40 protein-coding genes are annotated in these 49528 nt (G+C 58.9%); 23 read left to right on the top strand and 17 right to left on the bottom strand.

Annotated elements, in window-relative coordinates; genetic code table 11:
- Positions 1-64: 64 nt before the first annotated feature.
- Genes Q8X48_RS23590 through Q8X48_RS23605 form a run of 4 tightly spaced genes read right to left on the bottom strand, consistent with a single transcriptional unit; the run spans position 65 to position 5349 of the window.
- Entirely contained in the window at positions 65-427 is a 363-nt protein-coding gene (locus Q8X48_RS23590; protein WP_256586007.1) for a hypothetical protein, read from the bottom strand.
- Between the two features lie 41 nt (positions 428-468).
- Positions 469-2577, bottom strand: a complete 2109-nt coding sequence (locus Q8X48_RS23595) for a hypothetical protein (protein ID WP_407801381.1) — start codon at positions 2575-2577, stop codon at positions 469-471.
- Complete coding sequence (locus tag Q8X48_RS23600) at positions 2564-4084, bottom strand: tyrosine-type recombinase/integrase (RefSeq protein WP_407801382.1); 1521 nt, start codon at positions 4082-4084, stop codon at positions 2564-2566. Before Q8X48_RS23600 ends, Q8X48_RS23595 begins: the two co-directional genes overlap by 14 nt.
- 11 nt (positions 4085-4095) lie before the next feature.
- A complete protein-coding gene (locus Q8X48_RS23605; RefSeq protein ID WP_407801383.1) occupies positions 4096-5349 on the bottom strand; it encodes a tyrosine-type recombinase/integrase in 1254 nt (417 codons plus the stop codon).
- Between the two features lie 244 nt (positions 5350-5593).
- On the opposite strand from Q8X48_RS23605, the gene Q8X48_RS23610 reads away from it, so the two are divergent.
- Positions 5594-6199: a class I SAM-dependent DNA methyltransferase gene (locus Q8X48_RS23610; protein ID WP_407801384.1), complete on the top strand. Its 606-nt coding sequence runs from the start codon at positions 5594-5596 to the stop codon at positions 6197-6199.
- A gap of 228 nt (positions 6200-6427) precedes the next feature.
- Positions 6428-6700: a hypothetical protein gene (locus Q8X48_RS23615; protein WP_407801385.1), complete on the top strand. Its 273-nt coding sequence runs from the start codon at positions 6428-6430 to the stop codon at positions 6698-6700.
- A gap of 184 nt (positions 6701-6884) precedes the next feature.
- On the opposite strand, the gene Q8X48_RS23620 is transcribed toward Q8X48_RS23615, so the two are convergent.
- The 6 genes from Q8X48_RS23620 to Q8X48_RS23645 form a co-directional block, all read right to left on the bottom strand.
- The gene (locus Q8X48_RS23620; protein ID WP_407801386.1) at positions 6885-8549 is read right to left on the bottom strand and encodes a hypothetical protein; all 1665 of its coding nucleotides are present in this window, start codon (positions 8547-8549) and stop codon (positions 6885-6887) included.
- A gap of 36 nt (positions 8550-8585) precedes the next feature.
- Entirely contained in the window at positions 8586-11012 is a 2427-nt protein-coding gene (locus Q8X48_RS23625; protein WP_407801423.1) for an efflux RND transporter permease subunit, read from the bottom strand.
- A 50-nt stretch (positions 11013-11062) separates the two neighbouring features.
- Positions 11063-11977: a WD40/YVTN/BNR-like repeat-containing protein gene (locus Q8X48_RS23630; RefSeq protein ID WP_407801387.1), complete on the bottom strand. Its 915-nt coding sequence runs from the start codon at positions 11975-11977 to the stop codon at positions 11063-11065.
- Positions 11978-12155: 178 nt separating this feature from the next.
- A complete protein-coding gene (locus Q8X48_RS23635) occupies positions 12156-13499 on the bottom strand; it encodes a DUF1329 domain-containing protein (RefSeq protein ID WP_407801388.1) in 1344 nt (447 codons plus the stop codon).
- Positions 13500-13514: 15 nt separating this feature from the next.
- On the bottom strand, positions 13515-15179 hold the full coding sequence (locus tag Q8X48_RS23640; RefSeq protein WP_407801389.1) for a DUF1302 domain-containing protein: 1665 nt from the start codon (positions 15177-15179) through the stop codon (positions 13515-13517).
- Positions 15180-15547: 368 nt separating this feature from the next.
- Entirely contained in the window at positions 15548-16642 is a 1095-nt protein-coding gene (locus Q8X48_RS23645) for an acyl-CoA dehydrogenase family protein (RefSeq protein ID WP_407801390.1), read from the bottom strand.
- Between the two features lie 138 nt (positions 16643-16780).
- Between Q8X48_RS23645 and Q8X48_RS23650 the strand changes: the two genes are divergently transcribed.
- On the top strand, positions 16781-19483 hold the full coding sequence (locus Q8X48_RS23650; RefSeq protein WP_407801391.1) for a LuxR C-terminal-related transcriptional regulator: 2703 nt from the start codon (positions 16781-16783) through the stop codon (positions 19481-19483).
- 118 nt (positions 19484-19601) lie between these two features.
- Here Q8X48_RS23650 and Q8X48_RS23655 read toward each other — a convergent pair whose 3' ends face one another.
- From Q8X48_RS23655 to Q8X48_RS23665, 3 genes are read right to left on the bottom strand one after another with little or no spacing between them, the layout of a single operon-like run.
- Complete coding sequence (locus Q8X48_RS23655) at positions 19602-20390, bottom strand: enoyl-CoA hydratase/isomerase family protein (protein WP_407801392.1); 789 nt, start codon at positions 20388-20390, stop codon at positions 19602-19604.
- Between the two features lie 23 nt (positions 20391-20413).
- A complete protein-coding gene (locus Q8X48_RS23660) occupies positions 20414-21169 on the bottom strand; it encodes an SDR family NAD(P)-dependent oxidoreductase (RefSeq protein WP_008060923.1) in 756 nt (251 codons plus the stop codon).
- Between the two features lie 44 nt (positions 21170-21213).
- Positions 21214-21984, bottom strand: coding sequence for an SDR family NAD(P)-dependent oxidoreductase (locus Q8X48_RS23665; protein ID WP_407801393.1), 771 nt, complete (start codon positions 21982-21984; stop codon positions 21214-21216).
- Between the two features lie 254 nt (positions 21985-22238).
- On the opposite strand from Q8X48_RS23665, the gene Q8X48_RS23670 reads away from it, so the two are divergent.
- The 9 genes from Q8X48_RS23670 (at position 22239) to Q8X48_RS23710 (ending at position 31740) form a co-directional block, all read left to right on the top strand.
- Positions 22239-23426 carry a lipid-transfer protein gene (locus Q8X48_RS23670; RefSeq protein WP_008060921.1) on the top strand — a complete coding sequence of 396 codons (1188 nt, stop codon included), beginning with the start codon at positions 22239-22241 and terminating at the stop codon, positions 23424-23426.
- Positions 23427-23486: 60 nt separating this feature from the next.
- The gene (locus Q8X48_RS23675) at positions 23487-23924 is read left to right on the top strand and encodes a MaoC family dehydratase N-terminal domain-containing protein (protein ID WP_008060920.1); all 438 of its coding nucleotides are present in this window, start codon (positions 23487-23489) and stop codon (positions 23922-23924) included.
- Between the two features lie 10 nt (positions 23925-23934).
- Entirely contained in the window at positions 23935-24354 is a 420-nt protein-coding gene (locus Q8X48_RS23680) for a MaoC family dehydratase (RefSeq protein WP_407801394.1), read from the top strand.
- Positions 24355-24393: 39 nt separating this feature from the next.
- Positions 24394-25224, top strand: a complete 831-nt coding sequence (locus Q8X48_RS23685; protein ID WP_008060918.1) for an SDR family NAD(P)-dependent oxidoreductase — start codon at positions 24394-24396, stop codon at positions 25222-25224.
- An 80-nt stretch (positions 25225-25304) separates the two neighbouring features.
- Positions 25305-26450, top strand: a complete 1146-nt coding sequence (locus tag Q8X48_RS23690; protein ID WP_407801395.1) for an acyl-CoA dehydrogenase family protein — start codon at positions 25305-25307, stop codon at positions 26448-26450.
- Between the two features lie 105 nt (positions 26451-26555).
- On the top strand, positions 26556-28124 hold the full coding sequence (locus Q8X48_RS23695; RefSeq protein WP_407801396.1) for a long-chain-fatty-acid--CoA ligase: 1569 nt from the start codon (positions 26556-26558) through the stop codon (positions 28122-28124).
- A gap of 69 nt (positions 28125-28193) precedes the next feature.
- On the top strand, positions 28194-29633 hold the full coding sequence (locus tag Q8X48_RS23700; RefSeq protein ID WP_407801397.1) for a DUF1254 domain-containing protein: 1440 nt from the start codon (positions 28194-28196) through the stop codon (positions 29631-29633).
- Between the two features lie 109 nt (positions 29634-29742).
- Positions 29743-30558 carry an enoyl-CoA hydratase/isomerase family protein gene (locus Q8X48_RS23705; protein WP_407801398.1) on the top strand — a complete coding sequence of 272 codons (816 nt, stop codon included), beginning with the start codon at positions 29743-29745 and terminating at the stop codon, positions 30556-30558.
- 33 nt (positions 30559-30591) lie between these two features.
- The gene (locus Q8X48_RS23710) at positions 30592-31740 is read left to right on the top strand and encodes an acyl-CoA dehydrogenase family protein (protein WP_407801399.1); all 1149 of its coding nucleotides are present in this window, start codon (positions 30592-30594) and stop codon (positions 31738-31740) included.
- Between the two features lie 61 nt (positions 31741-31801).
- Here the strand turns inward: Q8X48_RS23710 and Q8X48_RS23715 are convergent, their stop codons facing one another.
- Together Q8X48_RS23715 and Q8X48_RS23720 are read right to left on the bottom strand one after the other, a co-directional pair.
- Positions 31802-32665: an MBL fold metallo-hydrolase gene (locus Q8X48_RS23715; protein ID WP_407801400.1), complete on the bottom strand. Its 864-nt coding sequence runs from the start codon at positions 32663-32665 to the stop codon at positions 31802-31804.
- Positions 32666-32691: 26 nt separating this feature from the next.
- Positions 32692-33789 carry a CaiB/BaiF CoA transferase family protein gene (locus Q8X48_RS23720; RefSeq protein WP_407801401.1) on the bottom strand — a complete coding sequence of 366 codons (1098 nt, stop codon included), beginning with the start codon at positions 33787-33789 and terminating at the stop codon, positions 32692-32694.
- Between the two features lie 130 nt (positions 33790-33919).
- On the opposite strand from Q8X48_RS23720, the gene Q8X48_RS23725 reads away from it, so the two are divergent.
- The 5 genes from Q8X48_RS23725 to Q8X48_RS23745 all read left to right on the top strand — a co-directional run bounded on the left by Q8X48_RS23725 (position 33920) and on the right by Q8X48_RS23745 (position 39980).
- Positions 33920-34537, top strand: a complete 618-nt coding sequence (locus Q8X48_RS23725; protein ID WP_407801402.1) for a DUF2889 domain-containing protein — start codon at positions 33920-33922, stop codon at positions 34535-34537.
- A gap of 291 nt (positions 34538-34828) precedes the next feature.
- Complete coding sequence (locus tag Q8X48_RS23730) at positions 34829-35560, top strand: WS/DGAT domain-containing protein (protein ID WP_407801403.1); 732 nt, start codon at positions 34829-34831, stop codon at positions 35558-35560.
- A 257-nt stretch (positions 35561-35817) separates the two neighbouring features.
- Positions 35818-36726, top strand: coding sequence for a peptidyl-prolyl cis-trans isomerase (locus Q8X48_RS23735; RefSeq protein ID WP_407801404.1), 909 nt, complete (start codon positions 35818-35820; stop codon positions 36724-36726).
- Entirely contained in the window at positions 36726-37724 is a 999-nt protein-coding gene (locus Q8X48_RS23740) for a HupE/UreJ family protein (protein ID WP_407801405.1), read from the top strand. Before Q8X48_RS23735 ends, Q8X48_RS23740 begins: the two co-directional genes overlap by 1 nt.
- A 39-nt stretch (positions 37725-37763) precedes the next feature.
- Complete coding sequence (locus Q8X48_RS23745; protein ID WP_407801406.1) at positions 37764-39980, top strand: DUF3604 domain-containing protein; 2217 nt, start codon at positions 37764-37766, stop codon at positions 39978-39980.
- 99 nt (positions 39981-40079) lie between these two features.
- Here Q8X48_RS23745 and Q8X48_RS23750 read toward each other — a convergent pair whose 3' ends face one another.
- Positions 40080-41981 (bottom strand): potassium transporter Kup, encoded by a 1902-nt coding sequence (locus Q8X48_RS23750; RefSeq protein WP_015095085.1) that lies wholly within the window; start codon positions 41979-41981, stop codon positions 40080-40082.
- A gap of 193 nt (positions 41982-42174) precedes the next feature.
- Positions 42175-43050 carry a LysR substrate-binding domain-containing protein gene (locus Q8X48_RS23755; protein WP_015095084.1) on the bottom strand — a complete coding sequence of 292 codons (876 nt, stop codon included), beginning with the start codon at positions 43048-43050 and terminating at the stop codon, positions 42175-42177.
- Positions 43051-43173: 123 nt separating this feature from the next.
- Here Q8X48_RS23755 and Q8X48_RS23760 point away from each other — a divergent pair, with 123 nt between their 5' ends.
- The 6 genes from Q8X48_RS23760 to Q8X48_RS23785 form a co-directional block, all read left to right on the top strand.
- Entirely contained in the window at positions 43174-43524 is a 351-nt protein-coding gene (locus Q8X48_RS23760) for a RidA family protein (RefSeq protein WP_407801407.1), read from the top strand.
- A gap of 46 nt (positions 43525-43570) precedes the next feature.
- Positions 43571-44962, top strand: coding sequence for an FAD-dependent oxidoreductase (locus tag Q8X48_RS23765; RefSeq protein WP_407801408.1), 1392 nt, complete (start codon positions 43571-43573; stop codon positions 44960-44962).
- A 252-nt stretch (positions 44963-45214) separates the two neighbouring features.
- Positions 45215-46381 (top strand): 2-aminoethylphosphonate--pyruvate transaminase, encoded by a 1167-nt coding sequence (locus tag Q8X48_RS23770; RefSeq protein WP_102675709.1) that lies wholly within the window; start codon positions 45215-45217, stop codon positions 46379-46381.
- A 272-nt stretch (positions 46382-46653) separates the two neighbouring features.
- Positions 46654-47994, top strand: coding sequence for an MFS transporter (locus Q8X48_RS23775; RefSeq protein ID WP_407801409.1), 1341 nt, complete (start codon positions 46654-46656; stop codon positions 47992-47994).
- 39 nt (positions 47995-48033) lie between these two features.
- On the top strand, positions 48034-48861 hold the full coding sequence (gene phnX, locus Q8X48_RS23780) for a phosphonoacetaldehyde hydrolase (protein WP_407801410.1): 828 nt from the start codon (positions 48034-48036) through the stop codon (positions 48859-48861).
- 75 nt (positions 48862-48936) lie between these two features.
- A partial coding sequence (locus Q8X48_RS23785; RefSeq protein ID WP_407802785.1) for an aldehyde dehydrogenase family protein occupies positions 48937-49528 on the top strand: 592 nt, incomplete at its 3' end.

Genomic DNA, 49528 nt, shown 5'->3' on the forward strand with positions numbered 1-49528 from the left:
CTCGGTCAAACTTGGATGAGCTGCTCAGCCAAGTCCGTGCAGACGGAGGTGAGTGATGATCCGCTCACTGCTTTCGCAACGGCTCCAGTACGCCTTCGACGTCCAACCCTTTCAATAGGCAGTTATGCGCAATTACGGACAGCGCTTCGTAGAGCCTATCGCGCTGTGTAATCAGGGCGGCATTCTCTGCCTGTAGATTAGCAATACGCTCTTCAAGGCTTCTTCGCCGGCGGGCACCGTCTGGATCTCTTCCGCTTTCCTTCAGTTGTGCGATACGGGCGGACTCGATTCGCCGACCACGATCTCCCACTAAGGTCGCGCGGCTCGTCAGGCCCAATCGACGCTGCACTTCGGGGCGTGAGATAGGCGCGAGCTCCAATCCTAAGCTAACCATTTGGGCGAGGAGGGCGTCGATCGCCTCGTCCAACGTGCAGCCCCTCAAAGTCTGTCGTTGCGCCATGGTCGCCTCTAATCGTCTGAAACCGAACTGTGTCGTTTGTCCGTCTCCGCAACCGTCATTGGATGCCCATTTGGAAACACGCGTTGCACACCTGCATTGGTATCGCGTGCGAGGACGGATTTTAAATTGTTGAGCTTGTCCTCCTGGTCCGCCAGCCATACATCGCTGCCTGCCTCTCCGGTGCCGGCATCGCGCATGATAATAATTGCGGTCGTAAGATTCTCGGCTTGTTTCTCAAGGTTGGCCCGTTCCGATGGAGTGCCCATCAGATGGAGATGCGAGCAGCCATTCCAGCACTGAAGATGCTTAGGGCAGGGCGCTTGGGAGAAATCGTGAATGCAACCTCCGAAGGGTGTCACATGCAGCGCCGTGGCGTGTACGGCAAGGAATGCTTCTGCAGTTGTCGTGCCTTTATCTGACAGCAAAGCATGGTAACTGTCGGTCAAAGCGCCCTGAATACGCTTATCTCTTATGCTCGTATGTAGAAAGTCGATACGCTCGTGATGGCTATTGAACGCCAAGAACTCCTGATGTGCAGCGGTGTTTTCTTCAATGCTCGTGTGCTGATAATAGACATTCTGGTCGAGGCGTTTTCGCCCCAGGGCCAACGCTTGCTGAACGTCACTCATGCCGGTCAGATGGTAAATAGTGTTTCGCCAGTGTCGAGGCTGGTGGCTTGTTAGCCTAATCGGAGCTCCATCAGACTCGGTCAATGACCGACGCGAAAAAATGGACGGATACTTTTCATCATTACCCAACGCGCGATTGATATCCACGAGGGTTACCCGACGCGGGATTGCCCGAAACACATTTGCTTCCCGCCCACCGAGGCGGAATTGACCATCAAACGCGATGGCTAATGTTTCGCTGGTTTTTAGGACAACACAGAGCTTACCTCCAATATTTTCAGTAAGCGCTGCATGACCGCGAAGTTTGGGAACGAGAAATCGCTCAATATCACCGGCCAAGTATCTGCGTTTGATCGCTTTAGACTGATGCTTAGTCTCGTCGTGGGGGTGAATTCCGTTTCGGGAAAGATACACAGAGAGATTCCTAAGGGTATCTCGGTTCTCGCTAAACCCGAGCCAATCTAGAACCTCAATCTCTGACATTGCTGTTTGTGGTGAGTAGTTCCAGAGACGCCCTGGATGGGCTTCTTGCCACCTAGCGAGCTCTCGCTGATCTTGGGTCAGCATCTTCAATCGTTCGACCGCACGCCTGGCTAAAGGAACGTCGCTTTCTGCGAACCAATGAACACGGGATTGAAATTGCTTTTCCGCAAAGTACCTGATCCCGCATTCGACTATGGGTCTACCATTGGCATCTACAACCACCTTTCCTGCCGTCCCTTTGATCGGCCTTTCTACCCAACAGTCATAGGGAATTACTGTTACCTCATTACCCCGTTGCCCAGTCGCGATCAACAAATCGATCACACGCAGCAAAATTTCTTCGCCCTCACTGATCGGGTGGTTCGAGCATAAGGCGTAGGCTTCCATCGCCTCACGAGAAGGCAACCTGTCATCAGATTTACGCTGTCTTACCGCACGATCAGGATCGTGCAATGAAATGTAGTCGTGGCGGCGTTTCTCTGGTTTTGCATCATGCTCGAAGTGGATGGCGATCTCGGTTAATTGCAGACTATCAATCGCATCCGCTATTACTTGAAGATGAGAGATCGCGTCATAGAGGTTCTTGTAGCCACTTTCGCGGAGAAAGCCTACGACGCGATCAAAATCGCCTCGCGTCAACTGTGTGGGGTCGGATACGCCGCGCTCAAACAAAGGGTTGTACAGCCGCCGGACAGCAATATTGTAGGCCGCAACCATCGAAAACTTCAGACTCCGGGTGCGTTGCAGATACACAATCAAGGCCTTACTAAAATCCTGGAAAGTGAAGGGGAGTGGCCCCTTAGGCGGGGCAGGATAGCCTGTCTTCTCGAGGGCTTGGCGATGCGTTTCGAAGGTAAGAGCATGTTGGTTATCCCGTTGTGGTAACCAACTTCCGACGCCCCACACCGGTGATGCCCATGGTGTTGAAATTGGTAACGACTGAAAAATCTCTTGTTCCTGTGTAATAAAGCCCTCAAGGCTCTGCCTTACCTTAGACCGCGTCATCTGCGACATCCTCCGTGTGCTGCCGGCAGCGCTCGATCGTAGCGCTTACCGCCAGGATGGTTGTCTGATGCTGGGCGAGGGGCCGGTTGTGAATGAGGTCACCGGCTTGTTCTGCCTTATCAATGAACCGTTGAGCTTCTCGTTGCAACGCCTCTTTCACCTGCTCATGGCGGCCGTCAGCAAAGGGATGAAACTTCTTGCAGGTGTAACAGGCATACACGGGATTGTAGGGGCAGTGCGTATGAACTGGGAGGGCACATGCACCGATGTCCCCGATGTACTGCGTATCGATGACGCCGCGGACGGCTCTTTCTGCGACTGTATTTCGACGCTGGACGATTTCCCCGGTTAATAAACTGCGCATGATGCGCTGATAGGAAGGGCTCTTTCCGAGCGCTTTCTCCTTAATCCGGGCAATGTTGGGGGTTGCCGTTACGTAAGCACGCGCCGCAACCGTGCTGTTGTGGCCGAGCAGTTCGGCAATCATGGTTGCCGGAGTTCCCTGATCCGCCAAACCTTGCCCGAGGTGATGACGCAGCAACATAGTTACCTGGTTCGGCTTGTCTATTCCTGCTTCACGCAGCTCCTGTTTAAGGCCCATACCTATTTCAGTTACCGATAGGCGCCTTCCTTTAGGATTTACAAATAAGGGGCCGCAGTCGCTGCCAAACTGGCGTTGAATTTCCGAGATGTGGCGTGAGATTTTTTCACCCAGTCGGGAGGTAACTTTGCGGGGCCGTCGCTCAGGTCTGCGTTGGCCGACCTTTTTTGCCATGGGTAGCCACAGTGTGTAGTACCTCTCATGATCAGCGCTTTCGATGAACTCAAAATCCGCGATGTCAAGCGAGTGGAATTGAATCGAGCGTGGTGCGAGTTCGAACCCTAAGTGAAGCACTATATTAAACTGGGCTTCCTCCCAAGAGTTAGATGAAACCTCTCGTTCAATGCGTTTGAGCAACCGAACTTCCTCATCAAGGTCTAAACCAGACTGCGAGAGAAAAATTCGCGCATACGGATCAACCCGTGCTGACTTTGTATCTTTGATCGTTAGGTAAGTATTTAGATCAAAACCTTTAATCCCTCTATCAACTCCCCAGCGATAAAGCCTGCGGAACCCAATGAGATTATGCCTGGAGCGTTTGAACCCTTCTAATTGGGCGATTAAATCATGATGATCCCAAGGAAAGCGGCGGGCGAGATTGGTACTTGATAAATAGACAAGAGACCTTACAAACATGAACGCTGTCTGGGGAGCATACTTCTCTAACGCATATGCCATAAAGCCTTTGGCTATTTCATTAAACTCTGGAGTTAAGCCAAGCTCGGCCCAATCAATTTTCAGTGCGACTCCACCGTCGTACCATGTCCACACATTCAAACGAGTATCGACGTAGCGTGGCTGGTCATTAGTGCGAGTTCGAATAGCAACCTGAGCCGGGCCCTCGAATACGTAAGCCGGCAAAGAGGAGGAGGGTGACGCGTGTTCTTGATCGGATGATTTGGTCACGATGTACCTCCTTAACTGTCAAGTCGGCTCCAGGCTGCCGAGGCGCGCTGGGCGTTATGGCGGTTAGCCGACTCAGCTAGATAACGACTTGCATAACGGCGTGGCATTGCCGAAGTTTCAGACCAGCCGCAGACTCGTCGGAGTTCGTCCGTGGCGCGCTCCAGGTCATGCCCACGCTTCTCGACCAAGTAAGCCAAGAAACGGTCGGCGAAGGTGTGGCGAAAGTCATGCGCAGAAAGTGTAGGCAACAACCCCGGATGAGCCAGTTCAATGTTCAGAAACAGCCGATCGAGGACGTTAGACAATGCGCGAATCGACAGCGGGCGGCCTCGGTCAGAGATGAACAGATAGCGGTACAGCAATTTCATCGGTTTGCCGTCACGCAGAGGGCGCCGTTCGCCCTGGATATAGTGCTCGTAGACCTCATACAACTGTGCGGAGATACCTACTGTCCGTCCGTGTGTTTTCAGCGCAGGCTCTTCAGCGCGCGGGTCGCCTGGGTCATGTTCGCGGTCATTGATGCTGACATAGGCATGCTGAGAACCCTGATTGATATCCGTGGTGTAGAGCTTCAGAAGCTCTCCGCGACGGATACCGGTCTCCAGCAGCAATTCAATCATTAGCCAATTGCGCAACTGCAATCGTTCTGGAAATGGATTCTTCGCAGCTCCCGGGCGAATCAGTGTGCGAACGATCTGGAGTTGCGTATCTGTCAGGCTGCGGTAACGAGTGCGGTCGGGACGAACATTGATGATATGGCTCTCAAAGCGTCGTTCAATGACGTCGGCGACATCTGCAAATACAACCTCGATGTTAGCCAGGGTGGTTGAGTTTTGACGGGCGCGTGGGATGTAACGGGTGACACACCAGGACAGGTATTGCTTCAGCAATCGCAGGTACTGGTCACGAGTACGCGGATCGATCTGCGGAAAAGGTGCCGTTGCAGCTGTGCCGATTCGGGCGACCAGATTATCGGCCTGACGGCCGCTTTGGAGCCAAATCGCGTAACCATCCAACAAGGCGAGAATCGCCTCAAAACGGCCGGCCAAGATGGCCTCATCGATATCCACCTCCCGGCTTTCCGCATAGGTGTAGAAAGCCTGGATCGCACGCAGGTGCGCTGCGGCGGTGTTGTATGCACGATGCCTGAGCTTAAGCTGGACGTAGATGAATGGGACTAGCTTGGGCAATGGCGCCGCCTGACCATCCTGCACAAGCAGCGGTACACGCTGACCAGAAGAGTAACGGCACTGAATCAGCTTCATCGGCAGTCACCTCATTTAAGGACTCGCCATGAACACGGAGTACATGGCCCGTTGAGAGAGTGGATGCCAGAATCGGATTTGTCGAATCAGTGCCTTACGAGGCTCATGAACATTTCTAACATGGCACCTCGTTTAACATAATATACATTATGCGTACTCACAGGTATTCCACACAGCGCGTCTCCCAGGTACATTTCAACCCCCAGCCACATCCCTCGATCACATCCCCCCAGGATTGTCCCTCATGCATGAAGCAGCCCATCAGATCATCGATCTCTACGAACGTCACGCTCAGACATGGGATCGCGTTCGCTCGCGGCGTCTGGTCGAACAATCCTGGCTGGATCGTTTTCGCCAGGCCATGCCGGTTGCGGCTGGTCATGTCCTCGACATCGGCTGTGGCTGTGCCGAACCCATGGCTGGTTACTTGATCGGCGCGGGACACACTGTGACTGGCATTGATTCGTCCATGGCGATGATCGCCTTGTGCCGGCAACGTTTTGCGCAGCACGATTGGCATGTTGCCGACATGCGCCAATTGGCGCTTGAACAGCGTTACGCAGGCATTCTGGCGTGGGACAGTTTCTTTCATCTGACGCCTGAGGATCAGCGTCGAATGTTCCCGATTTTCCAGGCCCATGCCCAACCTGGTGCCGCGCTGATGTTTACCAGCGGAACGGCCCATGGCATTGCGTTGGGCAGCTTCGAGGGTGAAACGCTTTATCATGCCAGCCTGGACCACGATGAATATGTTGCGCTGCTCAATGTCCATGGTTTTAGCGTCGTTGAGCAAACAACGGAAGATCCGGCTTGTGGTGGGCATACGATCTGGTTGGCTGTTTTCGGTTAGAAACGTCCCTTTGCCCTGCTCGTTTATATAAGTATTTCTTATAACTAAACTAAACAACTATTTAGTTGAGTTATATGCTGCCTGCAATGGCCGGTACCTGGAATTCCACGACGTCAGCCAAGAGCAGGACCAGCAGATCACCGCCCTCACCCAGGCCAGGGAATCCGGCAGGCAATCATCCGCACCCGCACCCGGTTCCTGCACGATACCGGTGAGCACCTGCTGACCTTGATCCGTTCGATTGAGAAGTCCGTACGCCCATTGGTTGTTCAATGGCCTGACAACGAAAACGTGATCCACGCCCAGACCCGGTTGCAGACGCTGCATGAACAATTTGAGGTATTGCTGGATCTGGTGCGCATCGAACGGGGAACCCTCGTGCTGATGCCCCGAGCCGCAGATCTGGGTCGACAGACCGATCTCGAAATCACCGACTTCAACAGCCGCCTTCCCGGGGCCGTGCTGTTGATCCCTGCCCCATCGCCCGCCAGATGCCCATGACGGTTCTGCCGAGGTCCGCTTCTACGATCGGGATCATTGAGGTGTTATTGAACGAGGCCGAATCGTTGAGGAGGATTTCCAAGGACGTCGCTGCGCGTCCTGTCTTCGCGATGTCGTGTTGAGTGCCACGGTGAAAATCATGTACCGGGCGAAGCTTCAGTTGCCAGGTACATGTACTTCCTTCCTATGCGATCGATTGCCCATTACCGCCGATGTTCACTCGCTTGATAGCGAATACACCGCCTATCAACAGATCGCCGTCTTCAAGTAACGCTGTAATGCCACCCCATGCGTTCCACTTGCGGCTGTCGTCGGGGAACGGCCAGCGCGCTTTGGTCTCGCCCGTGTCCCAATCGACGCCGAGGTATTCGTAGATACCATCCTTTTTGCTTGCCAGATAAATCATGCGATTGGCAGCCGCAACGACCGGCACCATCACATCGGTGTTGTCGACTTCCTGATTGATCCAGTTTTTCTCGAATGATCGCGTCTGAGTGTTCCAGGTAAATTTCTGTATGCCAAACGGCGCAGGGCGGGTGACACCGGCGCTGAAAGCGTTGCTCCAGATGTCGGGCACTGGTTGCGGATAAGCGCCGTTCTGCACCACGACCCCATAGCCGAGTACCGAAAAAGACGGTTCAATCGTGACCGTCGAAATGTCGGTCCTGATCTGGCCTGCGATCCTGCGTGATTGGGTACCTGGTTGCTGCTTGAAATCGGCCGGTATCTCATCACGCCAGAAAGCAACGACCTGTGCTCCCTGCGGATCGGCATCGGAAATCACCACGAGCTTGTCCGGGTCGTCGCCAAACCCCATCAGCGAAGGCGTAGTGCCCGAACCACCGGATACCGTCAGGGCGCCCGCGGCTTTCGCCCTTTCCGGGCTCATGGTGTTGTAGGGCGACTGCCAGCCGCCGTCCGTTTCGTCGAACGAAAGCTTGGTACCGGTCCATACCACCTTGAGCATTCGCCTGGATGTGACGACATAGATGCCCTTTTCATCCGCGCAAATACTGTTCTCAATGGCCTCGCCGGGAATCGGCAGCACGCCTTTGAACTCCAGCTCGCGGTCAAGCAGGAACAATGCACCGTGGGCGGCCACTATCACATCCCCCGCATAGCTCATGGTGATGCCGACGATGTAGGTCACGCTGGCTTTCAGTTCGGCAGGTACGTCTGCGGCCAGGTCCTTGGATTTCACTATTCGCAGCTTGCCCCGTGGCTGGTTGTCGTCAGTGGATTTGACGATCGTCAACCCGCCGGACGGCGCGTAGTGGAAACCATCCTTGTCGATCATGTTGTAAGCGCCCCCGGCTATTTGCCGCCGGTTGAAGCCACTGTCCGACATCGGTCCGGACAGGGCCATGATGGCGGTATCGTCCTTTTCCCGGTAGGCCGCATCGGCTTTCTCAAGGGCGGCTTCGATGGCGGCGGGCGTGGCTTTCGCCACATAGTCCCCATGCCCCGGATAAGCAATGAAATCGATCAGTTCAAAGGCGTCGCCGGTCGCCAAGATCTTGCGAATACCGTCGACGCCCGATGCGATGATGATCCGCTCGCCACCGACGTTCTTGACAGTCGGATGGGAGGTGAAGACATTGGGAATTGTCTTCACGTCAGCCGCGGTGAGCTGCCGCCCCTTGGTCGGGCCAGCGTGCGGCACTGCCTCGGTTGCCCCGGGGTTGCTGTGTGAAATGGGAAACGCGCTTTTTGCCAGGAACGGGTTGAGCCCAGGCATGCGTGGGATCGCGGACTGCGCGAACACCCTTGCACTGGGAAGCAAAGGTAGCGCGACTGCGGCCGCTAGAATGGAAAAGCTGCCCACCAAAAACTCACGCCGTGTATTCATCGAACTCTCCTCTTGTGTTCATTGTTTTCCAGAAGTTCAGACTAACGCGCTCTGTTCAACCTTCAGGCCAGTCGAGTGCTGCACCGGGCGAGCCTTGCGAAACCGGGCATCCGGCAACAGGAAATACGACATCGCCGGAATCAACACCAAGGCGCCCACCATGTTCAGCACAAACATGAAGGTCAGTAGAATGCCCATGTCAGCCTGGAATTTGATCGGCGACCAGGCCCAAGTCACGACCCCCGCGGCCAGGGTAAGACCCACCAATGCCACCACCCTGCCGGTGAAATCCACCGAATGCCGATAGGCCTCGCGCAAGGTCGCGCCCGCCCGCTGTTGCCCCAGTTGCACGCTGAGCAGGTACAACGCGTAGTCGACGCCAATGCCCACGCCCAAGGCGATGACCGGCAACGTGGCCACCTTCACGCCCATGCCGAGAATCACCATCAGCGCCTCGCACAGGATCGAGGTAATTACCAGCGGCACCACCGCCACGATCACCGCTCGCCAGCTTCGAAAGGCCACGTAGCAAAGCACGATGACCGCGCCATAGACGAAAAACAGCATGCTGCGATTGGCCTCGCGCACCACGATGTTGGTGGCCGCTTCAATGCCGGCGCTGCCGGCTGCCAACAGGAACTGACGGTCATTGCTGTTGTGTGCCGCGGCAAATTCCTCGCTGGCCTTGACCACACCATCCAGTGTCGCCGCCTTGTGGTCGGTCAGATAAGCCACCAGCGGGATCACCGAGCAGTCCTCGTTGAACAAATCAGGATTGTTCGCCGCTGCGGAGCGCGCGGCGTAGTTGAGCAGGTTCTGATCCGGCGCAATCGTCAGCCACTTGTTGTTGCCCTCGAACGATCCCGACGTGATACGCCGGGCAGCATCGGCGAAGGAACTGGTGGTTTGAACGCCGGGGGTGTTCTGCAACATCCAGCTCAGACGGTCGATTTCGACCATGGTCGGGTACTTGAGGCAACCATCCGGCCCGGCCTTGACGATGATCGCGAACAGATCGCTGGACAGCGTGTAGTGATCGGTGATGTAGCCGTTATCGAGGTTGTAGCGCGAATCCCGGCGCAGCTCCGGTGCGCCGGGGTCGAGGTCGCCGATCTTCAAATGATGGCTGATGACAAAGCCGACCGTGGCCAGGCCGAACCACAGCACGATGGTCACGATGGCCCAGCGGCGGGTGGTAAAACGCTCCAACAGCGCCCAGACCATCGATTCGCGACCCTCGCGCCGCAACGCGCGCCGCGCCGCAGCGGGCCGCACGCCGAAGTAGGACAGCATGACCGGCAACAGGATCAGGTTGGTGAACACCAACACCGCGACACCGATACTGGCGGTGATCGCCAGATCCTTGATCACCGGGATGTCGATGAAAATCAGCACGGCGAAACCGACGGCATCCGCCAGCAGCGCGGTCAAGCCGGCGAGAAAGAGTCGGCGGAAGGTATAGCGCGCTGCCACCAGTTTATGGGTACCACGGCCAATGTCCTGCATGATGCCGTTCATCTTCTGCGCACCATGAGATACGCCGATGGCGAAGATCAGAAACGGCACCAGAATCGAGTACGGATCGAGTTCGTAACCCAGGGCCTGCACCAGGCCCAATTGCCAGATCACGGCGATCAACGAACAGCTCAGCACCAGCACGGTGCTACGCACGCAACGCGTATAGCCGTAGATGATCAGGGCGGCAATCAGCGCCGCGGCGACAAAATAACTCATGACCTTGAGCACGCCATCGAGCAGCTCGCCCATGACTTTGGCGAAGCCGACAATGTGCAGGCGCACCGGCACCGTGCCGGCCTCAACGCCCTGCTCGTATTTGGCCCGCAAGTTTTCCAGGTCGCGGGAGAACTGCCGGTAGTCCAGCGTCTGGCCGGTGCCCGGATCCCTGTCCAGTAATGGCAGGAAAATCATGCTCGACTTGAAATCGCCCGCCACCAGATTGCCCTGCAGCTGCGCGCGAGCGATGTTCTGCCGCAGGCTGTCGATGCTGGCTGCCGAGCCATCGTAGTTGTCCGGCATCACCGGACCGCCCGAATAGCCTTCCTCGGTGACTTCGTTCCAGCGCACCCCCGGCATCCACAACGACTTGACCCAGGCGCGGTCGACGCCCGGGGTCAGGAACAGATCGTCATTGATCTTGCGCAGGGTCGCCAGATAGCGCGGATCAAAAATATCGCCCTGTGGATTTTCGACCACGATGCGGATGGCGTTGCCCAGCCCCCGCAGCTCGCTGCGGTGCTCCAGATAGTTTTGAACGTAGGAATGACTTTGCGGGATGGTTTTTTCGAAGCTGGCATTGAGCACCAGCCGCGTTGCCGAATACGCCAGCACAAGGCTGATCACGGCGCAAAATACAATCACTGCCCAACGGTAGTTGAAGATCAACCGTTCGAGCCGGTTACCGGAATGGGTGTTGAAATCGTCGAGGCGTTGCACGACAGGCATGTCATCAAGGGTGTTCTTGCCAGTAACCACAGCAGTCTCCGTTTTTCTTGTTATCGGGCTACGCGTACGCCACGCATGCCGACCAGGCTAAGCCCGGCCGAGCCCATATCGGCCACGCCAAAAAAGGGCGCGGACCGCTCGACTTTCAGTCGTTTGAAGGACTGCGCCTGGTCATCACTGACCAGCACATCACCTGCCAGGCTGACCAAGGCAATCGAACCGTCGGCGCGGACTGTGCCGCTGGCCAGGCTCGCCGCCAGGCCGGTATTAATCTTTTGCCAGGTCTGCCCCTTGTCGGTGCTGCGGTAGGCGTTGCCGCGCAGGCCGATCGCCAGGATCAGTTGCGGAGTACCAATCAGGTTGAAGTAACTGCCGTTGTAAGGCGTGGGTAGCACTTCAAAGCGTTGTTTTTTACGATTCAATCGCAGCAGCAACCCTTGCTCACCCGCCACGAACAACGTGTCGCCCGCTGGGCGAATCGCGTACAGATGCAACCCCTGCGGGTTGTCCATGTGCGCCGACCACGGGCTCCAGTTTTGCCCGCCGTCCTCGGTGTAGAAAACAAGGTTGAACGCACCAATGACGAAACCATGCAGTGCATCTTCAAACCAGACGTCCAGCAGAGGGAAATCCGTACTGCCCTCGGCTGGCACCTGACCTGCTTCACGGTTTGAGTGTTGGTTCAACAGTGCGCCAATGCGCAGGCTGTCGAGCTGACGTAGCCAGGTACGGCCACCGTCCGTGCTGTGCAGCACTAAACCCTGATGCCCCACCGCCCAGCCTTGCAGGGCGTTCACGAAATAAACAGAAGTCAGGTCCACACTGCTGGGAGATTCGGCTTGCGCCCAGGACGTACCTTGATCGTCGCTGTACAGAATCACCCCGCGCAACCCGACCGCCACCAGTCGATCACCGGCCCTGGCCACCGCATTGAGTGGCGCCGACGTGGCCAGAACGCTATGCATCGCGGGCGTATCCAACGGGTCCTGGAATACCGGTTCGGCAAGCGCAGGCAAACAACTGAGTGCAGCCAGAGCCATCACAGGCCGAAGCCATTGTTGGAACATGGCGAAAATCCTCGTTCGGAAAAATCGGCAGACCGCGCGCCACCGAGGGTCGCGCGCGGACCTGCAATCTGGCGACTCAGCGAATGCCGCTACCGGCCATGGAGTCTGGCGACCAATAGTTGTCAGGCTGGTGTTCGGACGCGATACGCAAGCCAGGCGTGCCCGGCCAGAGGTGGATGTAGTAGTTGCCGCCGATCAAGTCATAGTGCCCGGCAGTGAAGCTGGAAAACGTAGAGGCATCGTAGCTCTGGGTCGGGTAGTTGAAACCGACGCGCCACAGGCTGTCACGGGCATCGTATTGGTCCACTGCCAACGGAGCCCAACTGTCTTCGTCGAGGTAGAACTCACGCTTTTTATAGATGTGTCGTGCACCCGGCTTGAGGGTCGCCTCGACCACCCAGACCCGGTGCAACTCCCAGCGCACATAGTCAGGATTGATATGGTTGGGCGTGAATATCGCCTGCGGGTTGTCGGCATACACCAGGCGGTAATCGTTATAGGGCACGTACACTTCCTTCTTGCCCACCAGCTTGAAGTCGAAGCGGTCCTGCTTGCCGTTGAACAGGCCGACATCGTCCATGGTGGACATACCCGACGTGGAGGTGTTGGGCGTGTCGTAGGCAAGGTCCGGCGCCAATTTCACCCTGCGCTGCCCGGGCAGGTACTGAAAGGCGCGGCGCTCGGTCTTGGTGTACATAGCCGGTTCGAGCACCATGGCCACCTCCCCCGCACGGCGAGCAGGTCCGGTGTAATCCAGACGGGTACGCTGCAGGAAGCTGCTGTCGGCCTTGGCCGGGTTGTAGTACTCCGACTCCACCAGGAAGCGCCCTTGGGTGGACATGCTCATCTGGCCTGAGGAGTTGACGTTGAAGGCCTTGAAGTTGCGAAAGTCCATCGTGTCGCCGTTGTAACGCATGAGCAGGTTCCACATGGCTTCGTTGCCATTTTGCGGAATCGGGAACGGGATACTCGCATGGACCCCGGCCACCGACGTACCGTCAGCCTCCAATGTCGCCTTCCCGGCATTCTTGATCGTGTTATCCAGCACCCACTGAGGCGAGGTCGCGGTGCGGTGAGTGGGGTAGATATCGACTCGGAAGCTCGGATAGCGCTTGATCAGGGCCACCGTGCCCGCCGTTAGCTTGTCGGCGTACTGGCTGACGTTCTTCTGATCAATCGAAAACAGCGGCTTTTCGTTGGCGAAGGGGTCTGGACGCACAAAGCTGTTTTTATCGAAGCCGGCGGGTACTGTCGTCAGGCCGCCGGTGTATGCCGGGATGCTGCCATCCTGATTGCCGCTTTGTTGCGCGCCCATGGCGGTCAGGCTTTTGCCCAGTTGGCTGTAGTCGGGCGCCGCCATGGCGACACTGCCAAACAGCGACAGAAGGCTGGCAACGAGCACTGTATGTGATGTGTTCATGTCATTGTTCTCGCTTCAGATGGTGGTCTTGAAGGTGAAAGTGATGAGGCCACGGTCCTTGAGGATCGCCGAGGTGCCGTTGGCAACGGACACCACGTTGTTAACGTCTTTGTCGACGTCACCGAAGAAGTCGACGTATTTCAGGTCGAACCGGTATTGCGAGAGATAGTCCAAGCCCAGGCCCACCGAATAGCTGCCGGTGCCTTCGTTGCCGCCCAGGGTCACCACCGAGTTGCCGCGCAGTCCCTGGGAGTAGCTCAGCGGCAGCGAGAGGTCACCGCCGGGGAATACCTGGTACCAGGTCGGCGTGAAGTTCAGTCCCATCGCGATGGCGTTTTTGTCTGGCTTGTCGACGGAATGGTAGGTGTCGTTGCCTTTGAACAGATCCTTGTGTTCGGTGACGGCCGTCCAGGTGTTCCAGGTCAGTTCGCCGGCGTAGGAAGCGGAGTCGAATAATGGCGTGTTCGACAAGGTGCCGACGGCATTGACCAGGCCGTGCACGGTATTGCCGCGTGCGCCTGGCGTATCGTCAGGCAAGGCACCGCCCGGTAGCGCCGCTACGGCGCTCACCAATGGCATGTTCTTGCGATAGTTGAGATCGGCACCGATGCTCAGGCCACCCACCACGGTGGACAGGCTCAGGCCATACATATCGATATCGTCGCCATAGGCCAGGCCGAACCGGCGGGTGGAGGCCTGCTGATAAACCTGGGGCAATTTGTCGGTGAAGTTGCGGTAGTAGAAACCCAGGGTTCCATCCAGCCACGCTGGCCGCCAGCGCGCGGCCAGGCCGTAGTCGCCATGCTCTTCCTTGATGATGTCCGGTCCACGAAATAGCCGCACACCTGGCACGCCCGGGCGGGCGACAAGGCTTTCAGCGCCTTCGTTGACAATGTCCTGACCACCGAAATAGGTGCCGGCTTCCGGGATTTGCATGCGTTCCCAGTCGAAAAAGTACTGCGCGGCCAGCGAGAACTCCGGGGTCAACTGTGCCTGCATCGAAATCTGCGGTTGCGGGCGATACAACTCCTTGGCCTCGATACCCGGCGACGCCTGGGCCTTGCCCAGGTCCAGGGAGTTCTGGCTGTAGGAGACGCCATGGATCGCCCCGCCTGTCAGCAGTGCTTCACCCCAGGCCAGGGAATGTTGACCCAGCTTGCCGTTGAGCTGCACGTCGCTGACATCGAACTGGCCAAACACGAAGGCATCGAGGATTTCTCCCGACGGCCCGTGGTAATAACGATCCGCGTAACGACTCAGACCGAGGGCCGGTTGACCGTTGGATACGTGGTTGGAGGTGGCAACACTATCGTTGTCCAGGTTCTCGTAAGCCTGGTCATACCATGCAGCAGCGCTGACGCGCGCACCGTAGCGTTGATTGAAGACGATATCCGCCTCGCTCAACAGGTCCAGGCGATTGCTGACCAGACCTTTGTCAAAGTTGCGATCACCGTCATCGAAATTCGGGTTGCCGATAATGGTGTCATCCTGGGATTCCACCCGGTAACCGAGGTTGTATCGGATGGTGTTATCCCAACGCACTTGTATATCCGGGTTGCCGGTATCGATGGAAGTCGCACTGGCGTTCTGCAGCATGCCTGAGGAAATGGCGGTGACAGCGATACCGAGGACAGCCTTCTGGAACTGGCCTTCTCGTACCCAAAGGTGAGCAGACTTCATTACCCCTCCATGTTGTGCAGAGCACTTTCTTATTCGTTGTTTGGAATGGCCTTGCCAAGGGGACAATCCCCTTGAACCCAGCCTAAGGGCTTGGGGCGGCGCTGAAACCACCCACTAGCGGCAGGTGGGGCCCAGCCAGAAATGGGTGGTGTGCCAGCCAACCCATGCCGCCGTGCACAAACCGCACGCAGCACAAAACGGCCGGCCGCATGGAGACGGCCAGCCGAGGCTGAAAAAATGAAAATTCAGAAAAAACACTGACCCCTGTAGGAGCTGCCGAAGGCTGCGATCTTTTGATCTTGCTTGTAAAAAACAAGATCAAAAGATCGCAGCCTTCGGCAGCTCCTACAGGGGGGATCGGGCAGGTTTTAACGGACCCAATGACTTACGATCGAGCGAACATCCGCGCCCGCCCTGCCGGACGCCAGCGGGCGCAAATGCAAGGGGGTGGATGGGCGTCGCTCGCCTTCGCAACCCTGCACCCACGCGGCATGCCGCTCGACCCGCTCCACCGCCCCCTGTGCCAGAAACCTGGCCATGCTCGACTCCATTTCACAGTCTTGCCCGTCCTGGGCCAGGACCAGGCCGTGATGACACATCAAGCGGGCCGACTCCAACTGGGTGATCATTTCAGCCAGGTGCAGGCTGATCAATTGTTCACCAGCGGTGGGTTTGGGAGCCGTTATCGGGTTTGTCTGTTCGGCCAGTGCAGCGTCCAGAATGCCCTGCCCCTGCGCGACCCGGGCAATGCCCTCGTGAAGCCGAAGGAAGTCGAGCAGCCTGCGCGACAACTGCGAACCGGCCCCGGTCTCCCCAAGACGAAAATCCTCGGACAGGTGGGTACCAGTCACCTGAACGCGTGCGTTAACCACGTAGTTATCCCGGAACACAAGGCGGGTTTCATAGCGATCACGGCGTTTATCCAGCAATACAAAGCAGGATTCGTGCTTGTCCAGCGTGGCGGTACTGATCAGAAAGTCGGCCCATTGGCCATTGGTCACTGCCTCGATATTGCCGTTGAGGAGCAGATGCCCGCCTTTGCGTTGCGCATGCAGAGCCTTGCCCTGCACAGTATCGGCTAGCATCGAGCCGAGGCCGGCAATGCTGCGACCTGCAAGCAGATCTGGCAAATATTGACCGCACAGCGCTGGCTGACTCATCAACAGCTCTACCGCAACCATGTTCACCAGCACCACGGTAGCCAATTCGACACTGCCTTTGACCAGCTCCTCGAACAGCCTGGCCTGAATCACCCAGTCCATTCCCGAGCCGCCGAACGCCTTGGGCACGGCAATTCCGGGCAACCCGAACTCCGCGACCGCCTGGGTCAATTCCAGTACCTGCTCACGCGATGGCGTGCCAAAACGAAGCAGTGATTCGTTCGGCTTGACGTCCTGCTGAACAAAAGTGCGCATGCTGTCGATTGACAGTCGCTGAATGTCGGTGAGTTGTGGGATCTTCAACTTGGGTTCTTCAGCATCGATGAAAGCCCAAAATTAACCGATCGCGCATCCGAATGGACCCGCCCGTAATGGGGTGGGAAAGGTGGGTGTCAGTGCCCCATACTTGCCAATAACAAGAACAAAAGAATCCTCGAATAGATGAAGTCGACTTCTCTGCTGGTTACTACCAAGTTCGCCCCGCCAAGGCTCTCCGCCCAGAATGTCGTGCGTGAAGACCTGGGCACACAGCTTCACCAGACCCACAACAGCAAGGTTTCCATCATTTGCGGCGGTGCCGGATTTGGCAAAACCACCTTGCTGGCGCAGTGGCGCCTGGATTTGATCAAGGAAGGTGCCACCGTTTGCTGGTTGTCACTGACGCCCGATGACGGTGCCTTCACGCTGTTTTCCGCCAGCCTGATCGGCGCCTTTCAGCAGGTAGGGCTGCCGCTTGAGGATGATCTGTTGCTGTTGGGCGACAGCGGTGGCAGCGAAGGCATGCTGGCCATCGGCTCGGCACTGATCAACTCCCTGGCCAGGTTGAACACCGAGCTGTACCTGATCATCGACGACTTTCATCATGTCGTTGATCCGCGTATCAACCAGCTCATGCAAACCCTGATCGACAATGCGCCGCCCCACCTGCATTTCATCATTGCTTCGCGGATCGCCCCTGCTCTGCTGCTCGGCCGGCTGCGGGCCATGGGGCAATTGTGTGAAATCGGCGGCAACGAACTGTCATTCAACTTCAGGGAGTCATTGGCCTTTCTCAAGACACACCTGGATGCGGACATCGACCTCGACGCCGCTCACGCCATCCATGCCCAGACCGATGGCTGGCCGATCGGCCTGCAGCTGGTATCGATCTCGCTCAAGTCCACACCGCGCAAACGCACGGGATTGAGTGCGCTGGCACCCAATAGCGCAGACCTGAGCGCTTATCTGTCAGAGGACGTCATCGCCAACTTGCCCGAGGGCCTGATCGAGTTCCTGCAAAAGGTTTCCATCCTGCGGCGCTTCAATGCCGACCTGGCCGCCCATTTGACCGAGTGTCCTGAAGCGCCGCAGCTGATTTCGACCATCGAAGCGCTCAACCTGTTTTTGCTCCCCGTGGACATGGAGGATCGATACCAGTGGTATCGCCTGCACCCCATGTTCGCCGAGTTCCTTAACCAGCAGCTCCTGCAAAGCGCAACTGATGTGCGCAAGCTTCATCAGCGTGCAGCGCAATGGTTCGGTGATCAGGAGTTGGTCATGGAGGCCCTGCGTCATGCCCTGCTCAGCGAGGATTTCGACGCAGTTGTGCAACTGTTGGAGCATTCGCTGCATCCGTTGAGCAACATCAGCCACCTCGGCACCTTCCTGCGCTGGATCGAAAAGGTGCCGCAGGATTTGCTCATGCGCCATCCGCGCCTGGTGATTTTCGGTGTCTGGGGTTATGCATTGACTGCTCGCATTGATCAAGGCGTGCGCTGGCTCGAACTGCTCGAAGCATCGTGCGGGGACAGGTATGCCGCCCAGATTTGTCTGGTGAAGGGCATGATTGCGGGTCAGCAAGATGATTCCGAGCGCAGCCTGCAGGCCATTGCGCCGATCATGGATTCGCCCTTGCGCAATCCGCTGCTGGAACACTTTCGTCTGGGTCTGATCATCGGCAATCAGGCCATGGTCGGTAACTATGCCCTGGCCCGCGCCACCTACCGGTCAATCAATTTCACCGGCACTGAAGAACCGCTGTGGATCGCCCGCAGTTCCATGGCTGTCGCCACGTTGCTCGAAGGCAATGTACTGGAAACCGAACGCCATGCCGCCCCCCTCCTCGCCCAGGCTGAAGTCGCCTATGGCCGACGCTCGATCAGTGCCTGCACCTGTGCCGCGCTCATGGCAGAGGTGCGCTATGAGCAAGACCGTATCGACGACGCCCGTGAAACGTTGGCGAACCGTCTGGACGTCCTGAGCTTTTCGGTACCGGCTTGTACTTACAGCGCCGCATTGATCTATGCACGCTTGCAGTTGCTGCAGGAAACACCCCGCGCCGCACTCGAATATCTGGGCAAAAGAGCCGAGCACTTTCGTGCACGAAAACTCGATCGTGGTATTGCCTTGATGTTGGCAGAGCAGATCCGCATTGAGCTGATGAGCGAAGACTGGCAACGGGGTGACTGGCGGCATGGGCAAATGCTGCAAGCTGAGCTCGATGAGCTCGCGGGTCAGCACTCGGGAGAAAAGGCTAGAGATCGAGAAATTTGTGCCATTTCGGCACTGTCTCGCGCACGGATGGCGCGCGCCAGCCACCTGCCTGACCAAGCGCTTCAGGCACTCGATTTGGTATTCAACATTGGACAATTACTTGGACGGGGTCAGTTGCTGGTCAAGGCCAACCTGCTCAAGGCCTTGGTTCTGATTGACCTTGACGATGAGGCGCAAGCGCAGGCCTGCCTCAAGGAAGCTCTGGCGCTGGGATACCGTCTCGGTCTGGTGCGCACATTTCTGGATGAAGGTGAAGAGTTGTGCCAGGCGATGGCGAAGCTCGAAACGTTCGAAAGCAAGGCTATCGAAGCCTATCAAAAGCAGCTTTGTGCTCAGGTACTGGAAACGCAGCTTTCATCTGATGGTCGTGAGGGTCAGGGTTCGCCAGGTGCCATTTCTGCCGATGGCGTCGCGCTGACCAAACGGGAAGAAGATATCCTCGCCTTGCTTGAGCAATCGATGCCCAACAAACGCATCGCCCGAACGCTCAATATCAGTGATCAGACGGTCAAGTGGAACCTGCGCAATATCTTCATGAAGTTCGGCGTATCCAGCCGCTACGAAGCGATCATCATCGCCCGCAAGCGCTCCAACAAACCTGAAATGCCATAACTGAAGGAATCGGCCCTGTGGGAGCGAGCTGCTCGCGATGACGGAGTGTCAGTCAACAGGGATGTTGAATGTGACCGCCCTATCGCGAGCAATCCCGCTCCTACAAGGATCAATGACCTCAGCGACCCAGGTAGACCGGCGGACGTTTTTCCAGGAAGGCCTTGATCGCTTCCTTGTGATCGACGCTGTAGAAGTTTTCCTTCTCCAGCGCTAGCGAGGTGTCCAGCACCAGGTTCACCGTATCGCGCAGAATCTTGTTGACCGACGCCTTGCTGGCAGCAATGGCCAGGCGCGGTCCGTCGGCCATGCGACGGGCCATTGCCATGGCACGCTCCAGCACCACATCGCCAGGCACGACCTCGTTGATCAGACCGATGCGCTCGGCTTCGGTGGCCGAAAGGCTGTCACCGGTGAGCAGATACTGCTTGGCCCGCGCCGGGCCAACCAGCCACGGCCAGATCGCAGCACCGCCATCCCCCGCGGCCACACCGATACGTACGTGCGGATCGGCGATTTTGGCTGACTCGGCGGCATAGATGATGTCGCAGAACAACGCAAGGGTCGCACCCAGCCCGGCCGCAGGACCGTTGATGGCGGCAATGATCGGCTGCGGCAGTTCCAGCAGGTCGATGATCAGCTTGCGTGCTTCGCGGAACAACTTGTCGACCCCTTCGGGGGTGATGTCGCGGAACCAGCTCAGGTCGCCGCCGCCACAGAAACCGCGTCCTTCGCCGGTCAGGACCACGGCATGCACCTCGCGGTCGCTGGCGATCTCGGCAAACACCCGGGACAACTCTTCGTGCAGGCCGGCGTTGATGGCGTTCATCGCCTCGGGCCGGTTCAGACGCATGGTCAACACGCCAGTGTCCAGTTCAAATGCGATGAATTTGTAATGTGCGTAGTGCATGAAACCTCCGTCAGGCATGGGAATTAAGCAGTGGCGCCGCCATCGACGACAAAATGCGCACCGGTGACATAGGAGGCCTCGTCCGAAGCCAGCCACAACACCATTTCGGCCTGTTCCTGTGGCTCGCCAAGACGGCGCAAGGCCGTGGTCTTAACGGCGTGCTCGAGCACTTTGCCGTTGAATTCGCTTTCAGGGCCGACGGTCATTGGCGTCGTGACATAGCCTGGGCATAGCGCGTTGATGCGGATGCCGTACTTGCCATATTCCATCGCAGCACTGCGGGTCAGGCCGATCACGCCGTGCTTGGAAGCGCTGTAGGCGGCAGCCCCCGGCGTCCCCTGCAGGCCCATGATCGAGGCGGTATTGATGATCGATCCACCCTTGGCCTTCATCGCACGCAACTGATGCACCATGCAGTTGAAGACCCCGGTCAGATTCACGTCCAGCACCAGCCGCCATTGCTCCAGGCCCTGCTCTTCCGTCAATGCAGGGGTGCCGCTGATGCCGGCATTGTTGAAGGCGATATCGAGCTGGCCGAAACGGGCCAGGGTTGCAGTGACCAGAAGCGCGCACTGCGCATCGCTGCGTACATCGACCTGCTGGAAGTACGCCTGTCCGCCCGTCTGGGTGATCAGCTTGACCACCGCCTGGCCCGAGGCCTCATTGGTGTCGGCGACCATGACCTGGGCACCCTCATCGGCAAACCTCAACGCCGTGGCTTTGCCGATACCCGATGCACCACCGGTGACAATGGCGACCTTGCCTTGCAAAAGGCTCATCTAAAACTCCTTTCCGAATTGTTTTTGTTGGGAAACCATTTGCTTTACGCGGTGGCGCCGCCATCGACGACGAACTGCGCACCGGTGACGTAGGAGGATTTGTCCGACGCGAGCCACAGCGCCATCTGCGCCAGTTCTTCAGGCTCGGCCTGTCGACGCAGTGCGGCATTGTTGACGGCCATGTCGATCATCCTGTTGCTGAAGCTGCTTTCCGGGCCCTGGGTCATGGGCGTCGCCACCAGGCCCGGGCAAAGTGCGTTGATGCGGATCCCTTGTTTGCCGTATTCGAGCGCAGCACTTTTGGTCAGACCGATCACGCCATGCTTAGAGGCGCAATAAGCCGAACTGCCCGGTGTGCCGGAGAGGCCGGCGATCGACGCGGTGTTGATGATCGAGCCGCCACGGCTCTTCATGGCGCGTAGCTCATGGACCATGCAGTTGAAGACCCCGGTGAGGTTGACGTCGAGGACGCGCCGCCAGAGACCCAGTCCCTGATCCTCTGTGAGTGCCGGCGTGGCAAAGATGCCGGCGTTGTTGAAGGCAATGTCCAGTTGCCCATAGCGCTGCAGCGTGGTGTCGATCAAGGCCGCACAATCGCGTTCGTTGCACACGTCGAGGTATTGAAAGAATGCCTCGCCACCTTGCCCCTTGATCTGTTCGACCAGTTCATTGCCTTCCTTCCTGGCCATGTCGGCGATCACCACGCTGGCGCCCTCTTTCACAAACAGCTCAGCTGTGACGCGACCGATGCCGGAGGCGCCGCCGGTGATGATCGCGACCTTGTCTTGAAGAAGCGTGCTTTGAAGAAGAGTCATGGATGCTCCGATAAAGAATGCGCCCGCCGTACACGCAGACACTCGGCAAAAAGGTTATTACAAGGCGTTCGCCCACCTAACCACCCACTACGTATTGGCACCACCTGCGCTCCCCGCCCTCTCGCCCCACCCATCCTGACCGGGTTACGCCCCTGACGTGTTCAGTCACATTTGAAGTGTGGCGGCATCCACTGCCGCTGACGCCTCGCCAAGTGTTCGTGGCGAAGCATCATCAATTGAGCATGGAGTTTGAGATGTCGCAGAAAATCTACGTGGCCGGCGTCGGCATGATTCCCTTCGTCAAGCCGGGCACCAGCGGGACTTACATTGAAATGGGCTCGCAAGCGGTGCGCCTGGCGCTCAAGGATGCCGGCCTGGACTACGGGCTGATCCAGCAGGCTTACGTGGGCTATGTGTACGGCGATTCCACCTGTGGCCAGGCGGCGTTGTATGACGTCGGCATGAGCGGCATCCCGGTGATCAACGTCAACAACAACTGTTCGACCGGCTCCAGCGCGTTGTTCCTGGCACGCCAGGCGGTGGAAAGCGGTGCGGTGGAATGCGCATTGGCCATGGGCTTCGAACAGATGCAGGCCGGTGCGCTCAAGAGCCATTGGGACGATCGCCCCGGCCCGATGGGCAAGAGCATCGCCATCGTCGACCAGTTGGCCTCCGATGCGGCGGAACTGCCGATGGCCTTGAAAATGTTCGGCGGCGCGGGCCGCGAGCACATGGAAAAGTACGGCACGCAGATGAGCACCTTCGCCGCCATTCGCGCCAAGGCCAGCCGTCACGCCGCGAACAACCCGTTGGCGATGTTCCGCAAGGTCGTAACCACCGAAGACGTGATGAACGATCAGGTGATCTGGCCAGGGGTGATGACTCGCCTCATGGCATGCCCACCTACTTGCGGCGCCGCTGCCGCAATCGTCTGCACCGAAGCCTTTGCGAAAAAACATGGCCTGCGCACTGACGTGGTCATCCTGGCCCAATCGCTGACCACCGATAAGCCGGTCGCTTTCGATCCGCCGTCGATGATCCAGATGGTCGGTTTCGACATGGCCCAGCGCGCGGCCAAAGAAGTCTATGAAAAGGCCGGCGTCGATCCACGGGACATCCGTGTGGCGGAAATGCACGACTGCTTTGCCCACAACGAATTGCTCACCTACGAATCCCTGGGCCTGTGCCCGGTCGGCGAAGCCGAGCAATTCATCCTCGATGGCAACAACACCTACGGCGGACAGGTCGTCACCAACCCGTCCGGCGGTCTGCTTTCCAAGGGCCACCCACTGGGCGCAACCGGCCTGGCGCAGTGCTACGAGCTGACTCATCAGCTGCGCGGCACCGCCGAAGCGCGCCAGGTCGAGGGCGTGAACCTCGCCCTGCAACACAACCTCGGCCTGGGCGGCGCCTGCATCGTCACCCTGTTCGGCCGCGGCTGATAAATGATGCGCGTCGGGTTTCCGGCGCGTTTTCCCGACTACTGATAGGAATCAACTGAGATGGCAGACAAGAGTCTGATCGGTCGTTCGCTCGGCGTAACCACCGCCGAAGTCGAAAAAGGCCGCCTGCGTTTCTTCGCCAAGGCCATTGGCGAAACCGACCCGGTGTACACCGATGAAGCCGCCGCCAAGGCAGCCGGCTACAAATCGCTGCCGGTACCGCCGACCTTCCTGGTGTGCCTCAGTGGCGAAGGCCGCGATATCGAAGCGCAACTGCGGATCTATGAATTCGACCTGGGCCGCATCCTGCACGCCGAGCAGTCGTTCGAGTACCACAAGCCAGCGGTTGCAGGCGATGTGTTGACCTTCGACAGCAAGATTGTCGATGTCTACGAAAAAGCGGGTGGCCGTTTGCAATTCGTGGTCAACGAAGTCCGCGTCACCAACCAGGATGGCGAGCACATCGCCGATCTCCGTTGCTCTCTCGTACAGCGTTAAGGAACCGTCGATGACTACCGTTCAATACTCCGATATCCAGGTTGGCGACGAAATCCCGCTGCTCAAGCTGCAACCGGTCAACCGCACCACGCTGGCGCTGTACTGCGGCGCTTCCGGCGACCATAACCCGATCCACATCGACCTCGATTTCGCCCGCAAGGCGCGCATGCCCGATGTGTTCGCCCACGGCATGTTGTCCGCCGCCTATCTGGGCCGTCTGCTGACCCGGTGGGTACCACAGCAGCAGGTGCGCAAGCTGTCGATCCGCTTCACCGGCATTACTCAGTTGGGCCACGTGCCGACCTGCACCGGCCAGGTGGTCGAGAAATTCGAAGCCGATGGCGAAAAACGCGTTCGCCTGTCGATCCGCTGCGCCAATCAATATGGCGAAGACAAACTCGTCGGCGAAGCCATCGTAGCGCTGCGCTGATCCCCTCCTCCAACCAACAACAATAGAAGGTTAAGCACAATGAAAAAGCTTGAAGGTAAAGTCGCATTGGTCACCGGTTCCGGCCGTGGTATCGGTCGCAGCGTCGCTCTGCAACTGGCCGCTTACGGCGCTCGCGTGGTGGTCAATGACCTCGACGCCGCTCCAGCCGAAGAAGTGGTTGCAGAAATCCGCAACGCCGGCGGCGAAGCCGTGGCTTGTGTGGGCAGCGTGACCGCCGCTGATTTTGCCGATCGTTTTGTGCAAACCGCCGTTCAGAACTACGGCGCCATCGACATCATCATCAACAACGCCGGCTACACCTGGGACAACGTGATCCAGAAGATGACCGACGAACAGTGGTACGCCATCCTCGACTGCCACTTGACCGCACCTTTCCGCATCCTGCGCGCCGCCCAGCCGGTCATCAGTGCCCAGGCGAAGAAAGAAGCCGCCGAAGGCAAGGAAGTGTTCCGCAAGGTCATCAACATCTCCTCTGTGGCTGCAGGTGGCAACGCCGGTCAGACCAACTACTCCTCGGCCAAGGCCGGCATCCTCGGCATGACCAAGACCCTGGCCCGCGAGTGGGGCCGCATGAAGGTTTGCGTCAACTCCGTGGCGTTCGGCTTCATCGATACCCGCCTGACCCAGGCACTGGCCGGCACCGAGAGCAAGACCGTGAACATCGAAGGTCGCGAAATCAAGGTCGGCGTCCAACAGGCGATGATTGATGGCGCCAGCCAGAACATCCCGCTGGGCCGCCCGGGTACCGCGGACGAAGCCGCAGGTTCGGTGGTGATGCTGTGCCTGCCGGAAGCCAACTACGTCTCCGGCCAGACCCTGGTCTGCGGCGGCGGCATGGGCAGCCTCTAAGCTCGCCGTTTCCCGTTCGCCCCTGCTCCGGTGCGAGGGCGAACGGACCCTGAACTTTCGATGAACCCGAGGTACACGCCATGCTGGAAAATTATCGTTCGCCGTGGATGGACGAAGACGTACAACCCTTCGCCGATAGCATTCGTCGTTTTGTGACCCAGAGCCTGGCCCCGCGCGAAGAAAAGTGGCGCCAGCAGCATCAGGCCGACCGCGAGTCGTGGCTGGCCTGCGGTGAAATGGGCATGATCCTGCCTGACGTGCCGGTTGAATACGGTGGCGCCGGCGGCACGCCGGCCCACGTCGCCGCCGTGGTCAACGAGCTAAATTATGCCGGTGTCAGCGGGATTTCCCTTGGCATCAACCACATCGTCGGCCACTACATCCTCGATGACGGCACCGAAGAGCAGAAGCTGCACTGGTTACCGAAAATCGCCTCGGGTGAAGTGATCTGCTCCGTTGCCATGACCGAACCGGGCACCGGCTCCGACCTGCAGGCGGTTCGCACGCGGGCGGTCAAACAAGGCGACAAGTACATCATCAACGGCGCCAAGACCTTCATCACCAACGGCCAGCTCAGCGACATGGTCGCCGTGGTGGCGAAAACCGACCTGAGTGCCGGTTCCAAGGGCATTTCGATCTTTCTGGTCGATACCAGACTGCCGGGTTTTCGTCGTGGCCAGTGCCTGGACAAAGTCGGCCTGCAGTCCTCCGACACCTCGGAAATGTTCTTCGACGATGTCGAGGTCTCAGCCGAATGTCTACTTGGCGGCGTCGAAGGCAAAGGTTTCTATACACTGATGAAGCAACTGCCTTACGAGCGCGCGCAAATCGCGATTTGTGCGGCGGCACAGATGGAACGGGCCCTGGCGCTGACCCTGGAATACACCAAGGAACGTACCGTGTTCGGCAAGACCGTTCTGGAGTACCAGAACACCCGCTTCACGCTCGCGGACGTCAAAGCCACGGTACTGGCCTCGCGGACCTTCTGTGACTACCTGATCCAGCAATGGGCCGACGGCAAGCTCGATTCCGCCACCGCGTCCATGGGCAAGTTCTGGTTGACCGAGCGTAACAGCGAGGTCCTGGACCGCTGCCTGCAGTTCTTCGGCGGCTACGGCTACATGAACGAATACCCGATTGCCCGCATGTGGGCCGATGCCCGGGTAGCGCGCATCTACGGTGGCGCCAACGAAATCCAGCGCGAGCTGGTGGGGCGTTCACTCTGACGCAGTAACGATTTTCTTGCCGGTACGCGCGCGGCTGCCTGTGGCCGCGGCGTACCGGATGTGACTACACGATCAACGATAAAAATAAAATTCTGGAGTCTCCCCATGTACATCACTCAAGGATTGCATCGGCACTTGCAAGCCAGGCCGGACGCCACCGCCGTGCGGTTTGAGGGTCGCAGCATCACTTACGCCCAACTGGGCGACCGCGTTGCGCGCCTGGCGTGCGTCCTCCAGGGACTGGGTGTGAACCGCGGCGATCGCGTTGCCATGCTTTCGCTCAACTCACAGCGCTACATCGAGTACTACCTGGGTGTGCCATGGGCCGATGCCGTACTCAACCCGGTGAACATTCGCTGGAGTGCGGCGGAAATTATCTATTCGCTGGACGATTCAGAGACCACGGTGCTGATCGTCGACGATACGTTCAAGGCGTTGGGCAGCAGAATCGCAGCCGAGGCCAAAACCATTCGTACGGTGATTTACGCCGGCGAAGGCGAGACGCCGAGCGGGATGCTCAACTACGAGGCGCTGCTGGATGTCGCCCATCCGATCGAAGATGCGCGGCGTTGCGGTGATGAGATGCTGGGGATTTTTTATACCGGCGGCACCACCGGATTTCCCAAGGGCGTGATGCTCAGCCACAGCAACGTTGCATTTTCCGCAATGGCCACCTTGAACATGGGGACCTATGGCGCCGATGCGGTGTTCCTGCATGTCATGCCCATGTTTCACCTGGCCGACTTCGCCGCCATGACGGCGTTGTTCTTAAGTGGGGGCACCCACGTCGTCCTGCCCTCCTTCATTCCGCAGATGGTACTGGAAACCATCGAACATGAGCGCATCAGCGAAATTCTGTTGGCCCCGACCATGATCCAGATGCTTCTGGATTGCCGGGACAAACACCCGCAGTTGGCGAGCCTTGAGCTGGGCTCGCTGACGGCCATCGGTTATGGCGCATCGCCCATTACCCCTGTCCTGCTTGATCGAGCCCGGGAGGCATTCCCCGCCGCCGGCTTCTTCCAGGGTTATGGCATGACCGAACTGGCGCCCATGGCCACTTCCCTTTCGGCCGAGTATCACTGTCAGGCACACCACGACAGCGGCAAGATGTATTCCGCAGGCCGCCCTGCCATTTGCGTCGAAGTGCGTATTGTCGATGTCCATGACAACGAGGTTCCACGCGGCACTGTGGGGGAAATCATCGTGCGCGGTCCGAACGTCATGCTCGGCTACCTGAACAAGCCGCAAGAGACCGCTGAAGCGCTGCGCAACGGCTGGATGCACACCGGCGACGGTGGCTACATGGACGAAGACGGCTTCATCTACGTGTGCGATCGGCTGAAGGACATGATTGTCAGCGGTGGTGAAAACATCTATTCGGCCGAAGTTGAAACCGCCATCGCCAGCCACCCCGCCGTCGCGCAGATCGCTGCCATCGGTATACCCTGTGCCAAATGGGGCGAAACGGTGCATGCAGTGATCGTGCTCAAACCAGGCGAAGCTGCCACCGGCGAAGACATCATCGCCCACTGCCGCGAACGCATCGCCGGCTACAAATGCCCGCGCAGCGTCGAGTTCCGTGAAGCCTTGCCGCTGTCCAGTGTAGGCAAAGTGCTCAAGACCGAATTGCGTCAGCCTTTCTGGGGTGACCGCAAGCGCAACATCGCCTGATCCCCCTGCCCCTTGCATGCCAAGGGGCAGCTCATCGCTGATGCAATCATCTTTGGGTCGATGCCAATCATGACAAGAATAAACACGCCTGAAACAAACAAAGCGAAGCTGTGTGCCGCGGCGTTGTTGAGCGCCTTGTTGATCGCCGTATTGCAGACGGCACCTGCCTCCGACAAGCAGCAACTGGAAGCACAGGTCGTTGCAGGGCGGGCCTTTGAAGCAGCGGTGTGGGGCATGCCGCTGGTGAATTTCGATGCCATGCGCCAGGCCTATTTCCGCGATGCCGGTGCGCAGTACAACGACATCATGTTCTGGTCCCGTCCTTCGGACTGGCGCAACCAGACCACCACGCCCAACCATTCGACGCTGTACGTGATGTTCTTCGTCAACCTCAAGGACGGGCCGGTGGTCGTAGACATCCCGGCCACCCGCCAGGCGGGGCTGTACGGGACATTAATCGACGCCTGGACGACGCCCCTGCTGAATGTTGGCAACAAGGGCCAGGACCAGGGAAAAGGCGGCAAATACCTGATGCTGCCACCGGGCTACCAGGGGCAAGTCCCGGCAGGCTACATCCCTGTGCAAAGCAATACCTTCAACAACTACAGCCTGCTTCGGGTGATCACCAAAACCGTTGACAAACAGGACCTGGCTGCAGGTGTCGACTACCTCAAGAACTTGAAAGTCTACCCGTTGGCGAGTGCCGGCAATGAACCGGCGAATCGCTACATCGACATGGCTGACAAGGTTTATGAAGGCATCGCCAAATTTGACGACAGCTTCTATGACGCCATTGCCAGAATGGTCGCCGAAGAGCCAGTTCAGGAGCGAGACCTGGCGATCATGGGGCAGTTGCGTTCCCTGGACATTGGCAAAGGGATGTCTTACAACCCCGACAGCCAGCGGCGCCAAGTGCTCAGTCAGCAAGCAAAACAGGCGCAGTTTTACCTCATGAGCGGTTACGAGCAGTCGGGGGTGCCGATCTGGGGCGAGCAACGTCAGTGGCGGTCATTGGCCGATCCCAAGACCACGCTGGCTACCAGGCTGACTTTCGTCCAGCCCGGGCAGAGCGTATTGCTCGATGAGCGTGCCTACGCCTGGTTTGCGATGTTTGGGCCCATCGTGCCCCCGGGTGTCCAGGTCTACATGAAGTCCTACGCAACCGCGACCGGGCAACCACTGGACGGCAATCACAGCTACCGCCTGCGGGTCCCGGCCGACGTACCGGCCAATGATTTCTGGTCGGTGGATGCCTATGACGTCAGCACCGGTGGGTTCATCCGCCAGGCCCGGGTGGTCGGTCTCGACTCCTACGACCAGCAACTCAAGCGCAACGTCGATGGCACGGTGGATCTGTACTTCGCGCCTGAAGCCCCGCCCGGCCATGAGAGCAACTGGATCAGCACCCAGCCGGGCCAACGTTTCTTCACCCTCTTCCGCATCTACGGTCCCAAGCAGGCAATGATTGACCGCAGCTGGGTGCTCAATGATGTGGAAAAAATTGACTAAGCCTCGGGCAAAGGGCTGACGACCCACTGACTTCCCCTTTGCATCGGTGTGCGATCGCCGCCGATGCTTTTTTTTTACGCTGCCGATCATCCCCTTGGAGACACCTGCCATGAGCGAATCACTCGCCCAGACGCTATTCACACGCCTGCAGATAACCGGTCCGGACGTGGATGGCATTGCCCTCGTCACCCTGGCCCGCCCGGAAAGCCTGAACAGCATCGACCTGGAAATGTTCACCGAACTCAAGCGACTGGCGGTGGTTGCCGAGGCGGATCCGCAGGTGCGCGCAATGATACTGACCGGTGCAGGCCGCGGTTTCTGTGCGGGCCTGGACCTGGAAGTGGCCGGCCAGCTCTCGCGCTTGAGCATCGAGCAGTACATGACCATCCAGGAGTTGGCCGGCAGCACGATCACTGCCTTGCGCTTGATGCCCAAGCCGCTGATTGCGGCGGTGAATGGCGCGGCAACCGGCGGCGGACTGGCCCTGGCACTGGTGGCCGATATCCGCCTGGCCAGCGAGCAGGCACGTATGGGCGTGGCGTTCACTCGTCTCGGGCTGTCTTCGTGCGATGTCGGCATGTCGTGGCTGTTGCCTCGTATCGTTGGCCTGGGGGCCGCCAGTGAACTCATGCTCACCGGACGCATCATCGACGCGCAGGCGGCCGCGCGCATCGGCCTGGTCAACCACGTAGTGACGGCCGATGAACTGCTCGACAGCGCTTATCAGGTGGCTCGGGAAATTGCCCGCAACTCGGCGTTTGCCATGCGCCTGACCAAACAGGGATTGCAGACGAACGTCGACGCAACCTCCCTGCACGCCGCCATCGAACTTGAAAACCGGACCCAGGCGCTGGCGGCGCGCTCGGAAGAGATGCAGACGGTTTTCGCCAGATTCAGCGAAGAACAGGCCAGCAAGCGCCGGTAACTCCTCCCCACAACACACTCAGGTGACCTTTAAATGAGCCAAACCTATACCTCTCCCTGGATGAACCCTGAACTGCAATTGTTCCGCGACAACGTGCGGCGCTTCTTCGCCGAAGAAGTAGTGCCCCATCAGGAGCGTTGGTACAAGCAGCATCACGTCGACCGCGAACTCTGGTACAAGGCCGGTGAACTGGGCTTGCTGGCACTGGACATGCCGGAGGAATACGGCGGCAGCGGCGGCACCTTTGCACACCTGGCGGTGTTTTTCGAAGAGCAGGCAGCGGTCGGTGACTGGGGTTTTGGCGTGCAGGTGCACCACATCGTCTCCCACTACATTCTCAATCACGGCACCGAAGACCAGAAACGCCTATACCTGCCGAAAATGGCCTCGGGCGAGATGATCGGTGCCATCGCCATGACCGAACCGGGTGCCGGTTCCGACTTGCAGGGCATCCGCACTCGTGCCGTACGCGAAGGCAACGAGTACGTGATTGACGGTGCCAAAACGTTTATCTCCAATGGCTCGATGGCAGACCTGGTGGTGGTCGTGACCAAGACCGATCCGAATGCAGGTAGCAAAGGCATGTCGCTGATCATTGTCGAGACCCGGGATAAGGCAGGCTTCAGTGTCGGTCGACGCCTGGAGAAACTCGGCCAGCACAACGCCGATACCGCCGAATTGTCGTTCGCCGGTGTACGGGTGCCCGTGACCAACCTGCTCGGCGGTGAAGAAGGTTTGGGCATGCGCCAGTTGATGTCCGACCTGGCCTATGAGCGCGTCGGTTGCGCAGTTGGCTCCACGGCGGCCATTGAACGAGCGGTGCGCCTGACCGTGGAATACGTGCGTGAACGCAAAGCTTTTGGCAAACCATTGCTGGACCTGCAGAACACCCGCTTCAAGCTGGCCGAAGCCGATACCCAGGCCACCCTCGCCCGGGTTTTCACCGACAACTGCATCCAGCGCATGCTCGACGGCACCATGGACACGGTCACCGCCTCGAAGGCCAAGTTGTGGACGACCGAAACCCAAGGCAAGGTCATCGACGAGTGCCTGCAACTGTTCGGCGGTTATGGCTACATGATGGAGTACCCGATCGCCCGCATGTATGCCGACGCCCGCGTCCAGCGGATCTATGCCGGCACCAGTGAAATCATGAAAGAGATTATTGCGCGCGCGCTGTAAGCGATGCCCCGGTCCCGAGAGGCCATCGGGTCGAAAGATTTCGACCCGATGGCCTCGACGGTCAAACCTCCTCGCGGCTCAACGCAGATTGTTGGTCATACGGGGAATAGCGCGATTGGCGATCACGAAAAATCCTGACCGCTGCAGCCTGTTGGTCGCGAGCCAGAAACAAGCGACCGCCACGGTCGATCACATGATCAAGCAAGCGCTCCTTCTCACCGATCAGGCATTCCGGGTTACGGTCGTAACCACCGGTGAGGGATAGATCCAGCCAGCGGATCGCGGGGATCAGGTCGCCAGCGAACAACAGCGGCCCACCCGGCATGCTGATCTCCGGCAGTAATTGGCCAAGGGTGTATCCGTTACTCTCATGCAAGTGCCACCCAGCACCGAGCTCCGCATTCGTCCCTGCCTGAAGCAGCTTCAAGCGCCCGCTGTGCTCCAGTTGGCGCAGAATCGAGCGAACGAACAGGTTGCGGTCATGTGGGTGAGGATGTTGCGCCCGACGCCAATGATTCTCGCCCGTCAAGTAATGGGCACGAGGGAACAGCACGCGCTGCACCAAACCATCTTCGATAACCCGCAACAGGTCCTGGGAAGGCCATGTGTGCAGATGGGTGAAAAACACCACATCGATATCGTTTTCACCCAGGCCCAGACGGGCCAGATTATGCAAAAGGCTCGGAGCATGAGGCTGGCAGTTGCAGGTGCGTGGCAGCGGCGCCAGCAGAGATTCGCTACCCGCCATGACCAGGATATTTCGCTTTTGCTCTTGAACCAGCAGGACGCGCGAAGCCAACTTGACCAGGTTGTCCTGATCGGGCTGCATCCACTGAGTCCACACGCGACGAGGCGTATTGCCAAACAATACGCCACCATCAATTGTGCGCGGCGCGCCGCTGATACTGGAGAGTTGTCGCTGCAAAGCGACACTCCCATGCTGGGTCAGATTCAACGCCATACCGATGCAGCAGCGTCGTCGAGCGCGGCCATTACCTGATCGGTATGCTCACCAAATCGCGGAATCGGACCAGGTATTACAACCTGGTCATCAAAGCGCGGCGCGGCCACCGTTTGCAGCATATTGTCCCGCTCGAAATACACTTGGCGGGCCACGTTATGGGGGTGTTTCGCAGCTTCATCCGGACTCAGCACCGGGGAGAAGCAAACGTCGGTGTACTCCAGTAATTCACACCATTGATCTCGGGTGCGGGTCTGGAACAGTTCCGTGAAATGTTGATGCATTTCGCCCCAGCGTTTGCCGTCCCATTGGCGAGCGAAACGTGGATCGTCCTGCAGGCCCAATTTTTCCAGCAACAGCGCGTAGAACTGCGGCTCAATTGAACCCAGGGTTATGAATTCGCCATCGGCGCAGCGATAGGTCGAGTAGAAATGTGAGCTGTCATGCAGGTTGTTGCCGCGATTGAAACCTTCGCCGAAGAAACCGGCATTACGGGTCGACAGCATCAACTGCATCATGTGCGCGGAACCGTCGAGGATCGCCGCGTCCACGACCGTCCCCTGCCCGGTTTGGCGTGCGTTCAGCACACCGGCCAACAGGCCGACAGCCAGATAAAGCGCACCACCGCCGATGTCGCCGAGTAGTGTGATAGCGGTGCTCGGTGGCTCAGCAGCGGTGCCGTTGTGGTACAGCGCGCCAGATAACGAGATGTAATTGTTGTCGTGCCCCGCGGCCTGCGCCATCGGGCCACCCTGACCCCAGCCGGTCATGCGGCCAAACACCAGGCGCGGATTACGCGCGCGGCACACGTCAGGTCCAAGGCCCAGACGCTCCATAACTCCCGGGCGCATGCCCTCGATCAATACGTCCGCGTCTTCGATCAGCTTCAACACCAGTTCGCGACCTTCGGCGGTCTTCAGGTCGGCAGCGACGGATCGCTTGCCGCGATTGACGAGGTTCGCCCGACCTGCGCCCTGATCGGCGCGCTCAACCGCAATGACGTCCGCACCGAGATCGGCCAGGTGCATCGCACAAAAAGGACCGGGACCGATCCCACAGATTTCAACCACCTTGATACCCGACAGCATGAGCACTCTCCTCTTGTTTTTGGCGTGATTCAGGCATTGGGAACGCAGGTTAAGTGATATGGAGCATCCTGACCCCAACCCACTAGAGGTGGTTTTTTTCATCCTGACGACAGCCAATAATTGAACGCGAATGCCGGTTTGGCGCTTTCACAACGATGACAAGGTTTCGGTAATGACAGTGCAGATAAACGAACGCGCGACACGCAGGCTCCTGCATACCCGCAACGTGGTATGCAGCGGTTATGAGCGCAGTGATGGCCTGTATGACATCGTGGGAACGTTACTGGATACCAAGGCCGATGACTCCGACATTTTTTTCAAATATGTCCAGGCCGGTGAGCCTTTCCACCAGATGCGTCTGACCATGACGATCGACCTGGACCTGGTGATTCACGCGCTCACCGCCCATACCGACGTTGGCCCTACGCCCTACTGTGCCGAAATCAGCCCGGTGTACACGAAGTTGGTGGGCATGAAGATTGGCTCGGGTTTCAAAAAGCGTGTGTTGGAACGGGTGGGTGGCAGCCTTGGCTGCACGCATCTGACCGAACTTCTGGGACCGATGGCGACCACGGCCTTCCAGACCACTTTTTTCCTGCAGCGTGAGGCCCAGAAGCAAAAGTGCTGCGATGACCCTGCTTATCAGATGCCCAGGCCCTGGGTTATCGGTACCTGCCATGCCTATCGCGCAGAGGGAGAGGCCGTGCGTCTGATCTGGCCGCAGACACTTTCGTCACCGGTTGGCTGATTCTTGGCGATTTGCAGTTTTCGTAGGAGCAGGTCGGATTTTTTAGCGGTGCGGGCGGTCACCCTCCTCGGCTAAATGGTCTGCCCCTACTTTTTATTTGCCAGGCAGCGCTGGCTGGCCGCTTGGTCGTTCAGGCCTGACACTGCGATAAAAAAAACGCCGCCCATCGTGAGATCAGCGGCGTTTTTTGTTGCATTTGCGATTTCCCCGCTGCACGGGCCCAGCACGCCTCGATCAAGCCTCGAATCAGCCAAACGTGTCTGGGACTCGGTGACACTGGACCTCGCCACCGTGAAGCAGATCACAGGCGCGGTGCCGGGAGCGACGATCAACGACGCGGTGCTTGCAATGATCGGCGGCGCGATGCGCCGCTATTTGCAGGCAAAAGACGAACTACCGGAAAAATCCCTGGTGAGCATGGCACCCGTCAATACCCGTCTGGAAGGAGCCGCAAGCACGACCAATACGATTTCAATCCTCAGATTTCCGTTAGGCACCCACATTGAAGACCCGCTCGAGCGACTTCAGGCGGTACAACTCGCTACGGCGGAATCGAAGGCGATACAGAATGCAATTGGTGCTCATGAACTGACGAACCTGCAGAAGTTCACCCCACCGGCGACGCTGGGCCTTGCCGGCCGACTGGCGACACTGACCGGCGGGGGCGGCAAGGGCCCGGTCTTGCTGCACAACTGCATGGTGACCAACGTCCCTGGCCCCAACACTGAGCTCTACCTGCTCGGAGCGAAGCTTATGCACTGGGGCGGCATGGGCCCGCTGGCCGATGGCATGTCACTGATCTGGAACCCGACCAGCTACTGCGGGAAGATGTTCATCTCGTTGACCAGCTCGCCGAACATCGTTTCCGATCCGGATTTTCTCGCGCGCTGCCTGCTGGATTCCTACGAAGAAATGAGTGAGGCGGCCAGACAGATGACCCCATCGATCCCGGCGAGCAAAGTGCTGAGCAAGCGTCGCAAACAGGGGCCAGGCAAACCAGGGCAAGTCCGGACGCCAGCCTGAGCACTGGCGACTGCCTGATCATGCGCCCGATGTAAAGACGGAACAGATCTGTCAGGGATCGCTCTTCGGGTTGGGGTTTCTGGTATTTATCCCGGGTTTTACAGGCGCAAGACTGCACGGACCCGGGAAATGGATTAATCCGATTACGACTAATGCCTAGTGCTTATCGTGATTAACCTCGGTGGAAAGTTCCGGCCCAGCAGCAATACTCCACTCTGTTTCGAAAACCATTCGAGAATAGCGTGGGGCAATAAGACATGAACTTGAGCGTCTGCGAAGCGAAAGAATCTCGACTTTCGTTAATCAAGCGATGCCTGCGCCAGCCGTTACTGCACTTCTTAGTTGCCGGTTTTGCACTCTTCGTACTGTACGGCGGTTTGCACCCTTCAACGGTCAATCAAGATCCGCAACGCATCGAAATTACCCCTGAAGTTGTCCAGCGGCTCGCGATTTCCTGGCTGGCACGTTGGCAACGCCCCGCCTCGGAGCAACAGTTGCAGGTCCTGATTGATGATTATGTGAGAGAGGAAATCCTCTATCGCGAAGCACTGAAACTTGGCCTGGATAAAGACGACACCATCATTCGCCGCCGACTGGCGCAAAAAATGGATTTCCTCGCCGAAGATGTCGCCTCACTTCGTGAACCGGCGCCCGGTGTACTTGAAGCCTGGTACAACCAGAATCAGGACCAATATGCCCCGCCCCCTCTGGCGACCTTCCATCATGTGTTCTTCGCCCTGGACAAACGCGGTGCGGATGCGCAGGCCCAGGCTCAAACCGCGCTAAGGGGGCTGACTGACAGGAACAGCGGTGAAGGCGATGCCTTCGTGTTTGAAAGCGCCTACACAGAGCAATCACAGGATCAAGTGGCGCGGGTCTTTGGTTCTAAGTTCGCACTTTCGTTGTTCCAGCAAACGCCGGGTAGTTGGGTGGGGCCTGTGGAGTCCGGTTTTGGCTGGCATCTGGTGTGGATCGATACGCTGGCCAAACCACCGGCACCGCCTTTCGAAACCGTGGCCCAGCAGGTCAAGTCCGATTGGTTGTCCGAGCAACGCAGCGAATCGAAACGCGCGAATTTCGATGCGCTCAAAGCACGCTATGAAGTCGTGGTGATGATGCCGGCTTCCGCCGCTGACGTTGCCACTATCCAGACGGAGCGGCCGTGATGAGGCGCAGGGTCTGGCTGCTGTTGCTGCTCGGGTGCATGGGGCTGAGCGCGATGGCCCATGAGTCCCGCCCTGCTTATCTGGAACTCAACGAAACGGCCGCTGGGCGCTATGACGTACTGTGGCGCACGCCGGTGCTGTCAGGCATGCGCTTGCCGATTGCGCTGCGGTTTGCCGAAGGTGTGCGCACTGTCGTTGACCCGGTGGAAAGCCAACTGAACGACTCGTTGATCGAACGCCGGGTCATTGAAGCCGGTCCCGCCGGCCTGGTCGGGCAACGCATCGAGTTTGTCGGCCTGCAAGCGAGCATCACCGATGTGCTGGTGCGTGTCTCGCGCCTGGACGGCAGCCTGACCACCACCCTCGTCCACCCCGCGCAACCCTGGATGGAAATCGCTGCCACGCCGGGAATGTTCTCGGTGGCCGGTGCGTTTCTGGTCCATGGCATCCAGCACATCCTGGGGGGCTTCGATCACTTGCTGTTCGTCTGCGGTCTCCTGCTGCTGGTGGGTAATGGCTGGATGCTGGTGAAGACCATCACCGCGTTCACCCTCGCCCACTCCATTACCCTGGCGCTCGCAGCATTGGGGGCGGTGCAGCTTCCCGGCCCGCCTGTGGAGGCGACGATTGCCCTGAGCATCCTGTTGCTGGCGGTGGAAATCGTCCGCAAGAACCGTGGCGACGTCAGCTTCACCATCCAATGGCCATGGGTGGTGGCGTTCTGTTTTGGCCTGTTGCACGGTTTTGGTTTTGCCGGTGCGCTGGCGCAAATCGGCTTGCCCCAGCGCGACCTGCCGCTGGCGCTGTTCACTTTGAATGTCGGCGTCGAAATCGGCCAGTTGATGTTCGTCGCCGCCGTGCTGTGCCTGCGAGCGTTGTTGCTGCGTTGTCAGTTGCCACGGCCCGCGCTCCTGTATGCCCGACCGATGGCTGCCTACGGTTTGGGAACACTGGCGGCCTTCTGGTTTTTCGAACGAGTCTCGAGTTTCTGGGCCTGAACTTCACCCTGTCACTGCCGTATTCCGGAGACGTGGAATATGAAACCCCCTACACACTTCACCGCGCCGTCACTGCTCGGTTGCGCCGTGCTCACTGTCAGCTCATTGGCATTGGCAGAGGGCAATCCGGACCGCGAGGTTTACTTTGGCCAGACGCACTCGCACAGCTCCTGGTCGATCGATGCCTACCTGATCGGCAACCACCAGGTCGATCCCGAGCAAGCCTACCAATACTCGCTTGGCATGCCGGTCAAGCACCCGATGGGGTTTGAAGTGCAGCTCAAAGGCCGACCGCTGGATTTCCATGGCGTGACCGATCATTCGGAGTACGTGGGCGTGATCGCCTTGGCCAACGATCCGAAGTCTGACTTCAGCAAACTGCCCATCGCGCAAAAACTGATTGCCAAGACTCCGGAGGATTTCAACCGGGTGTTCAAGTGGATCGCCGGCAGCTTGAACGCCCCCATCAAGGAACTGATTGATCCTAAGGTGGCCGGCAACATCTGGCAGCAGAACATCGCCATCGCCGACAAGTACTACAAGCCCGGCAAGTTCACCACCTTCGTCGCCTATGAATGGACCTCGGCACCGAACAATCAGAACATGCACCGCAACGTGTTTTTCCGTGACTCGAAGAAGGTGCCGGACCTGCCCTTCACGGCACTCGACTCGAGCAAACCCGAGGACTTGTGGAGCTGGATGGACGATCAACGGAAAAAGGGCAATGAAATACTGGCGATCTCCCACAACGCCAACCTCAGCAACGGTCTGATGTTTCCGGTGGACGTCGATGATCGTGGCCGCCCGATCGATGCGGCATGGGCCGAAACGCGGATGCGCAATGAATCGCTCACGGAGATTCACCAGGTCAAGGGCACTTCCGAAACCCACCCCGAACTGTCGCCAACCGACGAATTTGCCAATTATGAAATCATGAGTTTCCTGATCGGCATCGACAACAGCACCTCCAAACTCAACGGCAGCTACATCAGGCAGGCCTGGCAAAACGGCATGGCCATGCAGGAAGCCCGCGGCTACAACCCGTACAAGATGGGCGTGGTCGGCGCCAGCGACTCGCACAACGGGGTGATTCCCTATTCGCAGAGCAACAACTTCGGCTCCCACGGTTTCACCGACAGCACCCCGGCGGCGCGACTTTCCGGCAAACAGAACTCGGGCATGATGGCCCTGCAAACCAGCACCTCCGGCCTGGCCGGCGTCTGGGCGGAAGAAAACACCCGTGAATCGATCTTCGATGCCATGAAGCGTAAAGAGGTCTACGGCACCAGCGGCGTGCGCATCCCCGTGCGCATGTTTGGTGGCTGGGGCTTCGACAACAGTCTGTGGAACGAAAAAGACTGGGTGCATGCCGCCTATGCCAAGGGCGTTCCCATGGGCGGCGACTTGCCGGCAAAACCGGGCAAACAGGCACCGTCCTTCGTGGTATGGGCGGTCAAGGATGCCGACGATGGCAACCTCGACCGAATCCAGATCATCAAGGGCTGGACCAAAAACGGCCAGACCTTCGAGAAGGTCTACGACGTCGCCTGGGCCGGTGATCGCCAACCGGATCCGGTCACCGGCAAAGTCCCTGCGGTGGGCTCGACCGTCGATGTTTCCAAGGCGACCTACACCAACACCATCGGTGCCACCGAGCTGAAAAAAGTCTGGGTCGATCCGGACTTCGATCCGGCCCAGCACGCGTTCTACTACGCCCGCGCGCTACAGATCCCGACCCCGCGCTGGAGCACCTATGACGCGGCCAAGCTGCAAGTACCGCCACCGGCCGACGTCTCGTCCACCGTCCAGGAGCGCGCGTGGACCTCACCGATCTGGTACACGCCAACAGCCGAGGACAGCAAGTCTGTCGCTGGCGGCAAAACCATTGACCAACTGAAAACCGAAGGCGCCAAAGCGCTGACCAACGAGCAGTTGCAAACCTTCGTGGTGGGCAAAACCATCAAGGTGCGCAATACCGTCACTGGCCAGACATTCGAAATCGTCTATGGCACCGACGGCCAACGCCTGGTCGCCAGCGTCGATGGCAAGGCGCCCGCCGAGGGGGAATACCTGAACATGCTGCATGGCGGGCAGTTCGGCGTACCGGCCAAGTATGAAATCAAGGACGGGCACCTGCTGACAACACTCGGCGGCACGCCCTTCGAGGCCACGGTGTTCGAGCAGAACGGCAAGTACGTGGCGGCTCGCAGCAACGAGTTCGGTTATGTGAATTATGAGGTTGAAGCGGTCAAGTAGCGCCGAGGCCGGCACCGATGCTCTGCATCCATCGGTGCTGGCAAATTAACGCGAAAGGATAGGCATTACCGCAGGCCCAAAAAGCCAGCCGATGACTCTTTACATCTCAACCTGTGTGCCCAATTCTATTACCCGATTCAATGGCAACTTGAAGTACTTCAGATTGCTATTGGCATTTTTCAGCAAAAATGCGAACAGGCTTTCTCGCCAACGGGCCATACCGATGCGCTTGGTCGGGATCACCGTTTCCCGGCTGAGGAAATAGGTCGTGCGCATCGGACTGAAGTCCAGTTCGGTCAAGTGACAGAGACTCAACGCCAAGGGCACATCGGGCTCCTCGATAAAACCAAAGTGCAGACTGACCCGGAAGAACCCTTCACCATAGGCCTCAACCTCGAACCGCCGATCAGCACTCACGCGAGGGCTGTCTTCAGACACTACTGTCAGCAATACCACTTGCTCATGCAAAACCTGGTTATGCAGCAGGTTGTGCAGCAGCGCATGAGGAACAGCATCGGTCCTGGCCGTCAGGAATACCGCCGTGCCTTGTACGCGATGGGGCGGTTGCGTACGGATGCTGCTGATGAACAGCGGTAGAGGCAGCGCCGATTCATCCAGCCGCTCGACGATAATCTTTCTGCCGCGCTTCCAGGTCGTCATCAAAATGAACAGACCAATGCCGGCGATCACCGGGAACGCACCGCCCTGGAAAATCTTCGGCGCATTGGCCGCGAAATACAGACTGTCTACGAGCAAGAAGCCGAGCAGCATGGGAATGGCCAGCCAGCGCGGGGTTTTCCATAGGAGCAGGACGACTGCCGAAGACAGGATCGTTGTGATCAGCATGGTCCCGGTCACCGCGACGCCATAGGCTGCGGCCAATGCGCTGGACGACTCGAAACCGATGACCAGCAGGACAACACCGACCATCAGTGCCCAGTTAACCGTGCCGATGTAAATCTGCCCCTGCTCCTGACTGGAGGTGTGCTGGATAAACATGCGCGGGATATATCCCAACTGAATGGCCTGGCGAGTCAGGGAGAAAGCGCCGGAAATCACGGCTTGTGAAGCAATGATGGTGGCCAGGGTGGAGAGCGCAACCATCGGCAGCAATGCCCAATCAGGCGCCAGCAAATAGAACGGGTTACGCACAGCCTCCGGGTTTCCCAGGATCAACGCGCCCTGGCCAAAGTAATTGAGCGCCAAACCGGGCAGTACGAGCATAAACCAGGCACGGGAAATCGGCTTTCGACCAAAGTGGCCCATGTCGGCATACAGTGCTTCAGCACCGGTCAATGCCAACACGACAGCCCCCAGAATCGCCACACCGATGCCCGGATGAACCACGAAAAACTGCACTGCCCAGACAGGGTTGAGAGCTTGCAACACTTCCGGGCGCTGCAAAATCCCGTAGATGCCAAGCGCGCCCAACACCACAAACCACAGCACCATGACCGGACCAAACAGGATGCCGATTCGAGCCGTGCCATGTTTTTGTATCAAGAACAGCGCCACCAGCACGATCACTGACAAGGGCACAACCCAGTGCTCGATCCCGTCAAACGCCAGCTGTAGTCCTTCAACCGCAGAGAGCACCGAAATAGCCGGGGTAATCATGCTGTCCCCGTAAAAAAGTGCCGCACCAAACAGGCCGAGCAGTACCAGTACCTTGCTCATGTGCGGATAAGGTGCTGCCGCGCGGCGGGCTAGCGCCGTCAACGCCATGATGCCGCCTTCGCCCTGATTGTCGGCTCGCAGGATGAACAACACGTACTTGATCGAGACCACCCAGATCAGCGACCAGAAGATCAACGACAGAATGCCAAGCACCCCGTCGTGATTGACCTGAACCCCATAGTGGCCGGAAAAGACTTCTTTGAGCGTGTAGAGGGGGCTGGTGCCGATGTCCCCGTAAACCACACCAACGGCGGCGACGAGCAAGCCCGCGCCAGACGTTTTGGATTGGGAATCTGTTTGCGCGCTGATTACATTTTCACTCAAGGGTCGCTTCTCTCAAATTGCGGGGGAGGAAGTTCTCGCCATCCTTGGGCAATACGGGGCCAGCGTCATTGGAAATGCAGGCGGACGCATGGATGGACTAAAAAATCGCGGCCAGTATCGTTGGGGGCAAAACCGCCTACCGTAAAGAAAGCGTAAAAATTTATACGGCAGCCTCCAAACGTTCTGATAAACCTCACCCGTCCAGGCCTTCTCGAACCATGTCGAGGAAGGTCGTCAAGATACGCCGCGAACTCTGTGCGCGCAGGCACACCAAGGTCTCGGTGAAGTGCCGCTGACAGTCAACGATCGGCAAGCCGCGAACCCGTGAATCCGAGCCCAGTTCGGCGGCCGAGACGACCCCGACGCCCATGCCGATCGCCACCGCCTCGCGCGCGGCTTCACGCCCCTCCACTTCGATGGCTTTGCGGATGTGCAGGCCCGCCGCTGCCATCTCCTCTTCCAGGGATAAGCGCGTGACCGAGCCCTGCTCGCGCAAGACCATGGGCGTGTCGTGCAGGTCGGCCAGGCAGATGGAATCTCGTTGTGCCCAGGGATGGTCCTGGGCGACGAAAGCGAGCATGGGATCGCTGCGCAGATGCAGCGACATCAAGCGGTCGTCTTCGATGTTGCGCCCCAGCAGCGCGATGTCGGCCTGGTGGCTGAACAACCGCTGCAGGACCTCATCGGTATTGGCGGTTTCAATCTTCACATCGATACCGGGGTAACGGCTGCAGAAGCGTGAGACATAAGGCAGGACGTGCACCGGCGCATCCACGGCCAGGTTCAGGGTCCCGGTCGACAGGGTACGGTAGTCCGTGAGCATGTCGTGGGCATCGACACTGATATCGAACAGGCGCTGGGTCAGGCCGAACAGCCGCTCGCCCACCTCCGTCAGGCGCACCAGGCGCTTGTCGCGGTAGAACACCATCACCCCGTAATAATCCTCGAGCTTGCGCACCTGGTCGGATACCGCAGGTTGCGACAGGCAGAGTTGCTCGGCCGCCCGGGTGAAGCTGCCATTCATGGCGACGGCGTGAAACGCCTTGAGTTGGGTATGGGAAATCGTCATTGGCGCACCTTGCTATAGGTTCAGCTTATTCGTTCATACGATAAATCGATTTTATTTATGAACAGTGAACTGCAAGCATGATTTTCACAAGTGCCGTCCCTCGTATCCCTCCAGGAATGCCCTATGGAAATTGAACGTTTCGCTGTGACAAAACGCCGTTCGGACATGGTCCGGTACGACAACCATCTCTATATCGGTGGCCAGGTTGCCACGGACCTGCAGGGTGATATCCAGGCGCAGACCCGCGAGGTGTTGGCTGGAATCGAGCAGCTTTTGCTCAGTGCCGGCAGCTGCCGCGAGCGGGTGCTTTCGGTGCGCATCCTGCTCGCCCATCGCGAAGACTATGAAGGGTTGAACCGGGTCTGGGACGAGTTTTTCCCCGAAGGCCATGCCCCCACACGCGCTTGCACCCTGGCGCAGCTGATCGACCCCGGTTGGCGCGTGGAAATGATCGTGGTCGCCGCGTGCGGCTGATTGCGTCCCCAACCCTGCCTCGAACCGATCCAACGGAGATGACCCCATGCGCCCCTACTGGCTGGACCAGGCCCTGAAAAATCAACCCGCTGCGCCCTGCCCTGCGCTGCAACAGAACACCCGCGCCGACGTCTGCATCGTCGGCGGTGGCTATACCGGTCTGTGGACCGCCATCATGCTCAAGGAACAGAATCCCGAGCTGGATGTGGTTATCGTCGAAGCCGACATCTGCGGTGCCGGTGCCAGTGGACGCAATGGCGGCTGCGCGCTGTCATGGTCGGCCAAGTACTTCACCCTCGAGCGCCTGTTCGGCGTCAAGGAGGCGATACGCCTGGTCAAGGAATCGGAGCAGAGCATCTACGCCATCGGCGCCTTTTGCGAAAAGTACGCGGTGGATGCCGATTACCGTCTCGACGGCACGCTCTACACGGCGACCAACCGTGCCCAGGTCGGCTCGACCGATGGGGTGATCGCGGCATTGGAGCGCCATGGCATCAACTCTTTCGCCAAATGTGCGCTACCTGACGTGCAACGCATGTCTGGCTCGGCCCGGCACATCGAGGGCTGGTTCTCGCCGGCGGCTGCCAGTGTGCAGCCGGGCAAGCTGGTCCGTGGGCTGCGCCGGGTGGCACTGGAACTGGGCGTACGGATTTTCGAGGGCACACCGATGACCAGCCTGGAAGAAGGCATGCCCGCCAGCGTCAATACGCCGAACGGCAAAGTGACCTGCGACCGGGTCGTGCTGGCGATGAACGCCTGGATGGCCCGCGCCTTTCCACAGTTCTCGCGTTCGGTGGCCATTGTCTCCAGCGACATGATCATCACCGAGCCGCGACCGGACTTGCTCGAGCGCATCGGCCTGACCAGCGGGGTCACCGTGCTCGACTCGCGGATTTTCGTGCACTACTACCACAACACCCCGGACGGCCGGATCATGCTCGGCAAAGGGGGGAACACCTTTGCCTACGGCGGTCGTATCCTGCCGGTTTTCGACCAGCCATCGCCCTACGCAGGGCTGTTGCGCAACACGCTGACGGAGTTCTTTCCGGATTTTGCCGACGTCGGTATCGCCGCTACCTGGAACGGCCCCTCCGATCGCTCGGTCACCGGCCTGCCTTTCTTCGGCCGCATGGGCGCGAGCGGCAACGTCTTCTATGGCTTCGGCTATTCCGGCAGCGGCGTGGGTCCGTGCCATATGGGTGGGCAGATCCTGTCGTCACTGGTGCTCGGGGTGGACAACCCCTGGACGCGCTCGCCGCTGGTGCAAGGTCCGCTTGGGCATTTTCCGCCGGAGCCGGTGCGCTACCTGGGCTCATTGATGGTGCGTAACGCCATTCGCCGCAAGGAGCATGCTGAAGACCACAACCGACCTCCCCGTCGACTTGACGTGCGCCTGGCGAAATTCGCGGCAGCCGCCGGCAAGGCGGACAAGGGATAAGCGCCCCGCCCCGAAGCGAAATTTCACGCTAACGAACAGAAAACCCCGCCCGGTTATTCACCGCGCGGGGTCTTTCTGCTGCCTTTGAATTCCTGCTGCGGATGAACCAACCAGGCGAAGGCCACGTGCCACCTCAGTTATAAGCTCAGCTTGTTTGTGACATGTGATAAATCGATTTCAGTTATTTCTTGCCAGATGTTTTTATCAACCCATGCATCACTCCCCACAAAAACAACATCGCCGGAGAAGATCATGACCAAAGCCGAATTCCCGACTACCCAGCCACTGGCAACCCCAGCCCTGGGTGAACCCTACCTGCTGACCCCAGGCCCGCTGACCACTTCCAAAGCCACCAAGGAAGCCATGCTGCGCGACTGGGGATCATGGGACGGTGCCTTCAATCAGGTCACCGCTGAAGTTCGCCAGAAACTGCTGAGCATGGCCGGCGTAGAGGATGACAGCTTCGCCTGCGTGCCACTGCAGGGCAGCGGCAGCTACTCGGTCGAGGCCGCCCTGGCCACCGCCATCCCCCGTGACGGCAAAGCCCTGGTGCTGATGAACGGCGCCTACGGCCAGCGCGCCACCAAGACCCTGGAGTACCTCGGTCGTGCGTTCATTACCCTGGACAAGGGCGATTACCTGCCGCCCCAGCCCGAAGAAGTGGACGCCCTGCTCAAGGCCAACCCTGACATCACCAACGTCTTCGTCGTCCATTGCGAAACCAGCTCCGGGATCCTCAACCCGCTGCGTGAAATCGCCGATGTCGTGAAGGCCCACGGCAAGAGCCTGATCATCGATGCCATGAGTTCCTTCGGGGCCGTGCCGCTGACGGTGAAGGACATAGCCTTCGACGTGGTGGTGTCCTCCGCCAACAAGTGCATCGAGGGTATCCCGGGCTTCGGTTTCGTGATCATCCGCCGTTCCGTGCTGGAAGCCGCCAAAGGCCGCGCCAACTCGCTGTCCCTCGATCTTTTCGAGCAATGGGCCTACATGGAGCGCACCGGCCAATGGCGCTTCACTCCGCCGACCCACAGTGTGGTGGCGTTCCACAAGGCACTGGAACAGCACAGCGACGAAGGTGGCGTACACGGCCGACTGGCGCGCTACACCCGCAACCGCGACGTGCTGGTTGCCGGCATGCGCGAACTGGGCTTCAAGACGCTGCTGGAAGACCGTTGGCTGTCGCCGATCATCACCACGTTCTTCAGCCCTGAACATCCCAACTTCGATTTCACGCGCTTCTACGAAGAACTCAAGGCCCGGCAGTTCATCATCTACCCCGGCAAGTTGACCGTTGCCGAGAGTTTCCGCATCGGCTGCATCGGCCAGATCGACGAATACATCGTCCACCAGTTGCTCCGTGCAATCGCGGACAGCCTGGTCGCCATGGACGTGGACATGTTCAAGCCCGCGGCCTGATCGACCCCTTTAAAGGTCTCTGCCGATTCGAGCGAAGGTGCAATGGGTAGCACCTTTGGGCAGGGATCTTTTTTTAAACCATGGATTCGATGACGTACCGCTCGGCAGCGCCGGGCAGGAGTCAGCGATCGCGTAATTCATGAATCAAAGCCTGATGCCATTTGCACGTTCATCGATCGATGTCGTGCGAATGGACAGACTTGTGCACCGAAAACAAAAACAAAAACCGACCAATTTGCGCTGTCTGGCACCACATACGGGATCAGTACACCATGAACAACACGACAAGCCCTCTCGCCACCGGCTGGAAATCCCTCCAGCGTTGGCGCGTGCAGATTTTCCTGATCACCTGGGTGGCGTATGCCGCCTTCTACTTCACCCGCAAAGCGTTCTCCGTGGCCAAGCTGGGTATTGGCGAAGACCCGGACTTCATGCTCGAAAAGGCCGTGATGGCCAACCTCGACGCCCTGTACCTGACGGCCTATGCCGTGGGCCAGTTCCTGTGGGGCAACTTCTCCGACCGTTTCGGCCCAAGGGTGGTGGTCCTCAGCGGCCTGGTCATTTCGGCGGTGGCGGCGCTCCTGATGGGGACCTACGCCACGCTACCGATCTTCGCCTCCTGCATGCTGGTGCAGGGCTTCGCCCAATCCACCGGTTGGTCGGGCCTGTGCAAGAACGTCGGGAGTTTCTTCAGTACCAGTGAGCGTGGCCGCGTACTCGGTTACTGGAGCACCTCGTACGCCTTTGGCGGTCTGGTGGCCACACCGTTTGCCGGCTGGTGGGCTTATCAGGCCTATCACGACTGGCGCATCGCGTTCATCAGCAGTGCCGTTGTCGTGCTGGTGGTGGCGGTGTTGTTCTATTTCCTGCAACGCAACCGTCCGGAAGACGTAGGCCTGCCTGCTGTCGAAATCGAGATCGAACCGGTCAGCAACGTCGTGGTGCCCCGCGAAAGCATGTGGGCCGGCATACGGACCGTGATGAAAAATCGCACCGTGCTGGTGCTCGGCCTTGCCTATTTCATGCTCAAGCCCGCCCGCTACGCCATTCTGCTGTGGGGCCCGGTCATCATCTATGAACGCATGCCCGAGATCGGCAAGGTTGCATCTGCAATCGTTCCTACCTCGTTTGAACTGGCAGGTCTGGTAGGCCCCATCCTCATCGGTATCGCCTCAGACAAATACTTCGGCGCTCGCCGCATACCGGCCTGCGTGCTCAGCCTGGTGGTCCTCACTGTCTGCCTGGGACTGTTCGTTCCCGCCATGCAAAGCGGAAGTCTGTACCTGGTGGTCGGCCTGCTGTTCATGATGGGCCTGACGCTGTACGGGCCGGACTCGATGATCAGCGGTTCGGCGGCCATCGACTTCGGCAGCAAGGACGGGGCTGCCTCCGCCGCAGGCTTCGTCAACGGCTGTGGTTCGGTCGGTGCAGTTCTCGGCGGCCTGCTGCCGGGTTATTTCGACACCATCACCGTGTTCATGGTCTTCACCGGCGCCGCAATACTGGCCATCTTGATGTTGCTGCCATTCTGGAACAGCCGGCCGAAAACCCTGGAAAACCCGCTGTTGGTATCGACCCCGGTACAACCGGTCATTGTCGGCACCACGCCCTGAATTCGTACTACCCACTCAACTTTCCCTGGAGCAATCATCATGCAATACAAACAACCTTCCCAACTGCAAGCCGTGGTTCTGGACTGGGCGGGCACCGTCGTTGATTTCGGTTCCTTTGCACCCACGCAGATTTTTGTCGAAGCCTTCGCCGAGTTTGGCGTAGCGGTCTCCCTGGCAGAAGCCCGGGGTCCGATGGGCATGGGCAAGTGGGACCACATCCGCACGTTGTGCAACGAGCCGCAGATCGCCGCACGTTACCAGGCCGCCTTCGGACGCCTGCCGACGGATGACGATGTCACCGCCCTGTATGAGCGCTTCATGCCCTTGCAGATCGAGAAGATCGCCCTGCACTCGGCGCTGATTCCAGGGGCTCTGGATACCATCGACGCCTTGCGCGACAAGGGCCTGAAAATCGGTTCGTGCTCCGGTTACCCGGCGGTGGTCATGGAGAAAGTCGTCGAGCTGGCGCGCAAGAACGGCTACGTCGCCGACCACGTCGTGGCCACTGACGAAGTACCCAATGGCCGCCCGCACCCGGCCCAGGCCCTGGCCAACGTGATCGCGTTGGGCATCAGCGATGTGGCCGCTTGCGTCAAGGTCGACGACACCTGGCCTGGCATCCTTGAAGGCCGCAGTGCCGGCATGTGGACGGTCGCATTGACCTGCTCCGGCAACGCACTGGGGCTGACCTATGACCAGTTCCGGGACTTGCCTTCGGACAAGCTGGCCGAAGAGCGTGCCCGCATCACCAGGATGTTCGAAGGTTCACGCCCGCACTACCTGATCGACACCATCGTCGATCTACCGGCCGTCATTGAAGACATCAATGCACGCCTGGCTCGTGGCGAACCCCCTCAGGGTTCCTGACCCTGCACGGCTTGTGCACCTGACAGTGACCGTCCTGTGGGCGGTCACACCCCAAAACAACAAGAGAACGCGATCATGAACTACGCCCACCCAGGCACTGCCGGTGCCATCGTTTCCTTCAAGTCCCGCTACGGCAACTACATCGGCGGCGAGTTTGTCGCACCGGTCAAAGGTCAGTACTTCACCACCACCTCGCCGGTGAATGGCCAACCGATTGCCGAGTTTCCCCGCTCCACGGCCGAAGACATCGACAAGGCCCTGGACGCTGCCCACGCCGCTGCCGATGCCTGGGGCAAGACCTCGGTGCAGGACCGCTCCCTGGCGCTGCTGAAAATCGCCGACCGCATCGAGCAGAACCTCGAACTGCTGGCCGTCACTGAAACCTGGGACAACGGCAAGGCCGTGCGTGAAACGCTGAACGCCGACATCCCGCTGGCCGTGGACCACTTCCGCTACTACGCCGGTTGCATCCGCGCCCAGGAAGGCAGCTCGGCGGAAATCAACGAACACACTGCGGCCTATCACTTCCATGAGCCGTTGGGCGTGGTCGGCCAGATCATCCCGTGGAACTTCCCGATCCTGATGGCCGCGTGGAAACTCGCTCCAGCCCTGGCTGCCGGTAACTGCGTGGTACTCAAGCCCGCCGAGCAAACCCCGCTGGGCATCA

This window comes from Pseudomonas sp. QLc11A (assembly GCF_052112305.1).
Taxonomy (GTDB): Bacteria; Pseudomonadota; Gammaproteobacteria; order Pseudomonadales; family Pseudomonadaceae; genus Aquipseudomonas; species Aquipseudomonas laurylsulfatiphila.

Excerpts from the sequence above, each read along its gene's own strand:
- Q8X48_RS23595 (WP_407801381.1), bottom strand. The coding sequence starts at position 2,577 with ATGACGCGGTCTAAGGTAAGGCAGAGCCTTGAGGGCTTTATTACACAG.
- Q8X48_RS23605 (WP_407801383.1), bottom strand. The coding sequence starts at position 5,349 with ATGAAGCTGATTCAGTGCCGTTACTCTTCTGGTCAGCGTGTACCGCTG.
- Q8X48_RS23610 (WP_407801384.1), top strand. The coding sequence starts at position 5,594 with ATGCATGAAGCAGCCCATCAGATCATCGATCTCTACGAACGTCACGCT.
- Q8X48_RS23620 (WP_407801386.1), bottom strand. The coding sequence starts at position 8,549 with ATGAATACACGGCGTGAGTTTTTGGTGGGCAGCTTTTCCATTCTAGCG.
- Q8X48_RS23625 (WP_407801423.1), bottom strand. The coding sequence starts at position 11,012 with ATGCCTGTCGTGCAACGCCTCGACGATTTCAACACCCATTCCGGTAAC.
- Q8X48_RS23630 (WP_407801387.1), bottom strand. The coding sequence starts at position 11,977 with ATGCATAGCGTTCTGGCCACGTCGGCGCCACTCAATGCGGTGGCCAGG.
- Q8X48_RS23635 (WP_407801388.1), bottom strand. The coding sequence starts at position 13,499 with ATGAACACATCACATACAGTGCTCGTTGCCAGCCTTCTGTCGCTGTTT.
- Q8X48_RS23640 (WP_407801389.1), bottom strand. The coding sequence starts at position 15,179 with ATGAAGTCTGCTCACCTTTGGGTACGAGAAGGCCAGTTCCAGAAGGCT.
- Q8X48_RS23650 (WP_407801391.1), top strand. The coding sequence starts at position 16,781 with ATGAAGTCGACTTCTCTGCTGGTTACTACCAAGTTCGCCCCGCCAAGG.
- Q8X48_RS23655 (WP_407801392.1), bottom strand. The coding sequence starts at position 20,390 with ATGCACTACGCACATTACAAATTCATCGCATTTGAACTGGACACTGGC.
- Q8X48_RS23660 (WP_008060923.1), bottom strand. The coding sequence starts at position 21,169 with ATGAGCCTTTTGCAAGGCAAGGTCGCCATTGTCACCGGTGGTGCATCG.
- Q8X48_RS23665 (WP_407801393.1), bottom strand. The coding sequence starts at position 21,984 with ATGACTCTTCTTCAAAGCACGCTTCTTCAAGACAAGGTCGCGATCATC.
- Q8X48_RS23670 (WP_008060921.1), top strand. The coding sequence starts at position 22,239 with ATGTCGCAGAAAATCTACGTGGCCGGCGTCGGCATGATTCCCTTCGTC.
- Q8X48_RS23675 (WP_008060920.1), top strand. The coding sequence starts at position 23,487 with ATGGCAGACAAGAGTCTGATCGGTCGTTCGCTCGGCGTAACCACCGCC.
- Q8X48_RS23680 (WP_407801394.1), top strand. The coding sequence starts at position 23,935 with ATGACTACCGTTCAATACTCCGATATCCAGGTTGGCGACGAAATCCCG.
- Q8X48_RS23685 (WP_008060918.1), top strand. The coding sequence starts at position 24,394 with ATGAAAAAGCTTGAAGGTAAAGTCGCATTGGTCACCGGTTCCGGCCGT.
- Q8X48_RS23690 (WP_407801395.1), top strand. The coding sequence starts at position 25,305 with ATGCTGGAAAATTATCGTTCGCCGTGGATGGACGAAGACGTACAACCC.
- Q8X48_RS23695 (WP_407801396.1), top strand. The coding sequence starts at position 26,556 with ATGTACATCACTCAAGGATTGCATCGGCACTTGCAAGCCAGGCCGGAC.
- Q8X48_RS23700 (WP_407801397.1), top strand. The coding sequence starts at position 28,194 with ATGACAAGAATAAACACGCCTGAAACAAACAAAGCGAAGCTGTGTGCC.
- Q8X48_RS23705 (WP_407801398.1), top strand. The coding sequence starts at position 29,743 with ATGAGCGAATCACTCGCCCAGACGCTATTCACACGCCTGCAGATAACC.
- Q8X48_RS23710 (WP_407801399.1), top strand. The coding sequence starts at position 30,592 with ATGAGCCAAACCTATACCTCTCCCTGGATGAACCCTGAACTGCAATTG.
- Q8X48_RS23720 (WP_407801401.1), bottom strand. The coding sequence starts at position 33,789 with ATGCTGTCGGGTATCAAGGTGGTTGAAATCTGTGGGATCGGTCCCGGT.
- Q8X48_RS23725 (WP_407801402.1), top strand. The coding sequence starts at position 33,920 with ATGCCGGTTTGGCGCTTTCACAACGATGACAAGGTTTCGGTAATGACA.
- Q8X48_RS23735 (WP_407801404.1), top strand. The coding sequence starts at position 35,818 with ATGAACTTGAGCGTCTGCGAAGCGAAAGAATCTCGACTTTCGTTAATC.
- Q8X48_RS23740 (WP_407801405.1), top strand. The coding sequence starts at position 36,726 with ATGAGGCGCAGGGTCTGGCTGCTGTTGCTGCTCGGGTGCATGGGGCTG.
- Q8X48_RS23745 (WP_407801406.1), top strand. The coding sequence starts at position 37,764 with ATGAAACCCCCTACACACTTCACCGCGCCGTCACTGCTCGGTTGCGCC.
- Q8X48_RS23755 (WP_015095084.1), bottom strand. The coding sequence starts at position 43,050 with ATGACGATTTCCCATACCCAACTCAAGGCGTTTCACGCCGTCGCCATG.
- Q8X48_RS23760 (WP_407801407.1), top strand. The coding sequence starts at position 43,174 with ATGGAAATTGAACGTTTCGCTGTGACAAAACGCCGTTCGGACATGGTC.
- Q8X48_RS23765 (WP_407801408.1), top strand. The coding sequence starts at position 43,571 with ATGCGCCCCTACTGGCTGGACCAGGCCCTGAAAAATCAACCCGCTGCG.
- Q8X48_RS23770 (WP_102675709.1), top strand. The coding sequence starts at position 45,215 with ATGACCAAAGCCGAATTCCCGACTACCCAGCCACTGGCAACCCCAGCC.
- Q8X48_RS23775 (WP_407801409.1), top strand. The coding sequence starts at position 46,654 with ATGAACAACACGACAAGCCCTCTCGCCACCGGCTGGAAATCCCTCCAG.
- phnX (WP_407801410.1), top strand. The coding sequence starts at position 48,034 with ATGCAATACAAACAACCTTCCCAACTGCAAGCCGTGGTTCTGGACTGG.